At 71.8% G+C, this 57,258-nt stretch carries 46 protein-coding genes and 1 pseudogene (1 of these 47 only partly in view); 25 read left to right on the forward strand and 22 right to left on the reverse strand.

The window, feature by feature from the left end:
* A pseudogene (locus EV292_RS13710) lies at window positions 1-233 on the reverse strand (alpha-galactosidase); the annotation flags it as partial.
* 281 nt (window positions 234-514) lie between these two features.
* Here EV292_RS13710 and EV292_RS23350 point away from each other — a divergent pair.
* Both EV292_RS23350 and EV292_RS13715 read left to right on the forward strand, forming a co-directional pair.
* A complete protein-coding gene (locus EV292_RS23350; RefSeq protein WP_279432428.1) occupies window positions 515-640 on the forward strand; it encodes a hypothetical protein in 126 nt (41 codons plus the stop codon).
* A 33-nt stretch (window positions 641-673) separates the two neighbouring features.
* Window positions 674-3,409 (forward strand): TonB-dependent receptor, encoded by a 2,736-nt coding sequence (locus tag EV292_RS13715; protein WP_132909806.1) that lies wholly within the window; start codon window positions 674-676, stop codon window positions 3,407-3,409.
* A 78-nt stretch (window positions 3,410-3,487) separates the two neighbouring features.
* On the opposite strand, the gene EV292_RS13720 is transcribed toward EV292_RS13715, so the two are convergent.
* A complete protein-coding gene (locus EV292_RS13720) occupies window positions 3,488-6,187 on the reverse strand; it encodes a TonB-dependent receptor (protein ID WP_132909807.1) in 2,700 nt (899 codons plus the stop codon).
* Window positions 6,188-6,240: 53 nt separating this feature from the next.
* The gene (locus tag EV292_RS13725) at window positions 6,241-9,159 is read right to left on the reverse strand and encodes a TonB-dependent receptor (RefSeq protein WP_132909808.1); all 2,919 of its coding nucleotides are present in this window, start codon (window positions 9,157-9,159) and stop codon (window positions 6,241-6,243) included.
* A gap of 153 nt (window positions 9,160-9,312) precedes the next feature.
* Here EV292_RS13725 and agaR point away from each other — a divergent pair, with 153 nt between their 5' ends.
* Window positions 9,313-10,092, forward strand: coding sequence for a transcriptional repressor AgaR (gene agaR / locus EV292_RS13730; RefSeq protein WP_132909809.1), 780 nt, complete (start codon window positions 9,313-9,315; stop codon window positions 10,090-10,092).
* Between the two features lie 211 nt (window positions 10,093-10,303).
* Here the strand turns inward: agaR and EV292_RS13735 are convergent, their stop codons facing one another.
* Window positions 10,304-11,389: an amidohydrolase family protein gene (locus EV292_RS13735; protein ID WP_132909810.1), complete on the reverse strand. Its 1,086-nt coding sequence runs from the start codon at window positions 11,387-11,389 to the stop codon at window positions 10,304-10,306.
* Between the two features lie 129 nt (window positions 11,390-11,518).
* Here EV292_RS13735 and EV292_RS13740 point away from each other — a divergent pair, with 129 nt between their 5' ends.
* From EV292_RS13740 to EV292_RS13760, 5 genes are all read left to right on the forward strand, one after another.
* Entirely contained in the window at window positions 11,519-13,609 is a 2,091-nt protein-coding gene (locus EV292_RS13740; RefSeq protein WP_132909811.1) for a glycoside hydrolase family 36 protein, read from the forward strand.
* Entirely contained in the window at window positions 13,606-14,550 is a 945-nt protein-coding gene (locus tag EV292_RS13745) for a DMT family transporter (RefSeq protein ID WP_132909812.1), read from the forward strand. The genes EV292_RS13740 and EV292_RS13745 overlap by 4 nt, the downstream gene beginning before the upstream one ends.
* A 71-nt stretch (window positions 14,551-14,621) precedes the next feature.
* Window positions 14,622-15,905: a D-tagatose-bisphosphate aldolase, class II, non-catalytic subunit gene (locus EV292_RS13750; protein ID WP_132909813.1), complete on the forward strand. Its 1,284-nt coding sequence runs from the start codon at window positions 14,622-14,624 to the stop codon at window positions 15,903-15,905.
* On the forward strand, window positions 15,898-17,040 hold the full coding sequence (locus tag EV292_RS13755; protein WP_132909814.1) for an SIS domain-containing protein: 1,143 nt from the start codon (window positions 15,898-15,900) through the stop codon (window positions 17,038-17,040). The genes EV292_RS13750 and EV292_RS13755 overlap by 8 nt, the downstream gene beginning before the upstream one ends.
* Window positions 17,037-17,978 (forward strand): BadF/BadG/BcrA/BcrD ATPase family protein, encoded by a 942-nt coding sequence (locus tag EV292_RS13760; protein WP_132909815.1) that lies wholly within the window; start codon window positions 17,037-17,039, stop codon window positions 17,976-17,978. Before EV292_RS13755 ends, EV292_RS13760 begins: the two co-directional genes overlap by 4 nt.
* Window positions 17,979-18,153: 175 nt before the next feature.
* Here EV292_RS13760 and EV292_RS13765 read toward each other — a convergent pair whose 3' ends face one another.
* From EV292_RS13765 to EV292_RS13795, 7 genes are all read right to left on the reverse strand, one after another.
* On the reverse strand, window positions 18,154-18,444 hold the full coding sequence (locus EV292_RS13765) for a hypothetical protein (RefSeq protein ID WP_132909816.1): 291 nt from the start codon (window positions 18,442-18,444) through the stop codon (window positions 18,154-18,156).
* A complete protein-coding gene (locus EV292_RS13770) occupies window positions 18,434-19,150 on the reverse strand; it encodes a methyltransferase domain-containing protein (RefSeq protein WP_207913433.1) in 717 nt (238 codons plus the stop codon). The genes EV292_RS13765 and EV292_RS13770 overlap by 11 nt, the downstream gene beginning before the upstream one ends.
* Before the next feature lie 8 nt (window positions 19,151-19,158).
* The gene (locus tag EV292_RS13775) at window positions 19,159-19,947 is read right to left on the reverse strand and encodes a MipA/OmpV family protein (protein ID WP_132909817.1); all 789 of its coding nucleotides are present in this window, start codon (window positions 19,945-19,947) and stop codon (window positions 19,159-19,161) included.
* 850 nt (window positions 19,948-20,797) lie between these two features.
* Window positions 20,798-22,954, reverse strand: coding sequence for a molybdopterin cofactor-binding domain-containing protein (locus EV292_RS13780; protein ID WP_132909818.1), 2,157 nt, complete (start codon window positions 22,952-22,954; stop codon window positions 20,798-20,800).
* Window positions 22,951-23,649: an Isoquinoline 1-oxidoreductase subunit gene (locus tag EV292_RS13785; RefSeq protein WP_132909819.1), complete on the reverse strand. Its 699-nt coding sequence runs from the start codon at window positions 23,647-23,649 to the stop codon at window positions 22,951-22,953. Before EV292_RS13785 ends, EV292_RS13780 begins: the two co-directional genes overlap by 4 nt.
* Window positions 23,646-24,122, reverse strand: coding sequence for a (2Fe-2S)-binding protein (locus tag EV292_RS13790; RefSeq protein WP_132909820.1), 477 nt, complete (start codon window positions 24,120-24,122; stop codon window positions 23,646-23,648). Before EV292_RS13790 ends, EV292_RS13785 begins: the two co-directional genes overlap by 4 nt.
* 149 nt (window positions 24,123-24,271) lie before the next feature.
* Window positions 24,272-24,499 carry a hypothetical protein gene (locus tag EV292_RS13795; protein WP_132909821.1) on the reverse strand — a complete coding sequence of 76 codons (228 nt, stop codon included), beginning with the start codon at window positions 24,497-24,499 and terminating at the stop codon, window positions 24,272-24,274.
* A gap of 127 nt (window positions 24,500-24,626) precedes the next feature.
* On the opposite strand from EV292_RS13795, the gene EV292_RS13800 reads away from it, so the two are divergent.
* On the forward strand, window positions 24,627-25,088 hold the full coding sequence (locus tag EV292_RS13800) for an Lrp/AsnC family transcriptional regulator (RefSeq protein WP_132909822.1): 462 nt from the start codon (window positions 24,627-24,629) through the stop codon (window positions 25,086-25,088).
* Between the two features lie 63 nt (window positions 25,089-25,151).
* Here the strand turns inward: EV292_RS13800 and EV292_RS22675 are convergent, their stop codons facing one another.
* Window positions 25,152-25,295 carry a hypothetical protein gene (locus EV292_RS22675; RefSeq protein WP_165927112.1) on the reverse strand — a complete coding sequence of 48 codons (144 nt, stop codon included), beginning with the start codon at window positions 25,293-25,295 and terminating at the stop codon, window positions 25,152-25,154.
* 283 nt (window positions 25,296-25,578) lie between these two features.
* On the opposite strand from EV292_RS22675, the gene EV292_RS13805 reads away from it, so the two are divergent.
* Complete coding sequence (locus tag EV292_RS13805) at window positions 25,579-27,798, forward strand: prolyl oligopeptidase family serine peptidase (protein ID WP_132909823.1); 2,220 nt, start codon at window positions 25,579-25,581, stop codon at window positions 27,796-27,798.
* Here the strand turns inward: EV292_RS13805 and EV292_RS13810 are convergent.
* Complete coding sequence (locus EV292_RS13810; protein ID WP_132909824.1) at window positions 27,771-28,163, reverse strand: helix-turn-helix domain-containing protein; 393 nt, start codon at window positions 28,161-28,163, stop codon at window positions 27,771-27,773. The genes EV292_RS13805 and EV292_RS13810 overlap by 28 nt on opposite strands.
* Before the next feature lie 81 nt (window positions 28,164-28,244).
* Here EV292_RS13810 and EV292_RS13815 point away from each other — a divergent pair, with 81 nt between their 5' ends.
* Window positions 28,245-28,976 carry an SDR family oxidoreductase gene (locus EV292_RS13815; RefSeq protein ID WP_132909825.1) on the forward strand — a complete coding sequence of 244 codons (732 nt, stop codon included), beginning with the start codon at window positions 28,245-28,247 and terminating at the stop codon, window positions 28,974-28,976.
* 226 nt (window positions 28,977-29,202) lie between these two features.
* A complete protein-coding gene (locus tag EV292_RS13820) occupies window positions 29,203-30,681 on the forward strand; it encodes a heme peroxidase family protein (protein WP_132909826.1) in 1,479 nt (492 codons plus the stop codon).
* A 78-nt stretch (window positions 30,682-30,759) separates the two neighbouring features.
* Here EV292_RS13820 and EV292_RS13825 read toward each other — a convergent pair whose 3' ends face one another.
* Complete coding sequence (locus EV292_RS13825) at window positions 30,760-31,068, reverse strand: hypothetical protein (protein ID WP_132909827.1); 309 nt, start codon at window positions 31,066-31,068, stop codon at window positions 30,760-30,762.
* Between the two features lie 448 nt (window positions 31,069-31,516).
* Between EV292_RS13825 and EV292_RS13830 the strand changes: the two genes are divergently transcribed.
* The gene (locus EV292_RS13830) at window positions 31,517-32,581 is read left to right on the forward strand and encodes an acyltransferase (RefSeq protein WP_132909828.1); all 1,065 of its coding nucleotides are present in this window, start codon (window positions 31,517-31,519) and stop codon (window positions 32,579-32,581) included.
* 14 nt (window positions 32,582-32,595) lie between these two features.
* On the opposite strand, the gene EV292_RS13835 is transcribed toward EV292_RS13830, so the two are convergent.
* From EV292_RS13835 to EV292_RS13845, 3 genes are all read right to left on the reverse strand, one after another.
* A complete protein-coding gene (locus EV292_RS13835; RefSeq protein WP_132909829.1) occupies window positions 32,596-32,793 on the reverse strand; it encodes a hypothetical protein in 198 nt (65 codons plus the stop codon).
* Window positions 32,794-32,880: 87 nt separating this feature from the next.
* Window positions 32,881-33,270, reverse strand: coding sequence for a response regulator (locus EV292_RS13840; RefSeq protein WP_132909830.1), 390 nt, complete (start codon window positions 33,268-33,270; stop codon window positions 32,881-32,883).
* A 104-nt stretch (window positions 33,271-33,374) separates the two neighbouring features.
* Complete coding sequence (locus EV292_RS13845; protein WP_165927113.1) at window positions 33,375-35,603, reverse strand: TonB-dependent siderophore receptor; 2,229 nt, start codon at window positions 35,601-35,603, stop codon at window positions 33,375-33,377.
* A gap of 165 nt (window positions 35,604-35,768) precedes the next feature.
* Between EV292_RS13845 and EV292_RS13850 the strand changes: the two genes are divergently transcribed.
* The gene (locus tag EV292_RS13850; RefSeq protein WP_132909832.1) at window positions 35,769-37,130 is read left to right on the forward strand and encodes a family 43 glycosylhydrolase; all 1,362 of its coding nucleotides are present in this window, start codon (window positions 35,769-35,771) and stop codon (window positions 37,128-37,130) included.
* 301 nt (window positions 37,131-37,431) lie between these two features.
* On the opposite strand, the gene EV292_RS13855 is transcribed toward EV292_RS13850, so the two are convergent.
* Window positions 37,432-38,754, reverse strand: coding sequence for an ATP-binding protein (locus tag EV292_RS13855; RefSeq protein ID WP_132909833.1), 1,323 nt, complete (start codon window positions 38,752-38,754; stop codon window positions 37,432-37,434).
* On the reverse strand, window positions 38,744-40,126 hold the full coding sequence (locus tag EV292_RS13860) for a sigma-54 dependent transcriptional regulator (RefSeq protein ID WP_207913440.1): 1,383 nt from the start codon (window positions 40,124-40,126) through the stop codon (window positions 38,744-38,746). The genes EV292_RS13855 and EV292_RS13860 overlap by 11 nt, the downstream gene beginning before the upstream one ends.
* A 136-nt stretch (window positions 40,127-40,262) precedes the next feature.
* On the opposite strand from EV292_RS13860, the gene EV292_RS13865 reads away from it, so the two are divergent.
* The 6 genes from EV292_RS13865 (at window position 40,263) to EV292_RS13890 (ending at window position 47,434) form a co-directional block, all read left to right on the forward strand.
* Window positions 40,263-40,487 (forward strand): hypothetical protein, encoded by a 225-nt coding sequence (locus EV292_RS13865; RefSeq protein ID WP_132909834.1) that lies wholly within the window; start codon window positions 40,263-40,265, stop codon window positions 40,485-40,487.
* Window positions 40,484-41,815, forward strand: a complete 1,332-nt coding sequence (locus tag EV292_RS13870) for an HlyD family efflux transporter periplasmic adaptor subunit (RefSeq protein WP_243693775.1) — start codon at window positions 40,484-40,486, stop codon at window positions 41,813-41,815. Before EV292_RS13865 ends, EV292_RS13870 begins: the two co-directional genes overlap by 4 nt.
* Before the next feature lie 2 nt (window positions 41,816-41,817).
* Window positions 41,818-42,498: an ABC transporter ATP-binding protein gene (locus EV292_RS13875; protein WP_132909835.1), complete on the forward strand. Its 681-nt coding sequence runs from the start codon at window positions 41,818-41,820 to the stop codon at window positions 42,496-42,498.
* Window positions 42,499-42,554: 56 nt separating this feature from the next.
* Window positions 42,555-45,065, forward strand: coding sequence for an FtsX-like permease family protein (locus EV292_RS13880; RefSeq protein ID WP_132909836.1), 2,511 nt, complete (start codon window positions 42,555-42,557; stop codon window positions 45,063-45,065).
* Window positions 45,066-45,591: 526 nt separating this feature from the next.
* Window positions 45,592-46,248: a PEPxxWA-CTERM sorting domain-containing protein gene (locus EV292_RS23130; RefSeq protein WP_243693776.1), complete on the forward strand. Its 657-nt coding sequence runs from the start codon at window positions 45,592-45,594 to the stop codon at window positions 46,246-46,248.
* A 52-nt stretch (window positions 46,249-46,300) separates the two neighbouring features.
* Complete coding sequence (locus EV292_RS13890) at window positions 46,301-47,434, forward strand: PQQ-dependent sugar dehydrogenase (protein ID WP_243693777.1); 1,134 nt, start codon at window positions 46,301-46,303, stop codon at window positions 47,432-47,434.
* Window positions 47,435-47,501: 67 nt separating this feature from the next.
* Here the strand turns inward: EV292_RS13890 and EV292_RS13895 are convergent, their stop codons facing one another.
* Window positions 47,502-49,571: a phospholipase C, phosphocholine-specific gene (locus EV292_RS13895; protein WP_132909837.1), complete on the reverse strand. Its 2,070-nt coding sequence runs from the start codon at window positions 49,569-49,571 to the stop codon at window positions 47,502-47,504.
* Window positions 49,572-49,854: 283 nt separating this feature from the next.
* Here EV292_RS13895 and EV292_RS13900 point away from each other — a divergent pair, with 283 nt between their 5' ends.
* The gene (locus EV292_RS13900; protein WP_165927114.1) at window positions 49,855-51,738 is read left to right on the forward strand and encodes a methyl-accepting chemotaxis protein; all 1,884 of its coding nucleotides are present in this window, start codon (window positions 49,855-49,857) and stop codon (window positions 51,736-51,738) included.
* A 6-nt stretch (window positions 51,739-51,744) separates the two neighbouring features.
* Here EV292_RS13900 and EV292_RS13905 read toward each other — a convergent pair whose 3' ends face one another.
* A complete protein-coding gene (locus EV292_RS13905) occupies window positions 51,745-52,074 on the reverse strand; it encodes a GrlR family regulatory protein (RefSeq protein WP_132909839.1) in 330 nt (109 codons plus the stop codon).
* Between the two features lie 277 nt (window positions 52,075-52,351).
* Here EV292_RS13905 and EV292_RS13910 point away from each other — a divergent pair, with 277 nt between their 5' ends.
* Window positions 52,352-53,434: a hypothetical protein gene (locus tag EV292_RS13910; protein ID WP_165927115.1), complete on the forward strand. Its 1,083-nt coding sequence runs from the start codon at window positions 52,352-52,354 to the stop codon at window positions 53,432-53,434.
* Window positions 53,431-54,744 (forward strand): terminase family protein, encoded by a 1,314-nt coding sequence (locus EV292_RS13915; RefSeq protein WP_132909841.1) that lies wholly within the window; start codon window positions 53,431-53,433, stop codon window positions 54,742-54,744. The genes EV292_RS13910 and EV292_RS13915 overlap by 4 nt, the downstream gene beginning before the upstream one ends.
* Before the next feature lie 51 nt (window positions 54,745-54,795).
* On the opposite strand, the gene EV292_RS13920 is transcribed toward EV292_RS13915, so the two are convergent.
* Window positions 54,796-55,569 (reverse strand): NF038132 family protein, encoded by a 774-nt coding sequence (locus tag EV292_RS13920; RefSeq protein WP_132909842.1) that lies wholly within the window; start codon window positions 55,567-55,569, stop codon window positions 54,796-54,798.
* Between the two features lie 281 nt (window positions 55,570-55,850).
* On the opposite strand from EV292_RS13920, the gene EV292_RS13925 reads away from it, so the two are divergent.
* Window positions 55,851-56,936, forward strand: coding sequence for a phage portal protein (locus EV292_RS13925; protein WP_132909843.1), 1,086 nt, complete (start codon window positions 55,851-55,853; stop codon window positions 56,934-56,936).
* Window positions 56,933-57,258 carry the 5' portion of a DUF6127 family protein gene (locus tag EV292_RS13930; RefSeq protein ID WP_132909844.1) on the forward strand. It continues 13 nt past the right edge of the window, so only the first 326 of its 339 coding nucleotides appear in the window; its start codon is at window positions 56,933-56,935; its stop codon lies off the right edge, out of view. The genes EV292_RS13925 and EV292_RS13930 overlap by 4 nt, the downstream gene beginning before the upstream one ends.

A 57,258-nucleotide genomic window follows, 5' to 3' on the forward strand; every position in this document is an offset into this window, starting at 1 on the left:
CGCATGATCGCCGCGGTCTCGCGCGCCTGCGCCTCGGTGATCGTGGTGGCGAAGCTGTTCCAGCTGTTCCACCCCATCGGCGGCCGCGGCGCGAGCGCGGCCCCGGCCCCGGAACCCGTGGGCGCGTCGGCCGCTGCCGGCGCCTGCTGCGCATGCGCTGGCAGCGCGGTCGCCGCCGCACCGCCGAGCCCGGCCGCGAGCATCGCGCGCCGGCTGAGTCGCACCTCGTCCATCATCCTCTCCTCCCGCTCGCGCGACGGCTGGCCGGTGACCGGCTCCCTGCCCGCGATGGCGTCGCCGACCGTATCAATACTCAAACAATTGTCGAGGGTGTTCGCGCCGTCGATATCCGCCCCGTCCCGCGGCGAGGGCCGCGGCACCCCCGATAAGCGTCTCGATGATCGGCCATCGAAAAATCACCGGATCGGGTAACCCGGATCGCTTGACACGTCACTACTCATACAAGATGATCAATCCGGCGAGGGCAAGAGACCCCGCACATCGGGAGAGGATCATGAGAGCTCGTCTGCTCGCGGGCGTGGCGCTGTTCGCCTGCGCCGCGTCGCCTGTGATGGCGCAATCGTCCAACGCCAATTCGGTCGCCCCCACCGGCACGCCGCAGGCGGACACCCCCGCCTAGCCGCAAGGCCCGTCCGAGACGCCGCCGGGCGCGGTGCCGCAGGACGGGGTCGAGGACATCGTCGTCACCGGCATCCGCAGCAGCCTGCGCTCCTCGCTCGCCACCAAGCGCACTGCCGAGAACATCGTCGACTCGATCACCGCCGAGGACACCGGCAAGTTCCCCGACACCAACATCGCCGACTCGCTCCAGCGCATCACCGGCGTCGCGATCGACCGCTCGGGCGGCGAGGGCCAGTTCATCACCGTCCGCGGCCTCGGTCCCGAGTTCAACACCGTGCTGGTCAACGGCCGCATCATGGCGACCGACAATCCGGGGCGCGAATTCTCGTTCGACGTGCTGTCGTCCAACCTCATCCAGCGCGTCGACGTCTACAAGAGCTCGCTGCCGCAGCTCCAGGAAGGCGGTATCGGCGCGACCGTCAACGTCATCACCGCGCGACCGCTCGACGGGCGCGCGGGCTTCCACGCCACGCTGGCGGCGGGCGGCATCTATGACTCGCTCGCCGACAAGGTGAGCCCCGACTTCTCGGGCATCGTCTCCTGGACCAACCCGGACAAGACCTTCGGCGCCCTGCTCTCGGCCTCCTACACCAACCGCAAGAGCCAGCTCGACTCGGCGCGGATCGGCGGCTGGATCCTGGGGTCACAGGGACTGATCGACGGCACCGCCAGCTCGACCGGCCTCACCACCGCCGCGCTCGTCGACAGCCCCAACAACATCCACATCCCGCGCGAGTATAATTTCGACCGCGAGGAAGATACGCGCGAGCGGATCAACGTCGCCGGCTCGATCCAGGGGCAGCTGACCGACCGGCTGCTGCTGACGGTCGACGGCATCTACTCGCAGTTCAACGTCTCGCAATATACGCGGCGCTACGGTGACTTCTTCACCGAGCGCTTCGTCGGCGTCGAGACCGACGCGAACAACACGGTCATCGGCTTCAACCGTCCCGGCTCGGACTTCCTCGCCGCGAACCCGGGCCTGCTCGAGCCGGTGCCCGGCGTGTCCGACACGCGCGTGACGCGGCAGCAGAACGACAATATCGTCTGGACCAGCCAGCGCGAGACCGAGAGCTACCAGATCGGCGCCAATCTCGCCTGGGACGTGTCCGACCAGCTCAAGCTCAAGCTCGACGCCTCCACCACCAAGGCGACGCAGCGCAACCCGTACAAGTTCGTCGTCGTCGGCTCGCTGGCGCAGACGTCGGTGCGCTTCGACCTCAATCCCGAGAACGACCTGCCGGGCCTCACCAACCTCGGCCCGATCACCGACGCCAGCCTGCTGCGCGCGCATTTCGCGCAGAACGACCTCACGCGCGTGAGCGACAAGGGCAGCGAGTTCCACTTCGACGGCGAGTGGAGGGCGGACCGCGGCATCCTGCAATCGCTGATGTTCGGCGCCTCCTACAACCAGCGCCGCAAGGTGCGCACCCGCGCGGACAATTCGGACACGGTCTGCACCTATTGCGGCTATGACATCCCGATCCCGTCCGACCTCGTCCAGGCCTATTCGCTCGGCAATTTCCTGCCCGGCGCCTCGGGCAGCGACGCGCTGCCCAAGGACTTCTTCACCTTCAACCAGGAGGACATCTTCGCCTTCCTGTCCGATCCCGCCAACCTCGTGCGCCCGCGCCAGGGGCGCACCGCGGAGGAGCAGGCGGCCGAGGCGGCGCGCGTCCAGGCGCTGGCGGGCGGCCCCTATGGCCGGCGCGACCGGCCCAACGCGCGGCTCGACGTCGAGGAGAAGGTGGTCGCGGCCTATCTCAACGCCAATTTCAAGGGCGACGACTGGTCGGGCAATATCGGCGGGCGCTTCGTCAGCACGCGGCTGCGCTCGGCCGGGTTCGGCCAGCAGATCGTGCGCATCTTCGTCAACCCGGGCGACGACAATCTGAACTTCGTCTACACCGACCCGCAGGCGATCAGCGTCAGGAACAGCTACACCGACTTCCTGCCCTCGGCCAACATCAAATATGAGATCACGCCGCGCGTGTTCGCGCGCGCCGCGGTGTCGAAGACGGTGACGCGACCGACGCTGACCTCGCTCGGGGTCGACAACAGCTATGGCGGCCGGCTCACCAACGCGACGTCGAGCGGCGGCAATCCCGCGCTGCGCCCGTTCAAGTCGACCAACTATGACGCGTCGCTCGAATATTATATCACCGACGTGAGCTACGTCAGCATCTCGGGCTTCTACAAGGCGTTCACCGACTTCCTCGAGAGCCAGACGCTGCCGGTGACGATCGCCGGCTTCGACTTCCTCGACACGCGCACGCGCAACGGCCAGAGCGGCTCGATCGCGGGCGTCGAGGTCGGCGGCCAGTACACGTTCGACCGGCTGCTGCCCGGCGCGCTCGGCGGCTTCGGCGTCGCGGGCAATTACACCTATGTGTCGAGCAACGTCGAGCGCGCCGAGGGCAGCGGCACCAACGCCAACAATTGCGGCTATAACGGGCTGTCGCCGCACTCGGCCAACGGCAGCCTGTTCTACGAGAAATACGGGTTGCAGGCGCGCGCCTCGTACAATTGGCGCTCGTCGTTCCTGCGCCAGTGTTTCGGCGCGGCGTCGCGGCCAGAGAACCGCGCCGCTTACGGCCAGCTCGACGTCAGCGTCTCCTATGACATCACGCCGGTGTTCCAGGTCTACGCGCAGGGGGTCAATTTGACCAACCAGTACGTCAACGATTACTCGGTGTTCGAGGAGCGGCTGCTGATGCTGCAGAACACCGGGTCGCGTTACCTGTTCGGTGTGCGCGCGCGGTTCTAGCCTGTGATCCACCTGGTGTGAACCAGCACGGTGCTCCTGCGTCCGCAGGAGCACCGTGCAACCGGGGTGAACCAGATCCTAGAACACCGCGCGCGCGGTGAGGATGAACCGCCGCTCCAGCTCGATCACGTTGGCGGGCGGCGTCGCCCCCGTCGCGGGGACGCGGATGAACTCCTTTCGTTGGGTATCCAGCACGTTGGTCACGTCGAAGTTGAGCTGGAGCCAGCGCGTCACCGGCACGCTGCTCGAGAAATCGAGCTGGCCGAAGCTCCGGACATAGCGCTCCGCGCCGAATTGCGCGCCCACGGGGTCGGCGCGGCGGTAGGTGCTGCGCCAGGCATAGGCCATGCGCGCGTCGAACCCGCCGCGCTCGTAATAGAGAACCGCGTTGTACGCGTTGCGCGACAGACCCGGCAGGTTCTGGCGCAGCGTCGTGCCGTCGCCCGCATCGATCTTGGCGCGATTGGCGGCGCGGGTATAGTTCAGCACCGTGCCGAAGCCCGACAGCGCCCCCGGCAGGAAGTAGAAGGGCGTCTGCACCCCGACCTCCAGCCCGCTGACCCAGGCGGAATTGCCGTTGGCGGGCTCGGTGAAGGCGATCACCCCCGTGGTCGGCAGACCGGTGAGCTGATCGGGGAAGGTCGCCACCTCGTTCACCGTGCGCTGTGTGATGAGGTTTTTGATGTCCTTGTAGAAATAGCCGACGTTCAGCAGCGATCCGGGATGCCAGTACCATTCCACGCTGAGATCGGCCTGGTCGGCGCTATAGGGCCGCAGATTGGGGTTGCCGCGCGTGCCGGTGCGCGGCCCCGAATTGATATATTGCGTCGGGGTCAGTGAATCGAGATCGGGTCGGGTGAGCGACCGGCTCAGCGCGCCGTGCAGGACGACGTTGTCGACCGGTTCCCAGCGCGCGTTGGCGGCGGGAAGCCAGTTGGCCGAGGCGCCGCGATCGGTGCGCGCGAGCGGCGTGTCGCCGACGAGCTGGGTCCCGCGTGTCGCGGTGCGCGTGTCGACGTAGCGGACGCCCGCGTCGAACGCGACCGCGCCGAGCGTGACATTGGCCTGCGCATAGCCCGCGAACGTCTCCTCGCGCACCGCGAAGGAACGCAGATCGTTGCCGGTCAGATAGGGGAAGAACTCGGGCGCCACATAGGGGTCGCCGACATTGGGATAGAAGAGCTGCTTGGCGCGCACCGGGTCGACCGCGAGGATCCGCCCCGGCGTCTGCGACGGCGCTCCCTTGACGCGGAACGGCCGGGTGATCGCCACCCCCGCGAGCGAGGGGGAGTCGGCGGTGAGCAGCGGGGATCCCTGATACAGGCCCGCATTCTCGCCGCGCCGCTCGGTGGTGCGATCGGTGTAGCGACCGCCGGCACGAAGCGCGAAGCGGTCGTCGTCGTCGAGCGCATATTTGACGTCGATCTTCGCCATCACCTCGTCGGTGGTCTGGCGGAAACGGTCGAAGATGAAGACGTTGAAGCCGAAATCCTGGGGATTGGTGCTGAAGTCGGTCGCGGTGGAGGAGAAATTGGGCACCCGCCCGTCGATCGCATAGCTCGCGGTGGTATTGTTGATCGCGAAGGAGAATAGCTGGAGCTCGGTGCGCTCGTTGCGGCGCGCATAAGCGATCGCGGGCGACACGGTGAGCCGGTCGTCGGGGCGGAGGTCGGCGCGCAGCGTCGCCTGCCACACGCGCTGGAACTGCGGGCGATAGCTGGTCCCGACGCGGTTCTGCACCCCGCTGAACGTTCCCGACGTCACCACGCCGTCCTCGACCGTGTAGGCGGTGGGTGCGGCATTGTTGCCCTCGATCGGCACGTCGGGCCGGTCGTCATGGCGCGCGCCGTCGTTCTCGGCGTAGAGGAAGTCGGCGGTGACGTCGAAGCCCTCGCCCAGCTTGGCCTGCACCGCGGCGGTGCCGCCGATGTTCTTCCGCTTCTCGATATAGCTGTAATAGGCCGCGGTGCGCGGCGTCGCGGCGTCGAGCAGCGTCGCCGGCGCGGTGGCGAGCGCCTCGGGCGAGGCGATCAGCCGGAACGGGACCCAGGGTCCGTAGGCGATCTCGTTGGTGCGGAAGTCGACCTTGGAGTAAGCGACGCCCAGCGCCACGCCGAAGCGATCGTCCCAGTTCTTGCTGACGAGCCCGAACACGCGCGGGACCACCTTCGACTTCTGTCCGACCTGACCGCCCGCCACCGCGACCACGCGCAGGCCCGGACTGTCGAACGGCTTGACCGTCTCGATCTTCACCGTTCCCGCGAGGCCGCCCTCGACGCTGCTCGCCGACGAGGATTTCTCGACCGCGACGCGCGAGAAGATCTCCGGCGCCAGCACGCCGAGGTCGAGGCCGTTGATCGCGAAGCCGCCGTTGATCTCGGTGCGGGTGAAGCCGGTGCCCAGCCCGCGCAGGTTGATCTGGCGACCCTCGCCCAGCTCGGACCGGTCGATCGTGACGCTGGGGATCCGCTGCAGCGATTCCGCCAGATTGTTGTCGGGGAACTTGCCGATGTCCTCCGCCGAGATCACGTCGACGACGTTGACCGCGCGGCGCTTGACGTTGATCGAGCGCTCCAGCCCGGCGCGGATGCCGGTGACGACGATGTCCTCGCCCGCCGCGTCGGTGGCGCCGATCGTCTGCTCGGGCGCCGGCGAGGCGGAGGCGGTGTCCTGCGCCGCCGCGGCTCCCGGCGCGATCAGCAGGGCGGCGGTGCCCAGGCAGAGTGCGGCGCGGAGATGGGTCCGCCGCGACGTGGCGTTCGCTCGTTCGTCCGTCATTGTGTCCCCCTGTGTGATGTCGTGCGCCGGCGTCGCCGGCCGCTCCCCCCGGATCAGAGCCGGCCGCGCACCCCGAAGAAAAAGGCCCGGCCCGAATATTCGTAGAAGTTCGGCACGTTGCGCAGGTCGTTGAAGCGCTTCACCGCCTGGCCGAGCAGGTTCGAGCCCTGCGCATAGACGGTGAGGTGGCTGTTGAGGTCGTAGGACAAGGTCGCCGAGACCTCGTGGTACGGATCCTCCTTCACCGGCAGATAGGCGAGGTTGCCCGACTGCGCGTAGGTGAAGCGCGACTGGAAGCTGTACGACACCTGCGCGCCGATCCCATGGTTCTCGTAGAACAATTTGCCGTTGGCCGAGAAGGGGATCGCGCCGGGCAGGTCGGTGGTGACGTCACCCGACGTGGCGCGCGAGCGATTGTAGGTGAGGTTGGCCTGCACGCCGAAGCCATTGTCGAGGAAATACTGCCCGCCGACCTCGACGCCATAGACGTCGGCGCTGTCGCCGTTGCGCACCTGATATTCGACGAAGTCGAAATTCTGCTGCTGGTTGGCGGGCTGCGCGGTCGGCGTGACCACCACGTCGACCGGCACGGTCGAGACGAAATTGGTGATATGCTTGTAGAAGGCGGCCGCGGTCAGCGCGAGGCGGTTGGACGGATAATATTCGAGCGACAGGTCGAGCTGGTTGGCCTCGGTCGGCTTGAGGTTCGGATTGCCCGCGTCGTAGATGATGAAGGTGCCCGACTGCGCCGAGGTGGCGTCTTTCGCCGGAGACAGCTCGGCGAAGGTCGGGCGCGAGATCGCCTGCGACGCCGCGAGCCGCACGCGCAGCCCCTCGGCGAGATCATAGGCGAAGTTGGCGGCGGGCAGCAGCCGCAGATAGTCGCCGCCGCCCGTGATCGGCTCGACCTCGTTGAAGGCGACCGCATTGTCCTGCGTGCCCGCGCGCGGGATGATCGTCGCGATCGACGCGCCATAGCCGACCGACGACACCTTGGTGGCGACCAGCCGCCCGCCGATGTCGGCGCGCCAGCGCTCGCCGGCGAGGTTGAACTGGACATAGCCGGCCCAGGTGCGCTCGCGGATGCGGTAGGAGGCGGGCAGGTCGTCCTGGATGATCTGGGTCGAATAGCCCGCGGGATAGGGCGACAGCGCGCAGCCCTCGATCGTCGCGCCGCTCGCGTCGAGGCAGCTGTTGGGGTTGAGCACCGCCGGGTTGTTGTCGGCGCGCGGCAGCGCGGCGAGATAGGTGTCGATGTCGAAGATCGGGAAGTTGCGCGGGAAGTTGCCCGGCAGCTTGCTCAGGATATTGCCCTGGCCCGGCCGCACCACGTCGGCGCCGATCTCGCCGAAGGTGAAGGGGTAGCCGCAATAGTTGCATGACGTGGTGTATTGATTGTCGACGGTGGTGACGTTCTTGCGGCGGTCGGTCCAGGCGGCGCCGAAGCTGATCGCCTTGAACGCGCCGTTATCGACGCGATACTCGCCGTCGACCTTCGCGCTCTTGATCTCGTCCGCGACGTCCTGGCCCTGGATGCCGATATAGTGCGCGCGATAGTCGTCGTTGGTGGCCTGGTCGATCGTGCGCCCGCCCGGCAGCGTGATCGCGAGGTCGGGCAGGCCGTTGTCGCGCGTCGCGAAGGTCGCCGAGGCGCCGGTGACTCCCGCGACGACGAAGCGGTTGCGCCCGCCGGTGGTGTTGGTCGCCTTGCCGTAATAGCCGTCGACCGCGAGCTTGAGCTGGTCGACCGGACGCCAGTCGATGCGGCCGCCGATCTGATAGGTCTGGCTCTGCCGCGGCTCGTCGGTGGTCAGCACCTCGGAGACCAGGTCGTCGATGGCGAAGCCGGTGACCACGTTGTTGCGGTCGACCGAGATCGACGCCGGGTCCCAGCGCGGCGCGCCGTCGTCGCCGAGCGGGTTGAGATAGTTGGACGAGCGGTAATTGTTCTGGGTGACGTCGAAATGGCTGTAGACGCCGTCGATGGTCAGCTCGAAGCGGCTCGACGGCTTCCACTGGAACGCGCCCGCCGCGCCGATCCGCTCGCGCTCGCCGGTGACATAGCCCACGCTGTAGTAATCCGGCCAGATGTAGGCGGGGCCGGCGGTGTCCGGATCGATCCTGCCGTCGCGGTTGAAGTCGAGGCCATAGCCCGCCTCGGTCCCGTCGGTGATCGAATATTCGCCGAGATTGTCGGTGCGGAACTTGTACTTGTTGTAGCTGGCGCCGACCAGCAGCCCCATCGTGTCGTCGGCGAAGGTGGTGCTGACGACGCCGCTGGCCTTGTAGCCGCCCTTGTCGACCAGGTCGTTGTACTGGCCCTCGAGCGCGGCCGAGGCGTGGAAGCCGGGGCGGTCGAGCGGGCGTGCGGTGCGCAGGTCGACGTTGCCGCCGATGCTGCCCTCCAGCTCGGAGGCGCGCACCGCTTTCTTCACCTCGGCGCCCGAGATGATCTCGGACGGCAGCACGTCGAACTGGAACGAACGGTCGGTGCCGTCGGTCGGCAGAATGCGGCCGTTGAGCGTCGTGATCGCGAAGTTGGAGCCGAGCCCGCGCACGGTGATGTCGCGGCCTTCGCCGCGGCCGTCGCGCCCCACCGTCACGCCCGGGATGTTGGCGAGCGCCTCGGCGACGTTGCGGTTGGGAAACTTGCCGAGCTCCTCGGAGGAGATGGCGTCGACGATCGTGTCGGCGTTGCGCTTGGCCTGGATCGAGCGGAGCAGGCTGCCGCGGACGCCGCGCACGACGATGTCGCCGCCCGACGTCGCGGGGCCGTCGGGCTGGCCGGTCTCGCCGGGCTGCTGCGACGGGTCGGACAGCACCGCCTGCGGGTCCGGCGAGGCGGTGGAGGACTGCTGCGTGTCATCGACTGGCGCGCCGGCGTCCTGCGCCGCGGCCTGACCGGCGACGAGCAGCGCGGCGAGGCTCGCCCCCGCCAGGATCTTGCCGCGCCCGTGCTGCCGCTGCGTCATCGCCACTCTCCCTCTTCCGCCCCCGGTGCGAAACGTTGCGACTTGCTATCGCGGGTGTAGCAATAGTGTCAAATAGAAAAGAAACGAAAGATCGTCGGAGCATTGTAGGCGCGGGACGCGGCTGGTAAGCCGGTGCGTGAACGGGAGGATGCGATGTCCACGGTACGGGACACCAGCGGCAGACGGCAGCAGATCAGCGCGATGGTGCGCGAGCGCGGCAGCGTGCAGGTGGCGCCGCTGGCCGAACGGTTCGGCGTGTCGATGCAGACGATCCGCAAGGACCTGCATTTCCTCGCTAAACGTGGCGTGGCCGAGCGGTCCTATGGCGGTGCGATCGTGGCGGACGCGGTGAACGTGATCGCCGAGCCGGCGGTGGAAGCGAAACGCGCCGCGCACGTCGACGAGAAGGCGCGGATCGGCGCGCTGGCGGCGGCGATGGTGCGGCCGGGCGAGTCGGTGGTGCTCGATTCGGGCACGACGACGCTCCAGATCGCGCACCATCTGCCCGACGACGAGGAGATCACCGTCCTCACCAACGACCTCGACATCCTCTGCGCGCTGGCGCGCAAGGAGCGGATCCGCGTGGTGATGCTGGGCGGCGCGCTGCGCCGGCGCAACCGCGCCTTCTACGGCGCGCAGACCGAGGCCGCGCTCGACGACCTGCACGTCGACAAGCTGTTCCTCGGCGTCGACGGTTTCGATCTCGAGCGCGGCATCACCACGCACTACGAGCCCGAGGCGATGCTCAACCGCAAGATGGTGCGCGCGGCGCAACAGGTGATCGCGGTGACCGACCAGTCCAAGTTCGGTCGCGTGTGTCTGCACCGCATCCTCAACGTCGCCGAGATCGACGACCTCGTCACCGACACCAGCGCGCCCCAGGGCTTGCAGGCCGCGGCCGAGCGGCTGGGGTTCCGCCTGCACGTGGCGTGAAGGGGTAGGGCGTCTCCACAGGTGCGGAGACGGCGGTGGTGAGCGCCGTGTTCCTGCGCACGCGCTCCTCCTTCCGTCATCCCGGGCTTGACCCGGGATCCATCGTGCCGCGCACGCCTCGACCGTTGCTTCTGCGGCTACATGGATCCCGGCTCAAGGCCGGGATGACGTAGAGTTCTTGGCGAACGGGCGTGCCACCTTACCCACCACCTCACCCCGCCAGGTGGAAGAACCGCCGCGCGTTGCCCCAGTAGATCTTGTCGATCACCGCGCGCGGCAGGTTGAGCCCCTTGGCGTCGGCGCCGATGGCGTCGACGCGCTGCGGCAGCGGCGTCGCGAGGTAGCGCCAGTCGGCGCGCCAGACGCGGTCGGCCTCTTTGGGGAAGTCGCTGGTCGCAGGCGGGTTCTGCGCGCGCGCGGCGGGGTCGGGCGGGCTGTCGGTGAGGTCGGTGCCGTAGAGGATGCGGTCCTGGTACTTGATGAAGAAGGCGCGCACCTTCGCGAGATCGGCGTTCGACTGGACCTGCAGGTTGGACAGGCGCGCGGCAAGGTCGACCATTGTATTGGGATAACGGTCGAAGAAGCGCGCCAGCTCGTCGACGCTCCACTCGAGGCTGGCCATGTGCGCGCCGTCGAACGCCAGCTTCGGGTGGCGCGCGACGAAGCGGTCGCGCGCCGCCATCAGCGCCTCGTAGCTCGGCTCCTCGGGGTGGAGGTACATGTAATATTCGGGATGCGCCTTGAAATACTCGCGGTCGTTGTCGGTGGTCATCTGGTCGAGCGGGAGCCAGCAGTTCTTGGGCTCGGCCTGGTGCGCGATCAGCGGGATGCCGCGCTGCTCGAGATGCGCCATGACGCCGTCGAACCGCGGGTCGTCGAGGAAGACGCGCTTGCCGCTCGCGTCCTTGGCGACCATCCCGATGTTCTTCCACACCTTCACCGCGATCGCGCCGCGCGCGAAGGCCTGGTCGAGCTGCGCGATCGTGCGCTCGGTCCAGCCCGGCGTGCCGAAGCCCGCCATCGAGAAGGTGGTGGCGTAGCGGAAGTGCGCCGGGTCGGCGGCGCGCATCGTGCGCGCGATCGCGGCCTGGCGCGCCAGCGGCGGAAAGTCGGGATAGTCGACGTTGATCGATAGCATTTCGAACCGGTCGCGCTTCGCCAGAGCGAGGAAGCGCGGGTCCTCGACGTTGGCGTGGAAGTGCGAGTCGAACTTGGCGACGCGCGCGAAATCGGCCTCGGTATAATGCGCCGCGGGCGTCGCCGCGCTCGCCATCAGCAGGGCCGCGATCAGGCTCATCGTCTCTCTCCCACTCGCGCGTAACGAAAGAAAACGCGCGTTGATGTTGCGGTTTTCGTTTGCGCGCCCGTCCGCGTTGGTGCAAGCTCTTTCTCACCGGCCTGCGAGCCGCACAGGAGAGAGTCAGCGATGCCGTTCACCGCCACGCGCCGATCGATGCTCACCCGCCTGCTCGTCGGCGGGGCGGCGGTGGCGCTGCCCGAGCTCGGCGGCGCGGTGTGGGCGGCCGCGCCCGCGGGCGTGCGGCTGAGCGACGGCACGCTGACGATCGACTATGACCGCGCGATGCGCGCCACGGTGGCGCATCGCGGCCAGGTGATCACGCCGCGCGCGCAGCCCGAGGCGCTGTTCCTCGCGGGCGCGGCGCCGCTCGGCAGCTTCCTGCTGCTCGACCATCGCGAGGAGTCCGCCGCCGGGCCGCACGGCAGGGGGCGGCGCCACGTGCTGCGCGCCACCGCGGGCGGGCAGGTCGAGCAGACCGTGGCGGTGACCTTCCTCGACGCCTACCCCGGCCTCGCGCTCTACGAGGTGAGCTATCGCAACACCGGCGCGGCGCCGCTGGCGATCGCGGGCTGGCGCGTCGCCACGCACGATCTCACCGCGCACGCCGACGGCGCCTGGACCTTCGCGGGTGCCTCCTATCCCGACCGGCGCGACTGGGTGCAGAAGGTCGCGCCCGGGTTCGAGCAGCGCAACTTCATGGGGATGAACGCCTCCGATTATGGCGGCGGCACGCCGGTGGCGGTGGTGTGGCGGCGCGACGTCGGGCTCGCGGTGGGCCATCTCGAGGCCAGCCCGCGCCAGGTCGCGCTGCCGGTCGCGGCGCAGCCCGGCGCCACCCGGATCGGGCTGAGCGGCGACCAGCCCGCGCTGCTCGCGCCCGGCGCGACGCTGACGCTGCCGACCGCCTTCCTGATGGCGCACACCGGCGACCATTTCCGCCCGCTCGACGCTTATCGCCGGCTGATGGCCGAGCGCGGCGTCGCGGCGCCCGCGATCCCCGAGTCGAGCTACGGGCCGATATGGTGCGCCTGGGGCTATGAGCGCGACTTCACGCTCGACCAGGTCTACGGCACCTTGCCCAAGGCCAAGGCGCTCGGATTCGAATGGGCGGTGCTCGACGACGGCTGGCAGACCGCGGAAGGCGACTGGAAGCTCAACCCCGCCAAATTCCCGCGCGGCGACGCCGACATGCGCGCCTTCACCGATCGCATCAAGGCGGACGGCATGCGCCCGCGGCTGTGGCTGGCGCCGCTCGCGGTCGATCCCGGCACCGACCTGCTGCGCGACCATCCCGACATGCTGCTGCTCGACCGCGACGGCTCGGCGCAGAACGTCAGCTTCTGGAACGCCTTCACGCTCTGCCCGGCGTATCAGCCGACGGTCGACTATTTCCGCGCGCTGGTGCGTCGGATCGTCACCGACTGGGGCTATGACGGTCTCAAGCTCGACGGCCAGCACCTCAACGGTGTCGCGCCCTGCTACAATCCCGCGCACCGCCACGCGCACCCGGAGGAATCGAGCGAGAAGCTGCAGGATTTCTGGAAGGCGATCCACGACGAGGCGGTCGCCGCCAACCCGCAGGCCGTGGTCGAGCTGTGCCCGTGCGGCGACAGCTTCGCCTTCCACAACCTGCCCGCCACCAACAACACGCCCGCCTCGGACCCGCTGTCGTCCTGGCAGATCCGGCTGAAGGGCAAGACCTTCAAGGCGCTGATGGGTCCGTCCGCGCCCTATTCGGGCGACCATGTCGAGCTGAGCGACGGCGGTGACGACTTTGCCTCCGCTTACGGCATCGGCGCGATCCCCTCGACCAAGTTCACCTGGCCGCGCGACACGCCCAAGCCGATGGAGAAGCTGCCGCCGGGCGGGTTCGTCCTCACCCCTGCCAAGGAGGCGCTGTGGGGGAAGTGGGTCGCGCTGTACCGCGAGCACATGCTGCCCAAGGGGGAGTATCTCGGCGGGCTGTACGACATCGGCTTCGACAAGCCCGAGGCGCACGCGATCGCCAAGGATGGCGTGCTCCACTACGCCTTCTACGCCGATCGGTGGTCCGGGCCGATCGCCTTGCGCGGGCTGGGCGCGGGGAGCTACGCGCTGGTGGACGGCTTCACCGGCCGCCCGCTCGGCACCGCCTCGCGCGCGCGGCCGACGCTGACCGCGACGTTCGAGCGCGCTTTGCTGGTGCGTGCCACCCCGGTCGCGCGGGGCGCGGCATGAGCGGCGGTATCAGCACGGGGGCGCCGGCGGGGCGCGGCTGGCTCGTCAACGCGCTCGTCACGGTGGTGCTATGGGGCGTGTGGGGCGCCTTCTCGGGCCTGTCGCCGCAGCGCGGCTTCCCCGAGACATTGGTCTATGTCGTCTGGGCGCTGACGATGGTGCCGCCGGCGCTGGTGGTGCTGAGGCAGGCGGGCTGGCGGCTCGACCGCTCGCCGCGCGCGATCGGCTATGGGCTGGCGGTGGGGCTGCTCGGCGCGGGCGGGCAGATGCTGCTGTTCTACGCGGTGGCGCGCGGGCCGGCCTATCTGATCTTCCCGATCATCTCGCTGTCGCCGGTGGTGACGATCGCCATGTCCTTCCTGCTGATGGGCGAGCGCACCGGCAGACTGGGGGCGCTGGGCATCGTGCTCGCGCTGCTGGCGCTGCCCACCTTCGACTTCGCGCCCGGCGCGGGCGGGGCGGGGGCCTCGGCGGCGTGGCTGCTGCCCGCGGTGGCGGTGATGCTGTGCTGGGGCGTGCAGGCCTATTTCATGAAGGCGGCCAACCACGTCACCTCGGCGGAGAGCATCTTCGTCTACATGACCTTGTCGGGGCTCGCGCTCGCCCCGGTGGCCTGGGCGATGACCGATACCAGCCGCGCGATCAACTGGGGGCTCGACGGGCCCGGGCTGGCCGCGGCGATCCAGCTGCTCAACGCGATCGGCGCGCTCACCCTGGTGTTCGCCTTCCGCTACGGCAAGGCGATCATCGTCGCGCCGCTCGCCAACGCCGGCGCGCCGCTCGCCACCGCGCTGATCTCGCTCGCGGTGCTCCATGTCGTGCCGGGGCCGCTCAAGACGCTCGGGATCGTCCTCGCGCTCACCGCCTCGCTGCTGCTCGCGATCGAGCCCGACGCGACCGACCCCGAGAGCGAGGCCGAACCCGCGCCCGCCACTATTTAGTTTCGCTAAGTTTCGCTTTCTTGTGTTCTGCTGCGGTCGGCGCTATGCCGGCCGCGTGAAGGGAGACGCACGTGCATTTACTTCTCGACCTGGTGAACCGGCATAAGGCGGGGGAGCGCGTCGGCGTGACCTCGGTCTGCTCGGCGCACCCGCTGGTGATCGAGGCCGCGCTGCGCCACGCGCTGGCGCACGGCGCGCCGTTCGCGCTGGTGGAGGCGACCTCCAACCAGGTGAACCAGGACGGCGGCTATACCGGCATGGTGCCGGCCGACTTCCGCGCCTTCGTCGAGCGCATCGCGGCGCGCGTCGCCTATCCGCTCGAGCGGCTGGTGCTCGGCGGCGACCATCTCGGCCCCAACGCCTGGACCGCGCTGCCCGCGGCCGAGGCGATGGACAAGGCCGCGGTGATGGTCGCCGATTACGTCCGCGCCGGCTTCGCCAAGATCCACCTCGACTGTTCGATGAGCTGCGCCGACGATCCCGTGCCGCTGCCCGAGCGGACGATCGCCGAGCGCGCCGCGCGGCTGTGCCGCGCCGCCGAGGACGCCTTCGCGGGCGATCCCGCCGCCGCCCCGGTCTACGTGATCGGCACCGAGGTGCCCGTGCCCGGCGGCGCCGCCGAGGATCTCGACGAGCTGGCGGTGACGGATCCCGAAGCGGCGATCGCCACCGTCGACATGCACCGCGAGCTGTTCCGCGCCGCCGGCCTCGCCGACGCGTGGGAGCGCGTGATCGCCACCGTCGTCCAGCCCGGCGTCGAGTTCGACCATGACAAGGTGGTCGACTACCGCCCCGAGCGCGCGGTCGCGCTCAGCCGCGCGATCGAGCCGGTGCCGCATCTGGTCTATGAGGCGCACTCGACCGACTATCAGACGCCGCAGGCGCTCGCCGCGCTGGTGCGCGATCATTTCGCGATCCTCAAGGTCGGCCCCGGCGTCACCTTCGCGCTGCGCGAGGCGCTATGGGCGCTCGACGCGATCGAGCGCGAGACCGTCGCCGAGGGCGCGCGCGCGAACCTGCGCGCGGTCACGCTCGAGCGGCTGCGCGCCGAGCCGAAGAACTGGGCGAAATATTACCACGCCACCGGCGCGGCGCTCGACCTGCAGCTGCAATACAGCCTGTCGGACCGGATCCGCTATTACTGGCCCGACGCGACGATCGCGGCGGCGCAGGAGCGGCTGTTCGCCAATTTGCGCGAGACCCCGCCGCCGCTGCCGCTGCTGAGCCAGTATCTGCCCGCGGCCTATGCCGCGGTGCGCGCCGGCCGCGCCGGCCTCGATCCCGCCGAGCTCGTGATGGCGCAGGTCGGCGCCACGCTCGACGCCTATCACGGAGCCTGTTTTCCCCATGACTGACACGCTGATCGCCGCCGCCGCCGCGGAGCCCGGCGACTCCTCCTGGACGCGCCGCGAGATCGCGCAGCAGCCAGCGACGCTGCGCGCCACCCAGAAGCTGCTGAGCGACGCGCGCGGCGAGATCGAGGCGTTCCTCGCGCCTTTGCTCGCGCGCCCCGAGCTGCGGGTCGTGCTGACCGGCGCGGGCACCTCGGCCTTCATCGGCGAGTGTTTGGCGCCGTGGCTGTCGCGCGCGCTCGGCCGCCCGGTCGAGGCGATCGCCACCACCGACATCGTCGGTGCGCCCGACCTGCACCTGCGCGCCGACGCGCCGACGCTGCTGGTCTCGTTCGGCCGCTCGGGCAGCAGCCCCGAGAGCGTCGCCGCGGTCGAGCTGGTCGACCGCCGCGTCGCCGAGGCGCACCATCTGATCGTGACCTGCAACGCCGAGGGCGAACTGGCGCGCCGCGGCGGCGCACGCACCCACGTGATCGTGCTGCCCGAGGCGACGCACGACCGCAGCTTCGCGATGACGTCGAGCTTCACCGCGATGACGCTGGCGGCGCTGTCCGCACTCGGCGGCATCGCCGCGATGGACGCGCGCATCGAGGCGATCGCGGCGGGCGTGCAGGACATGCTGGCGCGCGCCGAGCCGGTCGCGGCGGCGCTGGCCGGGCGCGGGTTCGACCGTGTCGTCTATCTCGGCAGCGGCGTGTTCAGCGGGCTGGCGCGCGAGGCCGCGCTCAAGCTGATGGAGCTGAGCGACGGTGCGGTCGTCACCGCCTTCGACAGCGCGCTCGGCTTCCGGCATGGGCCGAAGACGATCATCACCGACCGCACGCTGGCGGTGGTGTTCGTCGCCAACGATCCGCTCACCCGCCGCTACGACCTCGACATCGTCGCCGAGCTGCGCGCCGATGCGCGCGCGGGCGAGGTGGCGGTGATCTCGGCGCGCGATGACGCGGGCGCCACGATCGCGCTCGCCGGGATGGCCGACTCGCCCGACGCCGACCTGCTGTTCCCGTACATCGTGCCGGCGCAATTGTTCGCGCTCCACGTCTCGCTCGCGCTCGGGCTCACGCCCGACCAGCCCAACGCGAGCGGCACCGTCAACCGCGTGGTGCAGGGCGTGCGGATTCACGCCGACGAGGCATGAGCGCGCGCTGCTATCTCGGCGTCGACGGCGGCGGGACCAAGACCGAGTTCGTCTGCATCGACGCCGCGGGCGCGGTGATCGCGCGGGCGGTGACGGGCACGACCTACCATCTCGAGGTCGGTGAGGCGGAAGCGGTGCGGCGCATCGCCGAGGGGGTGAGCGCGATCTGCACCCAGATCGGCGCCGCGCCCGCGCAGCTCGACCACGTCTTCCTCGGGCTGCCCGCTTACGGCGAGGACAGCGCGGTCGACCCGCGGCTCGACGCCGCGGTGCGCGATCTGCTCGGGCACGCGCGCTACCGCTGCGACAATGACATGGTGTGCGGCTGGGCGGGGTCGCTCGCCTGCGCCGACGGGATCAACGTCGTCGCGGGCACCGGCTCGATCGCTTATGGCGAGCGCGGCGGTCGCGGCGCGCGTGCTGGCGGCTGGGGCGAGCTGTTCGGCGACGAGGGCTCGGCCTATTGGATCGCGCGCGCCGGGCTCGCCGCTTTCTCGCGGATGAGCGACGGGCGCTTGCGCGTCGGCCCGCTGCACGCGCTGCTGCGCGAGGCGCTCGCGCTCGACCACGACCTGGCGCTGTGCGAGCGCATGATGGGCGCGCGCGGCATGGCGCGCGGTGAGATCGCGGCGCTGGCGACGATCGTGTCGCGCGCCGCCGACGCGGGCGACGCCGCCGCGCGCGCGATCCTGGCGGAGGCGGCGGCCGAGCTGGTGCTGCTCGCGACCGCGCTGCGCGACCGGCTCGGTTTCGGGCCGGGCGAGCGCGTGCCGGTGTCCTGGTCGGGCGGCGTGCTCGCCAACGTGCCCGCGGTGCGCGACGCGTTCGCGGCGGGGCTCGACGCGGCGGGCTGCGTGCCGGTCGAGCCGCTCCACCCGCCGGGCTATGGTGCGGCATTGTACGCGCGGCACATCGCCGGGGGACACGTCCAGCGCTAGCGGAGCGGCCCCACCGGCGAACGATCACAAGGCTCCCGGTCTCCCATCCCGCGGCAGGATGGTGTGAGCCAGCCGGGTGCTCCTGCGAACGCAGGAGCCCAGAGCCACGAGTGTCTCGTCTGCGGCACTGGGCTCCCGCGTCCGCAGGAGCACGGTTCGACCCGGGGATCAGGCCCTATCCGCAAACACCGGCACCGATCACGAACGGCGGCAGCGCGCCGAGCGTCACCAGCGCCAGGCGGACGCGCAGATAGGCCCGCACATCGGGGCGCGTGCGAAGCTGGCGCCACAGCGCGCCGTCCTCGGCCAGCATCAGCGCGAGCGCGGCGACGCCGACATAGACGGCGAACCCGACCGGTGCGCGCCACGTCCCGCCCAGCGTGAACGGCACCACCGTCACCGCGACGAGGTTGGCGGTCCACAGACCCCAGCGTTCGGCGCGTCGGTCGCGCGGGTCAGCGCGCATCGCCGCCGCTCCGCCCGCGCGCGCGGGTCAGGCGATAGACGCGCGCCGGCGGCAGGTTCCACCAGGCGGTGCCGATCACCTCGGCCTCGAGGCGCAGCGCGCGCAGGACGTCCGCGGGCACCGAGCAGCGCCGGCCGTAGGTGAAGAGATACAGCCGCGCATCGGGCGTCATGCGATCGAGCGCGGCGCGCAGGATCGCCGCGACCGTGGCGGGCGGCATGGCGAGCAGGCCGAGGCCGCAGACCGCCGCCCCGTAGCGCCGCGACGTGGCGGCGCCGAGCCGCGCCGCGTCGATCGCGAGCACCTGCGCGTGCGGATAGCGGCGCGCCAGCCGGCGCGCGAGCGCGGGGTCCTGCTCGACCAGGGTGAGGTCGCGTTCGGCGACGCCGCGCGCGAGCAGCGCGGGCACAAACGCGCCGGTGCCGCTGCCCAGCTCCAGCAGCGCGCCGGCCGCCGGATCGATCTCCCGCGTGATGAGCGCGGCCAGCGCGCGGCCCGACGGCGCGATCGCCGCCATGCCGCGCGGGTCGCGCCACCAGCGCGCGAGAAAGGTCAGCCGGTCGCCCCAGTCGCGGCGCAGCGCGCCCGGCCCATGCGTCGGCGCGTCACGGCGGGGCGCGTCACGGCGGGGCGCGGCGGACGGATCGGCGAGCAGGAGCGGCGAACAGGCGTGGAGCGGCACCGCCGCGGACAGGCATCGGGTCATCGCGCGCCTCAGAAACGGTAGGAGAGGGTGAGACCGGCGAGCGGCTGCCAGCGGCTGCCCTGCTCGGTCACCGGGCTGTCGGCGGCGTCGCCGACCAGATAGGTCGCGCCCAGCCGGCCGATGACGCCCCAGTGTCGGTCGAGATAATGGCCCGCGGTCAGCCCCGCGCCGATGTCGCGGAACCCGCCGCCGGGCCGATAGGCGGCGAGCCCGCTGCGCGCCGCGTCGGCGGGGCCGATGCCGAAATAGGTGCGGGTGTAATCGCGGTCGGCCCAGCTCGCCTGCACGTCGAGCGCGACGAAGGTATCGCGCGTGCGCACCGCGGCATAGCCGAGGCTGGCGGTGGCGCTCAGTCCGTCGTGGACGCCCGCCACGTCATGGACGACGGTCAGCTCGGTCGACAGCGCGCCCTGGCCGAGCGCGTCGCCGCCGAAGCGATAGCCGACATAGCCGCCCGCCTCGACCGCGGTGCCGATCGTCGGCAGCAGCCCGACAGGGCCGTCGACGTCGTCGCGATTGAGCCGCGCGCCCAGCACCGGCCCGATCGACAGCCGCGGGTCGGAGGCGAGATCGACCCGCGCGCGCAGCCCGCGCAGCTCCAGCGTGACGCCGCGATAGCGGACATCGCCGAGCAGGAAGGGGATGACGCGTCGCTCGTCGGAGCCGTCGTAGCGCGGCGCGACCCCGGCGCCGACGGCGACCTGGCCGTGCGGCGTGTCGTCGGGCGGCACCTGCGCCCATGCCGTACAGGGAAGGAAGAGCGCGAGCGCGATCGTCGCGCGCAGCGGGCTGCGCATCGGGTAGGTCCTTTCGATCGTGGAGGGAGGGGCGTCAGCGGCGCGAGACGGGGCTGTGACGCCGCCGCGGCGTCGCGGCTGTGCCGACCCGGTCGGCCGGGAAGATCGCGCGCGTCACGCTTGGACGCGGCGTGATGGTGTCAATGCTACGCCGACAGCGCCAGCATCATCTCGCGCCCCATCGAGGCGTCGAGCAACGGGAACAGAATAGCCAGCCGCGGGAAAAGATGTGTCACCCGCCTGATGGCGACCCTGTGTTTGAACGGATGGAACGATGCTTGGGCAGGACTGGTGACGACAAGGGTCGATGACGTGTGCGACGGTGGCATGGTCCAGCTTCCTCGCTTGATCCGGTACGCTCAAGCTAGAAGGATCGACCGGTGGCCAGAATGGCGGATACCGCAGAAATCTTGCCTGATCCTGCGAAGCCCGCGCCGCCGCACGGCGGCCGATGCGGTGCGGGGGTCGACGCGCTCCACCACGCGACCGCGTCGCCGTGCTCCAGCGTAGGCGGGAGTCCAGTGTGGCAGGCGGCGATCTCGGTAACCATGGGTCCGGACCCAGAAGGTTCATTGTCGCGGAAGCGGCTCGCCCGCGTCATCCCGGGCTCGACCCGGGATCCATGGTGCCGCGAGAGCCGCCATGGTTGCTTCCGCGGAAAAATGGATCCCGGCGCGAGGCCGGGATGACGGTGGGGGAAGAGAAAGAGGTCTCCCTCACCACAGCGTTCACCCGCGACGAGCAGCGGCCGATCAGGCGACCGAAGATGCAAGCCACCTTCTGGGTCCGGACCAATGGGCTCCGTCGCTCGCCCGAACACGCCGGCGCGTCGGATGAGGCGGGTCAGTCCCTACCCGATCGGCAGCCGCCGCGTCGGGGTGCCGGTGAGCGCGAGCAAGGCGTTGGCGACCGCGGGCGCGATCGGCGGGACACCGGGCTCGCCCATGCCGGTGGGCCGCTGGGCGGAGGGCATGATATGCGTCTCGACCGCGGGCATGTCGCTCATCCGCACCACCGGATAGGTATCGAAATTGGTCTCCTGCACGACGCCGTCGACGAGCGTCATCGCCCCGAACAGCGCGGCGGACAGGCCGAAGCCGATCCCGCCCTCCATCTGCGCGCGGATCTGGTCGGGCGAGACCGCGATGCCGCAGTCGGCCACCGCGACGACGCGCCGCACCTGGGGCCTGCCCTGCTCGAGGCGCACTTCCGCCACCTGGCCGACCAGCGTGCCATAGGTCTCGTGAATGGCCAGGCCCCGCGCCCAGCCGGCGTCGAGCGCGTCGCCCCAACCGGCGCGGCGGCACAAGGTGTCGAGCAGCGCGAGGCGCCGCCGGTCGCCGGCCTTCTCGTAGAACACCCGGCGGTAGGCGGCGGGATCGCGCCCCGCGCGCCGGGCGAGCTGGTCGATGACATGCTCCATGACGAAGGCGCTGTGCGAGTGGCCGACCGAGCGCCAGAAGGAAGGCGGTATCGTGAGCGAGGGACTGAAGACCTTGCCGTCGACCGTCGCGGCGGTGGCGAAATAGGGCGAGCCCTCGATCCCCTCGACCGCCTGACCGTTCGGCCCGACCGGGACGAGCTTCTGGCAGACGCTGTGGACGCGCCAGCGCTGCGGGAAGCCGTCGCGGCCGATCTGCACCCACAGGCGGTGGTGCGACATCGGACGGAAATGGCCTGCCATCATCTCGTCCTCGCGGGTCCAGATCAGCTTCACCGGTCGCCCGTCGGTACGCTTGGCGATGCGGACGCATTCGACGACATAGTCCGCGCTCATCACCCCGCGCCGCCCGAACGAGCCGCCCGCCGGGACGACCTCGAGATCGACCCGCCCCGGGATGGTGCGCGCCGCCAGCGCGGCCTGCACCTGATCGATGCTCGGCAGGTGCGCCCCCGAGGTGAGCGAGACGTCCCAGCCCCGCACCGCGGCGACGCAGTCCAGCGTCTCCATCGGCGCATGCGCGAGATAGGGGAAGTCGAACGTGAACGCGACGACGTCGCCGCGCAGCGGCGCCTCGGGCGTGTCGCCCTTCATGGCGAAGTCGCTCGGGCGCACGTCGCCGCGCCCGGCGGCGAGCTCGTGGTAAAGGCGGACCAGCTCGGGGGTCGACCGGCGCTCGGCCGCGCTGTCGTCCCACTCGACCCGCAGCGCGTCGCGGCCGCGGCGCGCCGCCATGGTGGTTTCCGCGACCACCGCGACCCCGGTCTCGATCGCGAAGACGTCGACCACGCCCTTCACCGCGCGGGCGTCCGACGGATCGAAGCGCGCGAGCCGCCCACCGAAGCGCGGGCTGTGCGCCACCATCGCGACCAGCAGGCCGGGTCGCTGGACATCCTGCGTATAGACCTGCGCGCCGGTGCTCTTGGCCACGCTGTCCTTGCGACGGACGCGATCGGTGCCGATCAGCCTGTAATCGCTCGCCGGCTTGAGCGTCGGCCGCTGCGGGGGAGTCTGGCGCGCGGCGTCGGCGAGCAGCGCCGCGAAGGTCGCGGAGCGGCCCGAACCGGGGTGGGAGACCACGCCGTCGCGCACCGTGATGAGCCGGCGCGGCACCTGCCAGCGCAGCGCCGCGGCGTCGACGAACATCGCGCGCGCGGCGGCACCGGCGGTGCGCATCAGGTCCCAGTTGGACGCGATCGAGCGCGACCCGACCGACGCCTGCGGCCCATAGGCGCGGAAGTTGCTGCGTGCGCTCACCACGCTCACGCGCGCCCAGTCGGCATCCAGCTCCTCGGCGATCATCGCCGCCATGCCGGCATGGATCCCCTGGCCGAGCTCCTGCTGGCGATTGACGACGGTGACGCTGCCGTCGGGGGCGATGCGGATATAGGCGCCGAAGGCGCTCGGCGCCGGATCGGTGCCGCCCCCGCTCAGCAGGGCGCCGCCCACCGCCATCGGGTGGGTCGCGGCATAGCCGACCACCAGCGCGCCGCCGGCGAGCGACCCGCCCAGGATCAGGCGCCGCCGCGTCAGCCGCGGTCCGCGCGTCAGAGGAGGAACGTTCATGCCGGACACCTCGCCCCCGTTTCGAGCCACGCCGCGATCAGCGCGCCAAATTCTTCCTGCGTCCCCGGCGCGGGCTCGCGCGTGCCGCCGGGGTGCCATGCCCAGCCGACCAGCGCGTCCTGCGCCAGGTGACGGCGCAGCGCGGCGCGGTCCATGTGCGCGCGTGCGGGATCGAGCATCTGGCGGCAGATCGCGCCGAGCGAGCGGCCCTGCCACGCCATCTCCGCCGGGGCGAGCCGCCACGCCGCATGGCCCGGCACACCCGCGGGCGCGAAATTCGCCGCATGGTGGCAGGTGGTGCAGCGCAGCGTCACCTCGCCGCCGCCGTCGACACCCCGCCGGACGCTGGGCAGATGCGGCCGCATCCGGCCCGTCTGCGTCGGGCTGTCACCGCGCGGGTGGCAGTTCAGGCAGCGCGGATGCTGGATCACGCGCCCGGCCTCGGCGAACAGGGCGACCGACCGCGCCGACGGATCGCGTATCGCGGCGAACGACACCACGGGCCGCAGATGCGTCACCGTCGCCTGCCGCGGCGCGGACGCGAGCGGACCGGGCCGCGGCAGAGCGGCGGGGCGGAGCGCGAGGCCGGCGACCAGCAGGATGCCGGCGAGCAGGACCAGCGCCAGCGGCAGGCAGCCCGGCCGCCGCCGGCGACGACCGGTCTCCCCCGCGCGAGCGCGGCGCCATCGGCTCACGCGACCTGCCCCGCGGCGGCGCGCGCGCGCGCGGCATCGTGGATCGCCGCGCGGATGCGGTTGTAGGTCGCGCAGCGGCAGATGTTGCCGCTCATCGCCGCGTCGATGTCGCGGTCGGTCGGCGCGGCGCGCACGCGCAGCAACGCGATGGCGCTCATGATCTGGCCCGACTGGCAGAAGCCGCATTGCGGCACGTCGCGCGCGATCCAGGCGGCGCGCACCGCCTCGGCCTCGGCGCCGGCGACCGCCTCGATCGTGACGACCTGCGCCCCGGCCGCAGCCTCCAGCGGCAGCGAACAGGATCGCATCGGCTGGCCGTCGACATGGACGGTGCAGGCGCCGCACTGGCCCACGCCGCAGCCATATTTGGTGCCGGTGAGATGGAGCGTGTCGCGCAGGATCCAGAGGAGCGGCGTCTCACCGTCCTCCTCGATCATGTGCGGGCGGCCATTGACCACGACCTCGTACAGCATGTGACAGGCTCGACGCAGCTTAAGGGGAGCCGCAGGTCTAACCCCGCGCCATCCGGCCCCGAACGCCGATTCCTTCAGAAAACATGCCTGATACCCCAGCCATGGCGCACGCGCCGCGCCGTCGGGTGCGGTGTGATCCGACCAGCGGCTCAGCCGAGCGACGCGCTCTCCACCAGCACCAGCGCGCCCATCTTCGCCAGCAGCAGTTCGGCGACACCCTCCTCCAGGCCGCTCACCGCGACACCGATGCGATAGGTATCGCCGTCGCGCTCCACCCGCGCCTCGTCGACCGCGATCGAGCGGACCGCGAGCAGGTTCAGCACGCGAAGCGGCAGGTCGGGGGATGCCACGCCGGCGACGTGGAAACGGACGGTCATCGGATCAGCCTTTGTCGACGCTGGAACCTCATCATGGCGGCGGCGCGGCGGAAAAGCTGTCCTCATCCACCCCGTTTCGGCTAGGATCGCGCACGATCATCCCCGTGAGCGGCGATTGGCGGTGAAAATGACCGATCTCGACGATTATGACCGCCGTCTCTTGCGCGAGCTGCAACGCGACGGCCAGCAGACCGTCGCCCAGCTCGCCGCCAAGGTGGGCCTCTCCGCCTCCCCGTGCTGGCGGCGGATCGACCGGCTCGAGCGCGAGGGGGTGATCCGCGGGCGGGTCGCGGTGGTGGATCGGCGCAAGGTCGGGCTGAGCGCGCATATCTTCGCGCAGGTAAGGCTCAACGCGCACGGTCGCGCCAACCTGGACGAGTTCGCCGCGGCGATCCGCGGCTTCCCGGAGGTGCTCGACGCTTATGTGCTGATGGGCACCACCGACTTCATGCTGCGCATCGTGGCGCGCGACATCGACGCCTATGAACGCTTCTTCTTCGACAAGCTGAGCCGGCTCGCCGGCGTGCAGGAGATCACCTCCACCGTCGCCTTGTCGGAGATCAAGTCGACCGCGGAGCTGCCGATCTGATCCCGGCGTGCCGGCCGCGCGCGCCGGCCGGCGCGCGGCGGGGCGATGGAGGGCGGGGGGCGATCAGGACGATTTCGCCTTGCCGCCCTTCTTCCCCAGCTCGGCCTGCGCCGCGGACGAGGTGCGCGGGTTCTTCTTGCCCTCCTTGGCGGCCTTGGCATTGGCCTTCTGCGCGGTCGCGCTGCCGTGACCTTTCTTCTCCGTCATCCTCGCCCTCCGTCACGATCCGGCTCGAACGACGGCGCGCGCGGGTTGGTTGCCGTCGGGCCGCGCGCCCAGGCCGTCACCCGAGAAAGGCGCAGGGCCTCACGACGCACGGTCGGAGTCCGTCCGTCGCCCGTCCGCACCGCAACAAGCTTTTCTCTTCTTTGTGAAGGGGAAAGAGATCCCGTCGACTCCGTTCCCGGCCTGTGGCAGTATCGCGGGCCTTGGGGAGAGATGCCGGCGACGGAACATCTTCGCGCGGTATCGGCATGCTGGGGGGCTGCACATGGATCGCCGCGACTTCGTCTTCTCGTTGACCGCCACCACCTTCCTGTCCTTTTCGTACAAAGCGCGCGCGCAGGCGGCCAGGCCGCCGGTCGCCAAGACGGTCGACGCGGTCGACACGCGGCTCGGCTACACGCTGCGCGATCCCTATCGCTGGATGGAGGACGCCAAGGACCCCGACTGGGCACCCTGGATGCGCGCGCAGGGGGCCTATGCGCGCGCCGCGCTCGACGCGCTGCCCGATCATGACGCGCTGCTGCGGCGGATCGGCGAGCTGACCGGCGACCTGCCGATCGCGTCGCGGGTGCAGCGCACCGGCGACGCCACCTTCGTCGAGTTCCGCCCCGCGGGGGCGAGCGTGCCCAAGCTCTACGTCATCGCGCGCCCCGGCGCGCCCCGGACGCTGCTGGTCGATCCCGAGGCGGTGAAGGACGCCGACGGCGCGCACATGAGCCTCGACTGGTGGCGCGCCTCCGACGACGGCGCGCTGGTCGCTTATGGCCTGTCGCCCGCGGGATCGGAGGAATCGGTCGCGCGCGTGCTGCGCGTCGCCGACCGCACGCATTTTCCCGAGACGATCGACCGCGCGCGCTTCGCCAGCCCGCAATGGCTGCCCGACGGCTCGGGCTTCTTCTACACGCGCGGGCGCGAGGGCGCGGTGCGCGGCGCGCCGGACTATCTGCTCAACACCGTGGCCTGGCTCCACCGGCTCGGCACCGACCCGCGCCAGGACGTGCGGATCGCGGGCGGCGGCGACACGCTCGACGGCTATACGCTGCTGCCGATCGACTTCCCCTTCGTGGTGGTCGCGCCGGGGTCGGACATGGCGCTGCTGCTGCCCTATGGCGGGGTGCGGCGCGAGAATGCGCTGCTCGCCGCGCCGCTGGCCGAGGCGATGAGCGGGCGCGCGCGCTGGCGCGCGGTGGCGCGGCTGGAGGATCAGGTCACCGCCTTCGCGCTGCGCGGGCGCGACGTCTATGTCGTGTCGGAGAAAGGCGCGCCGCTCGGGCGCGTGCTGCGCACCTCCGCCACCGCGCCCGATCTCGCGCGCGCCGCGGTGGTGGTGCCGGAGGGGACGACCCCGATCGAGACCGCCGACGCCGGGTTGGTGGCGACGCGCGACGGCGTCTATTTCGCGCGCCAGAACGGCGGGCCGATGACGCTCCACCGCCTCGCCCCCGACGGCGCGCTGACCGACATCGCCATGCCCTATGACGCGGGCATCTACGCGCTGTTCGGCACGACCGACCGCGACGGCGTCGACGTGCGCATGGCGGGCTGGGTCGAGCCGTTCGCGATCTATCGCTACCAGCCCGGCGGAAAGCTCGCCGATACCGGGCTGAGCCCGCGCCCGCGCTTCTCCACCGCCGCCTATGAATCGACCCGGCTGATCGCCACCGCGCGCGACGGCACCAAGGTGCCGGTGTCGATCATCGCCAAGCGCGGGCTGGCGCGCGACGGCACCGCGCCCGCGCTGGGGCAATGCTATTCGAGCTACGGCATCTCCGCCTCGCCGATCTTCTCGCCGCGCTCGATCGCCTTCCTGGAGCGCGGCGGGGTGATGTTCGAGGTCCATGCGCGCGGCGGCGGCGAATATGGCTCGCCGTGGTGGCGCGCCGGGCAGAAGGCGAACAAGGCCAACACCTGGCACGATTTCATCGACGGCTGCGCGGCGGTGGTGAAGGCGGGCTGGACCGCCCCTGCGCGGCTGACGATCATGGGCACGTCCGCGGGCGGGATCGCGGTGGGCAATGCGCTGGTCGAGCGGCCCGATCTGTTCGCCGGCGCGATCGACAATGTCGGCTGGACCAACACCGCGCGCGCCGGGGTCGAGCAGAACAGTGCGCCCAATTTCCCCGAGTTCGGCGACCCGTCGAACGACGCGGAATATCGCGGGCTGGTGGCGATGGACGCCTATCAGAAGGTGCGCGACGGCGTGCGCTATCCCGCGGTACTGGCGATGACGGGGATGACGGACCCGCGCGTCGCGCCCTGGCACCCCGCCAAGATGGCGGCGCGGCTCCAGCGCGCCTCGACCGGCGGGCCGGTGCTGCTGCGGGTCGATTTCGACGCGGGCCACGGGCTGGGCTCGACGCGCCAGCAGACCGACGCGCAATGGGCCGACGTCTTCGCCTTCGTGCTGGCCACGGCGGGAACCGCCCGCCCCGGGGTGAGCGCGGGGCGAGCGCGGCCTCAGCCGTCCGCGCCGCCGTCGTCGTAGCGGCGCGTGGCGGCGTCGATCGCGGCGTCATGCGCCAGTGCCCAGGCGCACAGCGCCTCGAACGGCTGGCGCAGCGAATGGCCCAGCGGCGTGATCGCATATTCCACCCCGATCGGCGTGGTCGGCAGCACCGTGCGCGTCACCAGCCCGTTGCGCTCGAGCCGCTTGAGCGCGTCGGCCAGCGACTTGTGCGTCACGCCGTCGAGCCGGCGCTTGATCGCGTTGAAGCGCGCGGGGCGCGGGCACAGCACGGTCAGGATCAGGATCGTCCATTTGTCCGCGATCTTGTCGAGCACGGGGCGGACGCGCGCCATGTCGGTGCGCGCCTGCGCGCTGAGCGCGTCGAGGTCGGTATCATCGGCCATATCTGCTCTACTCTAGGTGCGTTCTTGCGACCAGATATAGGGGATATATCTGGTTTGCCATCAACGACGAAGGACGTTCGAATGGCAATGATGACGGACAAGACCGCGCTGGTGATCGGCGGCGCCAAGGGGATCGGCCTGGCGATCGCGCGCCGGCTGGCGGAGGAGGGCGCACACGTCTTCCTCACCGGGCGCAGCGCGGACGAGGTGGACGCCGCGGCGGCGGCGATCGGCGGCGCGGCGACGGGGATCGTCGCCGACGCGAGCGTCGCGGCGGATCTGGCGCGCGCGGTGCGCGCGGTGACCGACCGGCACGAGCGGATCGACGCGCTCGTGCTCAACGCCGGTATCTCCGAGGCGGCGACGGTGGAGGAGGAGGATGCCACCTTCTTCGACCGCCATTTCGCGATCAACGTCCGCGGCGCGCTGTTCGGCCTGCAGGCCGCGCTGGGCGCGATGCGCGCGGGATCGGCGGTGGTGCTGGTCGGCTCGATCGCGGATCAGATCGGCACGCCCGGGCGCGGCGCCTATAGCGCGACCAAGGCGGCCTTGCGCTCCTACGCGCGGACCTGGACCAGCGAGCTGGCGCCGCGCGGCATCCGCGTCAACGTCGTCAGCCCCGGCCCGACCGACACCGCGATGATGGCGGCGGCGTCGCAGGAGCTGCGCGACGCGATCATGGCGCGCATCCCGCTCGGCCGCATGGCGCGCCCCGAGGAGGTGGCGGCGGCGACCGCTTTCCTGCTCTCCGACGCGGCGAGCTATATCGCGGGGGCGGAGCTGTGCGTCGACGGCGGGCTCGCGCAGGTGTGACGCCGCGGCGGGGCGCGCGCGAACGGTCGGCGGGCGCCCCGCCAATCCGGCATAATGGAGCCGGCGGGAAATGGAAGAAATCGCCGGTTGACGCTCCGCAAGTCGCTCATCATTGTCCGCGCCGGACAGAAGAAGCCACCGACTCGCCGCGATAGACGCGGCGCTCGCTTAATGGTCGCATCACGCGAAGCAGGCCATAACCAGATAAGCGAGCAGGAGAAGGGTGATGCCAAGGCATGGAATCTATCCGCGCGACATCATACCGCCGGTGTCGGACTATTACGACTCGGGGCGGTTCGGTCGCATGTTCGGCAAGCTGCCGGCGTTCGCGGCGGACACGCCGCGCATCCGCAAGGCATTGCTGGAGATCGGCGCGGTCGACGGCCCGATGGACGCGCGCGAGGCGCTCGACGCCGACCCCAAGGAGCTGATCACCGACCTCAATCTGTCGGCGCACAACACCAACAACCCGCGACTGTCGGCGGGGATGACCTTCCTGGGCCAGTTTCTCGACCATGACATGACGTTCGACCCCACCTCCAGCCTCGAGCGGCAGGTCGATCCCGAGCAGATCGCCAACTTCCGCACGCCGACGCTGGCGCTCGACAACGTCTATGGCAGCGGGCCGGGCGGCAGCCCGCACCTCTACGACCGCGCCGACGGTGACAAGTTCCTGCTCGAGCCGACCGGCACGCCGGGCAAGGACGACGTGCCGCGCAACAGCCAGGGCATCGCGCTGATCGGCGACCCGCGCGACGACGAGAATCTGATCATCTCGCAGTTGCAGGTCGCGTTCCTGCGCTTCCACAATGCGGTGGTCGATCATGTCCGCACCGAGCTGGGGCTGACCGGCGGCGCGGTCTTCCCCGAGGCGCAGCGGATCGTGCGCTGGCATTACCAGTGGATCGTGATCCACGAATTCCTGCGCAAGACGTGCGGCGACGCGGTGGTCGACGACGTGCTCGCGCACGGCCGGAGATTCTTCAAATGGCGCAACGAGCCCTATATCCCGGTGGAGTTCGCGGTCGGCGCCTACCGGTTCGGGCACAGCCAGGTGCGACCGTCCTATCGCGCGAATTTCACGGGCAGTCCGGGTGGCGCGCCGTTCTTCGCGATGATCTTCCGGGAACAGTCGCTCCCCGCCGACGACCCCGACGACCTGTCGGGCAGCGTGCGCGCGCCGCGGCGCTTCGTCGACTGGCCGACCTTCTTCGATTTCGGCGACGGCGAGGTGAAGCCCAACAAGAAGATCGACACGACGCTGTCGACCGCCCTGTTCCGGCTGCCGGGCACGGTGGTGGCGCATCCCGACGCGGCCGCCAACCCCGCCTCGCTGGCGCAGCGCAACCTGCTGCGCCACCTGACCTTCTCGCTCCCGTCGGGGCAGCGCGTCGCCAAGGCGATGAAGATCGCGCCGCTCGACAAGGCGCATCTGTCCAAGCTGGCGCCCTGGGGGTTGGACGATCATACGCCGCTGTGGTTCTACGTGCTGCAGGAGGCGGAGAGCCTCGCGGCGGGCGAGCGGCTCGGCCCGGTCGGCGGGCGCATCGTCGCCGAGGTGATGATCGGGCTGATCGAGGGCGACCGCACCTCCTATCTGTCGCAGGAGCCCGAGTGGCAGCCGTTCCTGCCGACGATCCGGCCGCAGGACCAGCACGAGCGGTTCGCGATGGTCGACCTGCTGCGCTTCGCGGGCGTCGCCTGAGCGCGGCGCGCCCTGCCGCCCCGGGGGACCGGGGCGGCGAGCGACGCGGGTGAGGGGGACGGGACCGGCTCGGCGGGGTCAGCCGTCGGGCGTGTCGCCGAACGACAGCGCCTCGGCCGAGCCGACCTTGGTCTCGCCGGCGAAGAGCTGGTCGAGCCGGTCCCGCACCTCGCGGCGGAGGTCCTGCGCGCCGCGGCGGCGCGGGCCGGCGACCGAGACCTCGTCGGCGATCGCGTCCTTGATGCGGGTGAGCGCGGCGTCGGGCAGCACGCCCGCGTCGCGCAGCTCGACGCAGAGCTGCACCAGCCCGACCGCGGTCGCCTGCGCGCGCAGGCCGACGTTGACGACGTCGAAGTGCAACCTTTTCTGCTTGTCGATCGAATGCATCGCGCCTCTCCTTGTCCGAGGGGGAACGCGCGACCCCGCCGCTGCGATGCGCGAGGCGGCGCGCGCCCCTCGTTTCCGGCCGCGGTGCGATCGCGCCCGATCCGGCGATGGTCGCCAATATGGTGGCAATTCTGTCGCGGAGTCTGCGGCGAACTCATTGACGCTACGGCAAACTTAACCGACGAGCCCGGTGGGGAGCGCGTCCTGGGGGCGCAACGAAGCCGGGGGGCTGATCAATGACCGCGAGGAGGCATTACCTCGAACTCGACGGGCTGCGCGGTGTCGCCGCGCTGTCGGTCGCGCTGTCTTGCCGGCCGCCGTTCTTCGGTGCGCGACGGGGGCCGTCCATGCGCGCGCGCCTCCGCCGCCTGCGGCCGACCAGCGTCGGCGGCGCTGCCGCGCCACTCGCCCCGAACACGATCGGCCGTCACCAGGTGGGAGACCCCTCATGTCGTCAACCGTAGCAACATCCCCGCTCCCGCTCGACGCGGCGGCGACCGAGGCCGAGACGCCGCCCGCCCGCCGCGAGCGGCTCCATTACATTCAGGCCGCGCGCGTGGTCGCGATCTTCCTCGTCGTGCTGTCGCACACCCGCTTCCTCTTCCCGCCCGCGGACGCGGTCTGGTCGCCGACGATGTTGCTGCTGTTGCGCAGCATCAACCTCATCTTCATCTTCATCTCGGGCTTTCTCTTCCAGTATCTGTCGGCGACCTTCCATTATCGCAGCTATCTGAAGAGCAAGGGGCGCAACGTCGTGCTCCCCTATCTGTTCTGCTCGATCCCGGCGCTGTTCATGTTCCTCTCCGGGATCAAGCACGTCAGCGAGACCGGCGCGCCCGCCTTCGTCGACACCGCGGTGGAGGTGCTGCTGTTCCTGCTGCTGACCGGCAGCCACCTCACGCCGCTGTGGTTCATCCCGGTGATGGTGATCTTCTACCTGCTGTCGCCCGTGTTCCTGGCGATCGACCGTCGCCCGCGGCTCTATCTGTCGCTGGTGCCGCTGCTCGCGCTGTCCTTCTATCTGTCGCGCTCGCCCGGCGACGTGTCGCCGCTGCACAACGCCGCTTTCTACCTGCCGGTCTATCTCGGCGGCATGTGCCTGAGCCATTATCGCGAGCGGATGATGCCGCCGCTGGCGCGCTGGTATCCGCTGCTCGCGCTGGCGATCTTCCTGCCGCTGCTGTTCGACATGCGCGGCGCCGGGCACGAGGGCGTGTACCTGGTGTCGAAGATGCTGTTCTGCCTCGCCGTGCTCGGTTTCCTTCACCGCTTCGTCAACGGCCTGCCGCCGCTGGTGAGCCGGCTCGGCGACATGAGCTTCGGCGTGTTCTTCGTTCACCAATATGTGATCTCGGCGCTGGAGAAGGCGCAGCACAAGCTGCCGATCCCGCCGCTCAGCGGGGTGGTGGCCTTTGTCGTCGCCGCGCTGGCGGTCACCGTCGTGTCGCTGGCGATCGTGCGCGTCGTCCAGCTCGTCGCCGGGCGCCGCAGCCGACAGCTCGTCGGCGCCTGACCGGCGGCCGCGGCTCAGCCGCGGTGGTGCTCGGTCGCCGCGGCCGCGTCGGCGTCGGCGCGCGCCAGCGCCGCGACGATCGCGTCCCATTCCGCGCGCACGGCGCCCTCGGCGGCGTCGCGTTGCGCCGCGGCCACCCCGATCGCGCGCGTGCCCAGCGCCGCGCGCAGGCGCTGCGCATATACCGCGATCAACCTGGCGCGCTCGGTCATGCCACCTCCATCGGCGCCGCGGGCGCACTCGATCCCGGCCGGTAGGGGCGGGATCGGGCCGCGCGCAAGCGCCGTTGCGACGAGGCGTTACGTCGCGCCGAGCAGTGCGCGCACCTGGCTGGCGAGCAGGGTCGGCTCGAACGGCTTGGCGATCACGGCGATCGCCCCCACCGCGTCGTAGCGCTCGCGATCCGAGGGGCGGACCGCGGCGGTGAGAAAGGCGATCGGTGGCCGCGCGCGCGCGTTCGCTGCCAGCGCGGTGGCGAAGGCGACCCCGTCCATGTCGGGCAGATGATTGTCGATCAGGATCAGATCGGGCCGCGGCGCGCGCGACAGCCGGTCGAGCGCCGCGCGGCCGCTCGGCATGGCGATCACCTCCAGCTGCGGGTCGAGCTGGAGGCTGAGACTGACGATCGCGGCGATGTCCGGATCGTCCTCGACGAGCATGACGACCTTGAAGGCCGCGGGTTGGCGCATGAACTCCCTCTACCCTGTGGTACCGGGCACCACCTCGCGAGCCGGAGGGGGCTGCGTCAACCCAAAGCCGTGTCACCTAGGTTATGCGCACGGCAGCATCGGCGTCACAGCGTGACGCGGATGCTGCCCATCACGCGGCGCGGCTCGCCATAATAGCCGCCCGCGCCGCCGAACGAGAATTGCACGTTGCGGTAATAGCCGTGGTCGAACAGGTTGGTGACGTTGACGCTGGCGGTGGCGCGCTCGGTCAGCCGGTAGCGCGCGAGCAGGTCGACCAGCGCATAGCCGCGCTGCGACACCTCGCCGGGCACCAGGATCGGCGCGCCGTTCGCGCCGAAGCGGCCCGAGGGCGCGTTGCCGACGCTGTAGATCCGCGACTGCGCCGAGACGCCGCCGCCGATCGTCAGCCGCTCGCCCGGCAGCCGATAGGTGGTGTAGACCCGGCCGATATGGAGCGGGAATTGCGGGTTGATCCGCACCCCGAAGCGATCGCGCGAGCGCGCATAGGTGTAGCTGCCGTTGAGCGACCAGCCCGGCAGCGGCTCGCCCGCCAGTTCGAGCTCGCCGCCCCAGGTCTTGACCCCCGAGATCGAGAGCGACGGGGTCAGGTTGCCGGGCAGCGAGTTGGGCACCGCGTCGGGATCGACGATCGTCAGATTGTCCTGCCGGATGTGGAAGCCCGCGGCGGAGACGGTGAAGGCCTGGCCGAACGGCGTCAGCTTCACCCCCGCCTCGTAATTGGCACCGACGGTGGGGGGCAGGATGTCGTTGGCGCGGTTGCGCGCGGACACCGGATTGAACACGCTGGCATAGCTGGCGTAGAGCGAGATCGCGCCGGTGAGGTCCGCGACCACGCCGCCATAGGGTGCCCAGCGGCGCTCGCGCTGGATGTTGCTGGGCGCGTCGGGCAGCAGCGTGCCGGCGGTGTCATAGTCGTTCCGGTCGGCGCGATAGTCGGTGTAGCGCGCGCCCGCGATGATCTTGAGCCAGTCGGCGGGGTTGAGCCGCACGACGCCATAGCCGCCGGTCTGGCGCACGTCCTGCGAGAACAGCAGCGCGTCGGTGCGCACGATCGGCGGCGGCGCGAAGCTGGGGATCCACGGGTCGATGTCATAGCCGGGCACGGCGGCGGGATAGTTGGACGGTGGCGTGCCGAAGGCGCTGCGGCCGGCCGAGAGGTCGCGCTCGAAATGGTTGGCGCCCAGCACCAGCTCGTGCTCGCGGCCGAACAAAGTCACCTTGCCCGCGACATAGCCGTCGAGCGCGTCCTCATTCTGGTCGACCTCGCCGTAGAAGCTGAACGGCGCGACGCGCAGGATGCCGTCGCGGGTCGGGAAGCCGCCGGGGATGTTGAACAATGTGCTGTCATTGTCGGCGCGGCGGCCGTTGTAGCTCAGCCGCGCGACCCAGCGCGTGCCGATGTCCTGCTCGATCGCGCCGAACACCGTGGTGGTCTCGCGCAGCCACTGGTTCCACGGCGCCGCGCCGGTGAAGGAGCGCGGGAAGTCGGTGCGCGTGCCGTCGTCGTAGAACAGCGGCACCGAGCCCCAGCCGGCGCCCTGCGAGTCGGTGCGCAGGTAATCGGCGCCGACGCGCAGCCGCGTGTGCGGGGTCACGTCCCACTCGATCGTGCCGTACAGGACGGGGACGCGATCGTGCTGGAGGTCGATGTACGATTCGCGGTCGCTATAGGCCGCGACCACGCGCGCGCGCACCGAGCCGTCGGCGGTGACCGGCCCGCCGATGTCGCCTTCCATGCGATAGCTCGAGAAGCTGCCCGCCTGGAGGTTGAAATAGCCGTGGAACTCGCGCGGGGCGCGCTTGCGCACCAGGTTGATCGTCGCCGAGGGGTCGCCCACCCCGGTCACCAGCCCGGCGGCGCCGCGGATCACCTCGACGCGATCGTAGATGGCGATGTCGCTGATCGGCGAGTTCTCGTAGCCGCTCACCTGATAGATCGTCGGCACGCCATCGTTCTGGAAGTTGCGCACCGCGAAGCCGCGGATGTTGAAGTTGGTGCGGTTGCTGTCGATCGACGAGACCGTCACGCCCGGGGTCTGCGCGAGCACCTCGGTGATCGTCGTCAGGTTGAAGTCCTCGATGCGCTGGCGATCGACCACGGTGACCGACTGCGGCGTCTCCTTCAGCGTCAGCGGCAGCTTGGTGGAGGTGGTGGGGCGGATGTCCTTCTCGCCGGTGACGACGATGTCCTGATCCTGCGGGTCCTCGGCGGCGGGCGCGGCGGCATCGGCCGGCGCCGCCGCGGCGGGAGCGGCGGCGACCCAGGTCGACAAGACGAGCGCGATCGTTCGCAGGCCAGGACCAGCCAGCATGTGCATTCCCCGATTTCAGTTGCTATTCGCTCGCGTTAGCGGCTGCCTCCGGGTCGGTAAAGCGTTTTTGCGATAGGTTCGCAGCAGAAGGTCGCGACGCCGGCCTTGCGCCGGGCGGCGCGCTCCTGTTCTCTGGCGACGACGAGGACAACGGGGAGCGAGCGGATGGCGACGGGGCGGGGGGCGGCGCGACGCGCGGGCAAGGCGATCGCGGCACTGGCGCTGGCGGCGGGGTGCTGGGCCGCCGCCCCGCGCGCGGACGAGGCAGGCAACCCGCTGATCCCCGGCTATTTCGCCGATCCCTCGATCGTCCGGCACGCGGGCGAATGGTTCGTCTTCGCGACGATCGATCCCTGGGGCGGCGACACGCTGGGGCTGTGGCGCTCGCGCGACCTGCGCCACTGGACCTTCTCCACCCCGAACTGGCCGACCAAGGCGGCGGCGACCAGCCCGACCTCGGGCAAGAGCAAGGTCTGGGCGCCCTCGGTGGTGCGCGGTCGCGACGGGCGCTATTGGATGTACGTCTCGGTCGGCAACGAGATCTGGGTCGGCACCGCGCCGCATCCCGCCGGGCCGTGGCGCGACGCCAACGGCGGCAAACCGCTGGTCCCCGCGGACTACCGCCCCGGCCTCCACATGATCGACGCCGAGGCGTTCGTGGACGACGACGGGCAGGCGTATCTCTACTGGGGATCGGGGCTCAACTGGGTCAACGGCCATTGTTTCGTGGTGCGGCTCCGGCCCGACATGGTGACCTTCGACGGCGAGCCGCGCGACGTCACCCCGGCGCATTATTTCGAGGCGCCGTTCATGCTCAAGCGCAACGGCCGGTACTTCCTGACCTACAGCTGGGGGAACACCACCACCGACACCTATCAGGTGCGCTACGCGGTGGGTGACTCGCCGCTGGGGCCGTTCACCGAGCCCGAGGACGCGCCGATCCTGTCGACCGATCGCGCGCGCGGGGTGATCAGCCCGGGGCATCACGCGGTGTTCCGCGCGGGCGAACAGGACCTGATCCTCTACCATCGCCAGGCCCTGCCCTTCGTCGCGGGCGGGCCGGTGCGCCGCCAGATCGCGGTCGACCGGCTGGAGGTGGACGGCGACCGGCTGGCGCGCGTGGTGCCGACCCGCGCCGGCCCGCCGATCGCGGGCGCCGCGCCGCGCCGCGCGCCGGGGCGCCGCGCATCGCTGCGCGCCTCGGCGGCGGAGCCGGGGCATGACGCCGCCGCGGCGGGCGACGACGATTACGCCACCACCTGGCGCGCGCCCGCGGGTGCGTGGCTCCAGGCCGATCTCGGCGCGGTCGCGGCGGTGGGGGAGAGCCTGATCCTCCCCGCCACCCCGGCGACGCCGCTGCGCTTCACGATGTCGACCTCGCAGGACGGGCGGCGCTGGCGGCAGGTGGCGGCGCCGCACGCGGCGACGGGGTCGCCGATCCGGCTGCGCGCGCCGGGCGCGGCGCGCTACGTCCGCCTCGACTTCCCCGAGGGGGCGGACGTGGTCGAGTGGCGCTTCGCGCGCTGACGGGAGATCCCTCTGGTGTGAACCGGCGGGTGCTCCTGCGAGCACGAGACCTTTGCACCATTCCCCCGTCATCCCGGCCTGGCGCCGGGATCCATCTCTCCGCGAGAGCAACGCCGACGGCTCTCGCGGCACCATGGATCCCGGGTCGAGCCCGGGATGACGGGGGCAAGCCGCTTCCGCGACAATGAACCTTTTGCGTCCGGCATCCACCGTGCCGCAGACCAACCGCACGTCGTTCTCGCGAAGGCCGGAGCACGTCCGGGACGACGGGAGAGGAAGAGCACCGCGCCGCCCCGGCGGATCAGCCGAGCGGCCCCGCGATGCGGATCGTCGTGCCCACGTCGACGGTGGAGACGACGTCGACCTGCGCGTCATGCGCCACCACCACCTGGCGGACGAGATGGAGGCCCACCCCGGTGCCGCTCTCCTTGGTGGTGAAGAAGGGCAGGAACATGTCGCGCGCCACCGCCGCGGGCATGCCGCAGCCATTGTCCTCCACCTCGATCATCGCGCCGTCGCGCGTCGCCGCGATGCGCAGCACGACGCGGCGGCGGTCGGGGCGGTCGCTCGCCTGCGCGGCGTTGCGCAGCAGGTTGATCACCGCCTGGCCGAGCAGATCGGGATCGGCGTCGAGCAGGAGCCCCGCCTCGACCTCGCACGCCAGTCGATGGTCGAGCCAGTCGGCCGCGAACAGCCGCGCCAGCTCCTGCGCGAAGGCGGCGGCGGCGAAGCGGCGCCGCCGCGGCTGCATCGGCCGCGCCACCTCGCGATAGCTGTCGACGAACCGCCGCGTCGCCTCGGCGCGGCGCGCGAGCGTCAGCACCGCCAGCCGCGCCTCGTCGAGCTCGACCGGATCCTCCCCCAGCAGCACCGTCGCGGTGCCGGCGAGCGAAACGATCGGGGTCAGCGAGTTGAGGATCTCATGCGTCAGCACGCGCACGATCGCGGCCTGCGCCGCCACCTCCACCGCGTCGAGCGTCTGCTGGATCGGCTCCACCGTCACCGCGCCGACCGTCACCCCCAGCCGCGCGAGGCTGGCGCGGCGCACCAGAGCGCGCTGCGTCGCGCCGTGCAGCGTCAGCCGCACGATCTGCTGCCGCTGCGCGCCGCCCGCGGTGTCGGCGAGGATCGCGCCGAGCTCGGCACCGAAGGGCGCGAAGCGCGCCGCGTCGCCCTCGGTCGCGCCCCCGAACAGCGCGCGCGCGGCCTTGTTGCCCAGCCGCACCTGCCCGCCCTCGATCAGCAGCAGCGCGATCGGCACGTCGTCGAGCAGCGCCTCGAGGAAGCGCAGCTCGGCCATGTCGTGCGCGCGCCCCTGCTGGAGCGTGCGCATCACCGTGTCGAGCGCGGCGCCGAGCCGCGCGGTGCTGCCGCCGCGCGCGCGCGGCATCCGCGCGGTGGCGTCGCCGAGCCGGATCTCCTCGACGAAGCGCGCCAGCGCGATCTGGGTGCGGTGGACGTGGCGCAGCAGCCCGGCGAGGCCCAGCGCGACGCCGCCCGCCGCGACCAGCAGCGTCGCCGCGCCGCCGCCATGCGCCAGCCCCCACGCCCCCGCCGCGATCGCGGCCGCCAGCAGCGCGGTCCAGCCCAGCGCGATCGCGGTGAAGCGCGCGTCAGAGCCCATGTTTTTCCATGCGGCGATACAGCGCCGCGCGCGACAGGCCGAGCTCGCCCGCCGCGCCCGAGATGTTATAGCCGTGCTTGCGCAGCGCCGCCTCGACCAGCCGGCGCTCGACGCGCTCGAGGTTGAGGTCGTCGCCGCCGCCGTCGGCCAGCGCGGCGCCGGCGAACGGGGCCGCGCCGCTGGGCTCGACGCCGAAGTCCTGCGGCGCGAGCGGGGCGTCGCCGCCCATGATGACCGCGCGCTCGACCGCGTGGCGCAGCGCGCGGACGTTGCCCGGCCAGTCCGCCGCGGCGAGCGCCGCCAGCGTGTCGCGCGCCAGCACGGGGACGGGCCGGTCGTAGCGCTCGGCGTAGCGCGCGGCATAATGCGCGACGAGCTCGGGCACGTCCTCGCGGCGCTCGCGCAGCGCGGGCAGCTCGATCTCCACCGTGTTGAGCCGGAACAGCAGATCCTGGCGGAAATGCCGCGGGTCGCGCAGCGCGGCGGGCAGCATGTTGGTCGCCGCGATCACGCGGATGTCGACCGGCACCGGCCGGTTGGCGCCGACCGGGGTGACCTGGCGCTGCTCCAGCGCGGTGAGCAGCTTGGGCTGGAGGTGGAGCGGCAGGTTGCCGATCTCGTCGAGGAACAGCGTCCCGCCGTCGGCGGCCTGGATGCGCCCGACGCGATCGGCGCGCGCGTCGGTGAAGGCGCCTTTGACATGGCCGAACAGCTCGGAATCGATCAGCTCGGGCGCGATCGCGCCGAGATCCAGCGTCACCATCAGTTTGTCCGCGCGGCGCGACTGGGCGTGGAGCGCGCGCGCGACCAGTTCCTTGCCCGTGCCATTCTCGCCCAGCACGAGGATGTTGGCGTCGGTGGGCGCGGCGCGCGCGACCAGCGACTGGATCCGCGCCATCGCGGGCGAGCCGCCGATCAGCGGCCAGGCGGCGGAGGGCACCACCGGCACCTGCGCGGCGCGCGGCAGCGCGCGCCGCGACGCGCCCAGCGCGGCGGCGCTGCGCACGCTGGTGAGCAGCCGGTCGTTCGACCAGGGCTTGGCGACGAAATCGGCCGCGCCGCGCTTCATCGCCTCCACCGCGACCTGCACCCCCGCGTGCGCGGTGATCATCACGACGATCTGTCCGGGATCGTCGCGCAGCAGCGCGTCGAGCAGCGCCAGCCCCTCGACCGAGTCGGTCGCGCCGCGCGCGAAATTGGCGTCCAGCAGCACCACGTCGGGGCGCCGCTCGGCGACGAGCGCGCGCGCCGTCTCGGGCGAGAGGCACGTCGCCACTTCCGCGAACACCGCGCGCAGCGCCAGCCGCGCCGCGGTCAATATGTCGGGGTCGTCGTCGATGACGACGCACAGGGGGTAGCGCTCCTGCTGCATAAGGCCGTTCTCGTACAATGGCTGTCCGGGATCGGACAAACAAAAGCCGTGCCAGTCGCCGCGCGGCGCGGGCGCGCGCGCTGGCACGGAAGCTGCAACGCGGCCGGCGATGACACGGACAGCGGATCGGCGGGACATGGTTCAAGGGCGGAGAAGGGGAGCGGCACTGGTCGCGGCGGTGCTGCTGGCGCTGCTGCTGTTCGACGGCCTGCGCTGGCGCGCGGCGACGGGCGGGTGGCAGGTGCGGCTCGAGACGAGCACGTTCCGCCTCTCGATCAGCACGGGGGCGCCGACTGTCCGCGATCGGTCACTCCTGTCCGATATCGGACAGTCGCTGGTGCGGCGGGCGGCGGCGCGGTGACGGTGCGGCTGCAACGCCCCGTCGCGGTCGGCCCCGCGCTGCCCGAGCGCCCCGTCACCGGCGGCGCGATGGACCGCGTGGTCGCGCGGCGCGGGCCGCCGCGCTGGACCTATGCCGCCGCGGCGGCGCTGGTGGCGGTGCTGCTGGCGGCGGCGTTCTGGCGCTATGCGCCGCGCGGCGACACCCAGTCGATCGCGCGCGACCGGCTGACGATCGCGCGCGTCGGCAACGGCACGTTCGACGATTTCATCCCGCTGCGCGCGCGCGTCACCCCGCTGCTGACGGTGTTCCTCGACGCCATCGAGGGCGGGCGGGTCGAGAAGATCCTGGTCGAGGACGGCGTGACGCTCGCCGCGGGCCAGCCGATCGTCGAGCTCTCCAACGCCGAGCTGCAGCTCTCCACGCTCGCGCGCCAGACCGAGGTGGAGCAGCAGATCAACAACATGCGCAGCCAGGAGCTGGCGCTGTCGCAGACGCGGCTCACCAACGAGCGCGCGCTGCTGGAGGCGCGGCTGGGATTGCAGCGCGCGCGCCGCCAATATGAGCGCGAGGCGCCGCTCGCCGCCAAGGGCTTCGTCGCGGGGCGCGTCTTCGCCGACACCGGCGACCAGTTCGATTACGAGAAGCAGCGTTACGCCGCGGTGAGCCGCAGCCAGTCGACCGACGAGCGGTTGCAGACCAGCCAGCTCGCGCAGCAGCGCGCCTCGATCGCGTCGATGCAGGCGGGGCTCGACATCGCGCGCGCCAATCTCGCCGCGCTGAAGCTGCGCGCGCCGGTGGCGGGCAAATTGTCGGGCTTCGACCTCCAGGTCGGCCAGAGCCTCGCGCGCGGCGAGCGGCTCGGCCAGATCGACAGCCCGGGGCGCAACAAGCTGATCGCGGGCGTCGACGAATTCTATCTCGGCCGCGTCGCGCTGGACCAGCGCGCGCGCGTCGAGGTGACGGGGCGCAGCTATGCCGCGCGCGTCTCCAAGATCTACCCGCAGGTGAAGGACGGCCAGTTCCAGGTCGACCTCCAGTTCGTCGGCGACGAACCCGCGGGGATCCAGCGCGGCCAGACGCTCCAGGCCAAGGTGACGCTGGGCGATCCCACGCCCGCACGGCTGATCCCCAACGGCGCCTTCTACGCCGAGAGCGGCGGGCGCTTCGTCTTCGTCGTCGACCCCGACGGGCGCGGCGCGACCAAGCGCGCGGTGCGGCTCGGCCGCCGCAACGCCGCCGTGGTCGAGGTGCTCGAGGGGCTCGATCCCGGCGAGCGCGTCATCACCTCCCCCTACACCGGGTTCGCCGACAAGGATCGGCTCGACCTCTCCGCGCGAAAGGAATGACCATGTTGCAGATGCGCCAGCTCTCCCGCGTCTACCAGGCCGACATGATCGAGACGACCGCGCTCGACGCGATCGACCTCGACGTCGCGGCGGGCGAGTTCGTCGCGATCATGGGCCCGTCCGGCTGCGGCAAGTCCACCCTGCTCAACCTGATCGGGATGCTCGACCGGCCCAGCGGCGGCTCCTATCTGTTCGACGGGCAGGAGGTGGCGGGGCTCGGCGAGGCCGCGCTGGCGGCGGTGCGCAAGGCCAATCTCGGCTTCATCTTCCAGAGCTTCAACCTGATCGACGAGCTCACCGTGCGCGAGAATGTCGAGCTGGCGCTGCTGTACCACGACGTTCCCGCGAGCGAGCGGCGCCGCCGCGCCGAGCAGGTGATGGACCGCGTCGGCATCGCGCATCGCGCGCGGCACCGCCCGAGCCAGCTCTCGGGCGGGCAGCAGCAGCGCGTCGCGGTGGCGCGCGCGCTGGTGGCCGAGCCCAAGCTGATCCTCGCCGACGAGCCGACCGGCAATCTCGACACCAGCCACGGCGAGGAGGTGATGCGGATGCTCCAGTCGCTCAACGCGCAGGGGGCGACGATCGTGATGGTCACCCACTCGCCCGCGCACGCCGATTATGCCGGCCGCGTCGTCAACATGCTCGACGGCCGCATCCTCCAGCAGCGCCGCCGCGCCGCCTGATCCCCACCATCTGATCCCGACCATCTGACCCCGACCATCTGACCGGAGCCCGTCGCATGTGGCGCAACTACATCCTCGTCGGCCTGCGCGCGCTGGCCAAGAGCCGCGCCTATGCGGTCATCAACATCGCCGGCCTCGCGCTGGGGCTGGCGGCCTGTCTGATGATCCTGCTCTACGTCCGCTACGAGACGAGCTACGACGCCTGGATGGAGGAGGGTGACCGCGCCTTCCAGTTCCAGACCTATTATCAGGCGACCGACGACGGCAGCGAGGAGATGAAGCTCCAGGTCAGCTCGATCGTCGCCGGGCGCGCGCTCGCCAAGGATTACCCCGACCAGATCGAGCGGCTGGTGTGGGTGCGCAGCTTCTCGCCGATCGTGATCCAGGACGGCGAGGCCGCCGAGCTGGAGGATCTGCGCATGGCGGACGGCAATCTGTTCGAGATCATGAAGGTGCCGTTCGTGCGCGGCAGCGCCGCCACCGCGCTGCCCGACGGCCATTCGATCGCGCTGAGCGAGAGCGAGGCGCGCCGCCGCTTCGGCGCGGCCGACCCGATCGGGCGCACGCTGACGATCGTCGACAACACCGGGCCGGTGGATTACCGTGTCACCGCGGTGTTCCGCGACTGGCCGCGCCATTCCAGCTTCACCGCCAGGGCGGTCGCGCGCTTCGACCTGGAGGCGCAGTTCGCCGACCGGCGCGAGCAGCTGGCGCTGTGGGACAATCAGCAGGGCTGGAACTTCGTGCGGCTGCGCTCGCCCGCCGATGCCGCGCTGATCCAGGCGCGGATGCCCGCCTGGGAGAAGCGCAACATCCCCGACAACCGTAGCGACGGCGAGCGCAGCAACCCGGGCGATTACACCGACTTCCGCCTGACCCCGCTGCGTGACGTCCATCTCGGCGAGGCGCAGCGCGCCTCGGCCACGCCCGGCAACGACCGCGTGACGGTCGCGACCTTCGGCGTGATCGCGCTGCTGATCCTGGGGATGGCCTGCGTCAACTTCACCAACATGGCCACCGCGCGCGCCTCGCAGCGCGCGCGCGAGGTGGCGCTGCGCAAGGTGCTGGGCGCCAGCCGCGCGCAGCTGATCGTCCAGTTCCTCGGCGAGGCGGTGATGGTGACCGCGATCGCGATGCTGCTCGCGCTCGCGCTGGTGGAGCTGCTGCTGCCGACCTTCAACGCCTTCCTCCACGCCGACATGGTGCTGCCCTATGTCGGTCCGGGCGGGGTGCTGCCGATGGTGGTCGCGCTGACGCTCGGGGTGGGGGTGCTCGCGGGGGTGTATCCGGCCTTCTACCTCGCGCGGTTCGAGCCCGCCCGCATCCTCAAGGCCAACACTTCCGCCGCCGACGCGCACGGGTCGGGGCGGCTGCGCGGCGCGCTGGTGATCGGCCAGTTCGCAGTGTCGATCGGGCTGATCGTCTGCACCGCGGTGATCTACGGCCAGACCGTCTACGCGCGCACCGTCGACGCGGGCTATCAGCGCGACGGGCTGCTCCAGGTCGGCAATCTCGGCTTTCGCGGCGTCGACGGGCGCGACCAGCAGGTCACCGAGCAGGTGCGGCGCCTGCCCGGCGTGATCGCGGCGGCGCGCACCCAGATCGCGGTGGCGCCGCAGAACAACACGTCGGTGTCGGTCTATCGCGCCGGGCGCAGCGACGGCGGCGTCACGCTGGGCCGCTACGCGGTGGAGGTCGGCTTCTTCCGCGCGATGGGGATGAAGCTGGCGGCGGGGCGCGACTTCTCCGAGGCGATCGGGCGCGACGACGCCACCACGCCGCCGCGGCTCGACCAGGCCGCGGAGCGCGCCTTCGTCGCGCGCGGCGCCAACGTCGTCGTCACGCGCGAGGCGGCGCGGCGGCTCGGCTTCGCCACCCCCGCCGCCGCGATCGGCCAGCAGCTCCGCGCCGGCCTGTCGCTGCCCGGCTACGGGCTGGTGCCGGTGACGATCGTGGGCGTGGTGGAGGACGCGCGCTTCCGCTCGCTCCGCGACCCGCTCCAGCCGATCGTCTATGTGATGCAGCGCAATGACTTCAGCCAATTGATCGTGCGCTTCACCGGCGACCCCGCGGCGGCGCGCGAGGCGGTGGAGCAGGTATGGCAGCGCAACGTGCCGCAGGTGCCGTTCGCTGGCCGCTTCGGCGACGACATCGTCCGCGAGCTCTACGCGCGCGAGGAGGCGCGCGGCCGGTTGTTCGCGGGCTTCGCGCTGCTGGCGGTGGTGATCGGCTGCCTCGGGCTGTTCGGGCTCGCCGCCTTCACCGCGGACCGGCGCACCAAGGAGATCGGGATCCGCAAGGTGCTGGGCGCGCGCACGATCGATATCGTGCGGCTGCTGGTGTGGCAGTTCAGCCGGCCGGTGCTGATCGCCAATTTGATCGCCTGGCCGATCGCCTGGTGGATGATGCGCGACTGGCTCAACGGCTTCGACCAGCGCATCGCGCTCACCCCGCTGCCCTTCCTGCTCGGCGGCGGGCTGGCGCTGGTGATCGCGGTGCTGACCGTCGGCGGCCATGCGCTGCGCGTCGCGCGGACCAGCCCGGTGCGCGCGCTGCGCTACGAATGAGCGCGGCGCCGCGGGCTCAGGCGGGCGACGATGGCGTATGTGGCAGATCGCGCCGGCGGCTATAGTCTGATCCACCTCGATTGAACCGTGCTCCGGCGAACGCCGGAGCCCAGGACCGCGGGCGTGACCCTCGTGGCGCTGGGCTCCTGCGTCCGCAGGAGCACTTCGCTGGTTCGAATCATCTGGACCACGCGCCAGCATGACCCACCGCGCCGGCCACGCCCCGTAACGGCGGCGCTGCGCGGACAAATCGGGCGCGAACCCGCGCGCGCGCCGATCGTTGGTGCCGCGCCTTCGGGAGCATCCGTGGTGATGATGGCCTCCAGACGTTCGACCGCCCCGGCGGGTCGCGCCCCGCGCGCGCCCGGCCGCTCGGCGTGCGCGCGTCCACGGCCGCCCCGCCCGCGGGCGATGATGACAATGGTAACGCGATAGGGAGGGATCGGGGCGTCCGGCGGCGCGAAACCGCTGCCCGCCGCCGCCCCGCCCCAGTTAGGGTTGCACCCAGATAAAAGGAGGGACGTCCATGAAGAGGCTTGCTCTGCTCGTTCTCGCCACGCTCGCCGCGACGCCGGCGGCGGCGGCGAACATCGTCACCAATGCCGGGTTCGAGAACGGCGCCACCGGATGGTATGTCGATCCCACGCCGGGGTCGGGCGCGCTCATCACCGCCTTCGCCGGCGCGGGCCGCGCGAGCGACGGCTATGCGGTGTCGGGCTGCGTCGGCGCGGCCTGTACCGCGAGCTATGGCGGCGGCTTCTACATCGGACAGGCGCTGACCACGGTGGCGGGCTCCAGCTATGATCTCAGCCTCTGGGTCGCCGAGACCGCGGCGGGGACGAGCGGCTTCTCGGTCTACTGGAACGGCGCGCTCGTCGACCTGATCGCCGACCCCAACCACGACAGCGCGCGCTACGACCTCGACACCGACCGCTACGTCACCAGCTATCGCCAGTTCACCTTCAAGAACCTGCTGGCGACCGGCGGCGCCACCGACCTGCGCATCCACGGGCGGCAGGACCAGGGCGGCATCCTGTTCGACGACGTGTCGGTCACCGCCGCGGGCGCGCCCGGCGCGGTGCCCGAGCCGGCGACCTGGGCGATGATGCTGATCGGCTTCGCGGGCATCGGCCAGGCGCTGCGGCGGCGTCGCACCGCGGTGGCGGCGCCGCGGCACGCCTGACGATCGGACCGACCGGCGCGCCAGGCGCGTCCTCTATGCGGGAGAGTGGATCATGTGGAACGAGATGAGCGGCGGTCGCCGCACAAGTGGCGTCGCGCTGGCGCTGGGCGCGGCGCTCGCGGGCGCGTCGGTGAGCGCGAGCGCGGCGGCGCAGACCCCCTTCGAGGTCACGGTGGTGGCCGATTTCAGCGCGCCCTGGGCGATGGCGTTCCTGCCCGACGGGCGGATGCTGGTGACCGAGAAGGCGGGCCGGCTGCTGCTCGTCTCCGCCGACGGCAAGCAGCAGCAGACCATCGCCAATATCCCGGTGAGCTCGGCCGGGCAGGGCGGGTTGATGGACGTGGTCGTCGCGCCCGATTTCGCCACCACGCGCCGCGTCTATCTGAGCTATTCGGCCGAGGGCGAGGGCGGCAAGGGCGTGGTGCTGGCGCGCGGCACGCTGTCGAGCAGCGGCAGCGTGCCGCAACTGGCGGGGTTGCAGACCTTGTACCGCGCCGCCCCGTTGCTCGCGGGTGACGGGCATTTCTCGGGCCGGATCGCCTTCTCGCCCGACGGCCGCTACCTGTTCTTCACCGCGGGCGAGCGGCAGCAGTTCACCCCGTCGCAGGACAAGCGCCAGTCGCTCGGCAAGGTGCTGCGGCTCACCCCCGACGGGCGGCCGGCACCGGGCAACCCGCTCGCCGCGCAGGGCTTCCTGCCCGAGATCTGGAGCTACGGGCACCGCAACCTGCTCGGCATCGCGTTCGATCCGCAGGGCAATCTGTGGCAGAACGAGATGGGGCCGAAGGGCGGCGACGAGCTCAACCTCGTCCGCCCCGCGCGCAACTATGGCTGGCCCAACGCCTCCAACGGCTCGCATTACGACGGCCGCGACATCCCCGACCATCGCGCGGGCGACGGCTATGAGGCGCCCAAGGTGTGGTGGAACCCCTCGGTCTCGCCCGCGGGGCTGATGATCTATACCGGCCGGCTGTTCCCGCAGTGGCGCGGCGACGCGTTCATGGGCGGGCTGTCGTCGCGCGCGCTGATCCGCGTCGACCTCAACGGCACCGCGGCGAGCAAGGGCGACCAATGGGCCATGAACGCGCGCATCCGCGACGTGGAGCAAGGCCCCGACGGCGCGATCTACCTGCTGGAGGACGGCAACACGCAGGGCCGGCTGCTCCGGCTGACCCCGCGCTCCTGAGCCGCCCCGCGCCCCGCGCGCTCCGGCGGTGACGCCGGCACGCGCGGGGTCGCTGCGGCCGGGGCGCTCAGGCGGTGACGTCGGCGCGGGCGGGGTCGCTGCGGCCGGGGCGACCGTCCTCGCCGCGGCCGGCGAAGCGCATCAGCGGCGCGGCGCCGTCGTCGAGCCGCAGCACGATGTCATACCACAGGCCGCTCGGCCGCACGTCCCATGCCTGTTCGACCGTGGCGCCGGGCGCGATCCGGTGCGTGTGCGCGTCGCGCGCATAGGTCTGCGCCGCGACGTGCAGCGTGCGTGCGGCGCTGCCCGTGTTGGTGGCGGCGACGAGGAACCGCCCGCTCGCCGGATCGAAGCCGCCCGACAGCTCCAGCGCCGCCGCGGCGAGATCGCTCACCCACAGCTCGTGGAGATAGCCGTTGGGGCCGTGGAGCCGCAGCCGCCGCGGCACGTCGCGGCGCAGCGGCAGCGCCTCGTCCAGCGCCGCGCCCGCGCCGACGGTGTAGAAGCGCCGCGGCTCGTCCTCCGCGCTCGACTGGAGCGAGAAGGTCGCGCCCGCGCTGCCGTGGTTCTCGATCCGCAGCAGCAGCCGGTCGCCCGCCGCGTCGACGCGCAGCGCGGTGCGCACGCGATAGGGCAGAGCGCGCGCGGGGCGCTGGCCGGGCTCCTGCCGCGCCGTGCCCGCCTGCGCCGGCGGCGCCGGGCGCCGCGCCGCCCGGCCCGCGCGCGCCGCGGCGGGATAGTCGCGCGTCTCGGGCCAGGCCGGGAGCTGCCGGTCGGGCTGCGCGAAGTCGAACGCGCCGGTGAGGTCGCCCATCGCGGCGCGGCGCCACGGCGTGATATTGGGCTCCATCACCCCGAAGCGCCGCTCCATGAAGCGGATGATCGACGTGTGGTCGAACTGTTCGGAGGTGACCCAGCCGCCCTTGCTCCACGGCGACACCACCAGCATCGGCACGCGCGGGCCGACGCCGAGCGGATCGCCGCCGAACGTCTCGCCGCGCAGGTCGATCGTGGCGCGCCCCAGCGACGGGGTGACCGGCGGGATCGCCGGCGGGACGTGATCGAAGAAGCCGTCATTCTCGTCATAGGTGACGAACAGAGCGGTGCGCGCCCAGACCGCGGGATCGGCGGTCAGCGCCTCGAGCAGGCGCGCGGTGAAATACTGGCCATATTCCATCCCCTGCGCCTCGGGATGCTCGCAGACCTCATAGGGCGCGACGATCCACGACACCTGTGGCAGCGTGCCCTGTTCGACGTCGCGCCGCACCGCCGCGACGAGATGCTCGCCCTCCGACGCGGCGGCATTGTCCGCGGTCGACCCCGGCACGATCGCGCGCGCGCGGCGGTACAGCGGATCGGTCGGGTCGAGCCCGCGGAACGCCTTGAAATAGGCGAGCGCGTTGTCGCCGTAATTGTCGTGCTCCTGGTACACGCGCCAGCTCACCCCGGCGCGCTCCAGCCGCTCGGCATAGCTGGTCCAGGGATAGCCCGCGAAGGCGCGGTCGTCGCGCCCGGCATCGCCGGTCCAATTGCCGTCGTCGACGTTGGACCCGACGTGGCGCCCTTCCTGCCCGACCGACAGCCCGCTGGTGCCGGTGAACAGGAACATGCGATTGGGGTTGGTCGAGCCGAACACCGAGCAATGATAGGCGTCGCAGATCGTGAAGGCGTCGGCGAGCGCGTAATAGAAGGGCAGGTCGCGGCGATCGTGATAGCCCATCGTCAGCGCGGTCTTGCGCTCGATCCAGGCGTCATAGTCGCGCCACAGCGCGTGCGGCCCGCGCCAGCCGTGGTCGAGGCTGGTCATCGCATTGTTGTGGTGCCCGTCGGCGTTGAGCCGGAACGGCGACACCGTGGTCGCCGCGCCGCGCGTGAGCGGCTGGTGCCACACCGCGCGCCCGCCGGGGAGCAGCAGCGGGCGCGGGTCGTCGAACCCGCGCACGCCGCGCAGCGCGCCGAAATAATGGTCGAACGAGCGGTTCTCCTGCATCAGCACGACGACATGATCGACGTCCGCGATCGTGCCGCTGCGGCGCCGCGCGGGCAGCGCGAGCGCGCGAGCGATCGGCGTGCCCGCCGCTCCCGCCGCCGCGGCGGCGAGCGTGGCGCGCAGCACGGCGCGTCGATCGGTGACCATGTCCGCCGCTCCTCCGCAACGCCGGCGCGCGGTAACGCGCCGGTCTGGCGCGTCCCTGTCATCCCCGGCGGCGCGCGATGCAAGCCGTGCCGCTATCGCGCCAGGATGACGCTGGTGCGTCGGCACGATGAAAGACGCGTGACTCGCGCGACCTGCCTGCCACCTGACGAGACGCGCGGGCGCGACGATGACGGCCATCATGTGGCCGGACCGGCTCTTAATCGCTTCGTTAATCAATCTGCCCTTAGGTTCCGCGCGGGCCACGCTGACGGGAGGCGGACCGGTGAGACGAGGATGGCTGCTGCGCCGACGCCGATTGTCCTTCGCGGGGCAGATCGCGCTGAGCTACGTCGCGGCGGCGATGATCCTCATCACCGCGCTGTGCGGCTTCGGCATCGTCCAGGCGCGCGAGCAGGATCGCGCGCAGACCGCCGCCACCAAGCGCGCGATCGAACAGGCGCTCGACGGCAAGGCCATGTCGTTCCGCAGCTGGCTCAAGGGCTATGCTTTGTGGGACGATCTGTACCGCCACGCGGTGCTGGGGCACGACCCGGTCTGGCTCGACGCCAATATCGGGCCGGGGGTGTGGAAGGTCTTCACCATCCCGATGAGCGGGGTGTTCGTCGTCGATCGCACCGGCGCGCAGCATTATGGCTATTGGGCGCGCGGGGCGAGCCCGCGGCTGAGCGACTTCGCCGGGCTGGACCTGCGCCGCCAGCTCGGGCTGTCCGACCATAACGAGCGCCCGCTGGTGTCGCGCGTGTCGCTCGCGGGGCGGCCCTATTTCTTCGGCGTCGCGCCGATCCGCCCGACCTCGCACGGGCTCGCCAGCGCGACCGCGGCGCCGCGCTATCTCATCATGCTGCAACCGATCGCGGGCGAGCTGACCAGCGAGATCGGCGCGGCGATGGCGATCACGGGGCTGCGCTGGCTGCCCGACATCGCGGGCAGCGACCTGCCCCAGGTCGACGTGCTGCGTCGCGCGGAGGCGACCGGGCGGCTGACGTGGCAGCAGGCGCTGCCCGGCACCGCGATGCTGCGCGCGGCGGTGCTGCCCGCGCTGCTGCTGGTGGCGCTGACGCTGGCGATCGGGGTGATGCAATATGGCCGCGCGCGCGGGCTGGCGCGGCTGTTGTCCGCGCAGCAGCGCCAGGCCGAGGAGGAGGCGGACAAGAGCCGCGTCGCCGCCGCCACCGCGAGCGACGCGCGGGCCGCGGCGGAGCGGCTGGTCGAACAGCTGCGCCAGAAGGAGAGCACGGTGGCGCTGCTGTCGCGCGAGCGCGACCGCGAACAGGCGCTGCGCAAACAGGAGGTGGAGCAGCAGTCCGCGCGCACGCTGACCTTGTTCGAGAGCGAGTTCAGCACGGTGCTGCGCCCGATCGCGGCGATCGCGGAGACGCTCGACCGCCAGGCCGCCGCCTTGGAGCGCGAGGCGGTGGCGGGCGACCGCGCCGCGGCGGTGGCGTCGGAGCGGACCAAGGCGACCGCCGAGGTGGTCGGCCGCGTGGTGAAGGACAGCGCGCAGCTCGAGGTCGCGACCCAGGGGCTGGAGGCGGATATCGCGCGCGCCGCGGAAGTGACGCTGGAGGCGCAGCGGATCAGCGTCGAGCTGGTGGCGCGGCTCCAGCAGCTCGGCACGCGCGCGCGCGGGGTGGAGGACGTGATCGACTCGGTCGGCGAGATCGCGGCGCGGATCAACCTGCTCGCGCTCAACGCGCGGATCGAGGCGAGCCGCGCGGGCGCGGCGGGGCTGGGCTTCGCGGTGCTGGCGGACGAGGTGAAGCAGCTCGCCGAATCCACCGCGCGCCAGGTCGCGCAGATCGCCGGGGTGCTGCGCGAGATCAAGGGGCAGGGCGAATCCGCCGCGGCGGGGGCGGAAACGATCGGCGAGATGATGGACGCCTCCGCCGCGGCGACGCATTCGTCGCGCCGCGCGCTCGACGTGCAGGCGGCGATCGTGCGCGCGCTGGGGCTGATCGCGTCGGACGCGGCGGTGCATGTCACCGACTCGGATCGCGCCTTCGACGATCTGGCGCGGCTGGTGGGATCGTCGGAGACGATGGCGCGCTCGGTCAACGTCGCGGCGCACGAGCTGAGCCAGCGCTCGGACTCGCTGCGCGAGAGCGCGCTGCGCTTCACCGGACGGCTGCGCCAGCCCGCGGGCTGAGCCGGATCACGCCGGACGCAGCAGGCGCAGGCTGAGGTCCAGCGGGGCGGCGGTGGCGGCGCTCGACCGGGCCTCCGCGCGCCACTGCGTCCCCGCGCGCGCGCCGGCCAGCGCGAGCGTGACCAGATCGAACGCGAAGAAGCCGAATATCGACGGACCGGGCGCGTGCTTGTGGATGGTGAGCTCGCCCGAGAAGGTCTCGCCCGCGCTCGTCACCGCCCCCTCCCACCAGTGCAGGCTGTCCCCGCCGAGCAGCGTACCGTCGCGCAGCAGCGCCACCCCCTGCGCCGCACTCGCGGCGCGCGTGACACGGAGCAGGTACAGCCCGTTCTCCATCCTCGATCCTTCGCCGGCGATCACCGCCCTTTGTCGCTAACCTACCCATTTAATTGATCTTTCCAACGCTTTTGGCGCGCCAGCCGATCGCGGAGAGGCGCGGGAACCGGCGGCTTGACAGCGTGACGCTCTTTGTGTACAAAAGAAGAACATCGAGATGATGTGAGTCGGGCCGGGCGGCGCGGGGCGATCCCCGCCGTGCCGGCCCGACGTGCGTCGAGCGGCACCGCCGCGACGCATGCTCGACATCCATGGATCGGACGACGGGAGGCGCGCGATGGGGCAGGACGCGGCACGCGACACGGACTCGCGCGCGCAGGCGGCGGCGCGGGACGGCGCGGCGGTGACGACACGGCTCGACGCGCGCGCGCGCAGCCGCTTCCTCGATCGGCTGGCGATGACCGGCTGCGACCGTGACGCGGCGGCGGCGGCGGGGATCGATCCCGCCGCCGCTTACGCGCTGCGACGGCGCAGCGCGCGCTTCGCCGCGGATTGGCGCGAGGCGCTCGCGCTCGGTTACGAGCGGCTCGAGACCGCGATGCTGCGGCGGCTGCTCGACCCCGCGCGCGCGTTCGACCTCGCGGGCGCGCTGACCGTGCTCGACCGCCGCCGCGCCGCCACCGCCGCCGCGCCCGGCGACCCCGCGCGCGCCGCGTCGCCGCGTCGCCGCGCCGGCGCCAAGGGGCTGAGCCCCGAAGGCAACGAGCTGTTGCGGCGCTTGCAGCACCACGCCGACGCGCTCGCGGCGTCCGACGCGCCCGGCCACGGGGCGGAGGCGGCGTGCGACGCTGCGCCTGCGGGTGGTGCGGCAGGGGCGCGCGGGATCGGCGCCGAGACGCCGCGGCGCCCCTCGCGCGCGCGCCTTGTCGACGGAAGCGCGACCCCTGCGGCCGAGGCGCCGCGGGGCGACACGCCGCCCTTCGACGCGGCGGGGCCTGAGGTGGGTGAGCCGGAGGTGGCGGGGCGCGAGGTGGCGGAGGTTGAGGTGGCGGGAGATGAGGTAGCGGGCGACGTTCCGGCTGCGACCGACGAGGCGGCGCTGACGCGACGCGACGGCGCGCGCGCGGCGTCCTCCGACGGCATTGCTTCGCCGGCGCGACCGCTCGCGCCCGGCGCGATCGCGGCGGCGGGTGGGGGCGACACTTTTCCTGCCGGCGTGGGCGGCGACGACGACGGCGCCCCCGTGCAAGGCGGCGACGCGGCGGCGTGGCGCGCGCGCCCGCTCGCCGCGCTCCCGCCGGATCGCCGCGCGACGGCGCGGCCCGATGGCAGCGCCGGCCCTCCCGATTCCGCCCGCGCGGACGACGCCGCGCCCGCGTCCCTCGCCGCCGCGCGCGCGCTGCCGCGGGTCTGGGCATGACCGCGCCGCTGCGTCACACGCTCGCCGCGCTGCACCAGGTCGCCGCGGCAGAGCGCGCGCGGATCATCGGCGCGCTCGATCCCGTCGCGCTGCGCCGGCTGCTCGACGAATGGGCCGCCTGGGCGCATCCGGGGCAGCTCGCCCCCGCGGGCGACTGGCGGGTGTGGCTGCTCCAGGCGGGGCGCGGCTTCGGCAAGACGCGCGCGGGGGCGGAATGGGTCAGCGCGATGGCGCGCGCGGTGCCCGCGGCGCGGATCGCGCTGGTCGGCGCCACGCTCGACGACGCGCGCCAGGTGATGGTGGAAGGCCCCAGCGGCGTGCTCGCGGTGGCGCGGCACGGCGAGCCGGTGGCGTGGCGCCCCGCCGCGGGCGAGCTGCGCTTCGCCAGCGGTGCCAGCGCGCGCGTCTATTCCGCCGCCGCGCCCGAGTCGCTGCGCGGGCCGGAGCATCATTTCGCCTGGGCCGACGAGCTCGGCAAATGGGCCGCCCCCGCCGCCTGGGACAATCTGCTGCTCGGGCTGCGCGCCGGCGCCGCGCCGCGCGCGCTGGTGACGACCACCCCGCGCGCCACCCTGCTGCTGCGGCGGCTGGTCGCGGCGACGGACACCGCGGTGACGCGCGGGCGCACGCGCGACAATCCGCATCTGCCCGCCGCCTTCGTCCGCGCGGTGGAGGCGAGCTATGGCGGCACCCGGCTGGGGCGGCAGGAGCTCGACGGCGAGCTGATCGCGGATGCCGCGGGGGCGCTGTGGCCGCGCGCGCTGATCGAGCGCCAGCGCGCCGCGCATTTGCCCGCGCTGGTGCGCGTGGTGGTGGGGGTGGATCCCCCGGCGGGGAGCGAGGGCGACGCCTGCGGCATCGTCGCCGCCGCGCTGGGGCGCGACGGCAATGGCTATGTGCTGGAGGACGCGAGCCTGGTGGGCGCCAGCCCGGAGCGCTGGGCGCGCGCGGTCGCGGCCTGCGCCGCGCGCAATGCCGCCGAGCGCGTCGTCGCCGAGGCCAATCAGGGCGGCGACATGGTGGCGCAGGTGCTGCGCGCGGCGGACGCGGCGCTGCCGCTGCGGCTGGTCCATGCCACGCGCGGCAAGGTGGCGCGCGCCGAGCCGGTGGCGGCGCTCTACGAGGCGGGGCGGGTGTGGCACGCGCGCGCCTTCCCCGCGCTGGAGGACGAGCTGGCGGGGCTGGTCGCCGGGGGCGGCTATGCCGGGCCGGGGCGCTCGCCCGATCGCGCCGACGCCTGCGTCTGGGCGCTCACCGCGCTGTTGCTGGGCGAGGGCGGGGGCTGGGTCGTGCGGGTGCGCGTGCTGTGATCGCGGGGACGACGACGCGCCGGCGCGGTGCCGACGCGTCGTCGCACCGGATCAGGCGAGGCGCGCGCTGCGCTGCGCGTCGCGGCGGCGCGACCGCAGCGCCTGGCCGACCGCACCGAAGCCCAGGATCATCAGCGCCCAGGTGCCGGGCTCGGGCACGCTGCCGATCGGGGCGTTGTTGATCGTGATCCCCGCGAAGGCGAGGCCCGACTGATAGGCGTCGTCGTTGACGTTGGTGACGCCGAGGCGGAGCTGGTACGATCCCGCCGTGGCGATCGAATAGTTCGAGCCGATCCAGCCGGTATAGCCGCAGCCCGACGAGAAGCAGCGGCCGGTCGAGTCACCCAGCGCGGACCAGGCCGGCGCGCCGGCGACGATCGCGGAGCTGCTCGGCGTCAGCACCGAATCGTTGGCGGGGAGGCCGAAGCCGGGGCTGGTGTTGCCGTTGGGCGTGGTGCGCGCGGTGAACAGCCAGGCGGCGTGCGCGCCGTCCTTGAGCAGCTCGGCGAAGGAATAATCGGTGTATTGGCCGCTGCCGTCGCTGGTGACGTAGTTGAAGTAGAAATTGAGCGCGTCGCCCGCCGCGGCGGTGAACGCGCTGGTGACGAGCTGCGACCCGTTCGTGCCCAGCGTGCCGATCCGGCCGGCGCCGTCGACGCCGTTGACGGTGGAGACATATTGGTACGACGGGCCATAGGCCGGCGGCGCGGTGACCACGCCGTTGGGCGCGGCGGTGCCGCAGGTGCCCGTGCAGGTGTCGGCCGCGGCGGGCATGGCGTAGGACGCGACGGCGAGTGCCGCCGCGCAGGCGAATGACTTCAGCATATGATTCCCTCCCACTCTTCGCTTGCGTGACGCGGCCCGTCCGGCGCGTTCCGGCGCGGGCACCGGCGTCGCGCCGCCCCGCTGCGGTCGCGCCACCTCTCGTCGCGTCGATTTGTACCATCGCGCGGGGGTGGGTTGGTAACGGCAACATTTACAATGTTGCGCAACTGTAAGGAATGGAACGGGTGTCGGCGCGGCCGCGCCACCGCGCGCGGCCGGGCGACCTCGGGGCGGGGATGCCGCTCCACCGCCACCCTTCGATCGAGCGAAAGGATGCTCCCATGGCCTGGTTCAGGAAAGACCCGCCCGCCGTCGCGGCGGCGCGGCCGGCGCTGGCGCGCGCGGGCGTCGCGGTGGGGCTGCCGCCCGCCGCCTGGCCGCAGGGCTATGAGGCGCAGGTGCGCGCCGCCTATCTCGGCAACGCCATCGCGCAGCGCGCGGTGCGGCTCGTCGCCGAGAGCGTCGCCAGCGCGCCGCTCGACTGCCCCGATCCCGCGCTGCGCGCGCTCGTCGCCGCGCCCGGGCTGCTTGAGACGGTGGCGGCGCAGCTGCTGCTCCACGGCAACGCCTTCGTCCAGCCGCTGCGCGACGGCGAGGGAACGCCCGCCGCGCTCTACCCGCTGCGCCCCGAGCGGGTCAGCGTCGAGCCCGATGCGGACGGCTGGCCCGCCGCTTATGTCTATCGCGTCGCCGCGCGGGCCGCCCGGCTCGCGCCCGAGGCGGTGATCCACCTGCGCCGCTACCACCCGCTCGACGATCATTACGGGCTGGGCTGCCTCGCCGCGGCCGCCCCCGCGGTGGCGATCCACAATGCCGCGGCGAGCTGGAGCAAGGCGCTGCTCGACAATGCGGCGCGGCCCTCGGGCGCGCTGGTCTATGACGCGCGTGACGGCGCCACGCTGTCGCCCGACCAGTTCCGCCGGCTGCGCGACGAGATGGACGCGGGCTTCGCGGGCGCGAGCAACGCGGGCCGGCCGCTGCTGCTGGAGGGCGGGCTGACGTGGCAGCCGCTCAGCCTCACCCCCGCCGACATGGACTTCGCGGGCACCAAGGCCGCGGCGGCGCGCGAGATCGCGCTCGCCTTCGGGGTGCCGCCGATGCTGCTCGGGCTGCCGGGGGATTCGACCCACGCCAATTACGCCGAGGCCAATCGCGCGCTGTGGCGGCTCACCGTGCTGCCACTCGCCGAGGCGATCCTGGGCGGGCTGCGCGCGGGGCTGGCGCGCTGGTGCGGCGACGCGGTGCTGCGCGTCGACCTCGATCGCGTCCCCGCGCTGGCGGAGGATCGCGAGCGGTTGTGGCGGATGGTCGCCGCCGCCGACTTCATCACCGCGGAGGAGAAGCGCGTCATGGTGGACTGGCAATGACCGCGCCGCGCGACGCGGGCGAGAGCAGCGCCGCGGTGCTGGCGCAGCTGCTCGCGCAGCTCGCCGCGGAGGGCGCGGACCCCGCGACGCTGCGCGCGGTGGCGGAGCAGGCGGGCGAGCTGGGCGCGACGCGCGCGCTGACCCGGCTGGGGCTGGCGGACGCCGGCGCGGCGGGCGACGTCGCCGCGCTGCGCGAGCTGCTGCAGAGCTGGCGCGCGGCCAAGCGCTCGATGTGGCGCGCGCTGCTGGGCTGGGTGACGCGGACGCTGGGGGCGCTGCTGCTGCTCGGGTTGGCGATGCGGCTGGGGGTGGACCTCGGCGG

Source organism: Sphingomonas sp. BK235 (assembly GCF_004345855.1).
Lineage (GTDB): Bacteria > Pseudomonadota > Alphaproteobacteria > Sphingomonadales > Sphingomonadaceae > Sphingomonas.

Bases quoted from the DNA above. Each gene is read 5' to 3' on its own strand.
- EV292_RS13915 (WP_132909841.1), top strand. From the start codon at position 53,431: ATGACCGCGCCGCTGCGTCACACGCTCGCCGCGCTGCACCAGGTCGCC.
- EV292_RS13890 (WP_243693777.1), top strand. From the start codon at position 46,301: ATGTGGAACGAGATGAGCGGCGGTCGCCGCACAAGTGGCGTCGCGCTG.
- agaR (WP_132909809.1), top strand. From the start codon at position 9,313: ATGTCCACGGTACGGGACACCAGCGGCAGACGGCAGCAGATCAGCGCG.
- EV292_RS13925 (WP_132909843.1), top strand. From the start codon at position 55,851: ATGGCCTGGTTCAGGAAAGACCCGCCCGCCGTCGCGGCGGCGCGGCCG.
- EV292_RS13810 (WP_132909824.1), bottom strand. From the start codon at position 28,163: ATGGCCGATGATACCGACCTCGACGCGCTCAGCGCGCAGGCGCGCACC.
- EV292_RS13855 (WP_132909833.1), bottom strand. From the start codon at position 38,754: ATGGGCTCTGACGCGCGCTTCACCGCGATCGCGCTGGGCTGGACCGCG.
- EV292_RS13780 (WP_132909818.1), bottom strand. From the start codon at position 22,954: ATGAACGTTCCTCCTCTGACGCGCGGACCGCGGCTGACGCGGCGGCGC.
- EV292_RS13860 (WP_207913440.1), bottom strand. From the start codon at position 40,126: ATGCAGCAGGAGCGCTACCCCCTGTGCGTCGTCATCGACGACGACCCC.
- EV292_RS13720 (WP_132909807.1), bottom strand. From the start codon at position 6,187: ATGACGGACGAACGAGCGAACGCCACGTCGCGGCGGACCCATCTCCGC.
- EV292_RS23350 (WP_279432428.1), top strand. From the start codon at position 515: ATGAGAGCTCGTCTGCTCGCGGGCGTGGCGCTGTTCGCCTGCGCCGCG.
- EV292_RS13745 (WP_132909812.1), top strand. From the start codon at position 13,606: ATGAGCGGCGGTATCAGCACGGGGGCGCCGGCGGGGCGCGGCTGGCTC.
- EV292_RS13820 (WP_132909826.1), top strand. From the start codon at position 29,203: ATGCCAAGGCATGGAATCTATCCGCGCGACATCATACCGCCGGTGTCG.
- EV292_RS13850 (WP_132909832.1), top strand. From the start codon at position 35,769: ATGGCGACGGGGCGGGGGGCGGCGCGACGCGCGGGCAAGGCGATCGCG.
- EV292_RS13740 (WP_132909811.1), top strand. From the start codon at position 11,519: ATGCCGTTCACCGCCACGCGCCGATCGATGCTCACCCGCCTGCTCGTC.
- EV292_RS13825 (WP_132909827.1), bottom strand. From the start codon at position 31,068: ATGCATTCGATCGACAAGCAGAAAAGGTTGCACTTCGACGTCGTCAAC.
- EV292_RS13835 (WP_132909829.1), bottom strand. From the start codon at position 32,793: ATGACCGAGCGCGCCAGGTTGATCGCGGTATATGCGCAGCGCCTGCGC.
- EV292_RS13905 (WP_132909839.1), bottom strand. From the start codon at position 52,074: ATGGAGAACGGGCTGTACCTGCTCCGTGTCACGCGCGCCGCGAGTGCG.
- EV292_RS13770 (WP_207913433.1), bottom strand. From the start codon at position 19,150: ATGACCCGATGCCTGTCCGCGGCGGTGCCGCTCCACGCCTGTTCGCCG.
- EV292_RS13735 (WP_132909810.1), bottom strand. From the start codon at position 11,389: ATGAGCCTGATCGCGGCCCTGCTGATGGCGAGCGCGGCGACGCCCGCG.
- EV292_RS13865 (WP_132909834.1), top strand. From the start codon at position 40,263: ATGGTTCAAGGGCGGAGAAGGGGAGCGGCACTGGTCGCGGCGGTGCTG.
- EV292_RS13765 (WP_132909816.1), bottom strand. From the start codon at position 18,444: ATGCGCGCTGACCCGCGCGACCGACGCGCCGAACGCTGGGGTCTGTGG.
- EV292_RS13775 (WP_132909817.1), bottom strand. From the start codon at position 19,947: ATGCGCAGCCCGCTGCGCGCGACGATCGCGCTCGCGCTCTTCCTTCCC.
- EV292_RS13830 (WP_132909828.1), top strand. From the start codon at position 31,517: ATGTCGTCAACCGTAGCAACATCCCCGCTCCCGCTCGACGCGGCGGCG.
- EV292_RS13805 (WP_132909823.1), top strand. From the start codon at position 25,579: ATGGATCGCCGCGACTTCGTCTTCTCGTTGACCGCCACCACCTTCCTG.
- EV292_RS13910 (WP_165927115.1), top strand. From the start codon at position 52,352: ATGGGGCAGGACGCGGCACGCGACACGGACTCGCGCGCGCAGGCGGCG.
- EV292_RS13790 (WP_132909820.1), bottom strand. From the start codon at position 24,122: ATGCTGTACGAGGTCGTGGTCAATGGCCGCCCGCACATGATCGAGGAG.
- EV292_RS13795 (WP_132909821.1), bottom strand. From the start codon at position 24,499: ATGACCGTCCGTTTCCACGTCGCCGGCGTGGCATCCCCCGACCTGCCG.
- EV292_RS13880 (WP_132909836.1), top strand. From the start codon at position 42,555: ATGTGGCGCAACTACATCCTCGTCGGCCTGCGCGCGCTGGCCAAGAGC.
- EV292_RS13895 (WP_132909837.1), bottom strand. From the start codon at position 49,571: ATGGTCACCGATCGACGCGCCGTGCTGCGCGCCACGCTCGCCGCCGCG.
- EV292_RS13845 (WP_165927113.1), bottom strand. From the start codon at position 35,603: ATGCTGGCTGGTCCTGGCCTGCGAACGATCGCGCTCGTCTTGTCGACC.
- EV292_RS13760 (WP_132909815.1), top strand. From the start codon at position 17,037: ATGAGCGCGCGCTGCTATCTCGGCGTCGACGGCGGCGGGACCAAGACC.
- EV292_RS13755 (WP_132909814.1), top strand. From the start codon at position 15,898: ATGACTGACACGCTGATCGCCGCCGCCGCCGCGGAGCCCGGCGACTCC.
- EV292_RS13815 (WP_132909825.1), top strand. From the start codon at position 28,245: ATGGCAATGATGACGGACAAGACCGCGCTGGTGATCGGCGGCGCCAAG.
- EV292_RS13840 (WP_132909830.1), bottom strand. From the start codon at position 33,270: ATGCGCCAACCCGCGGCCTTCAAGGTCGTCATGCTCGTCGAGGACGAT.
- EV292_RS13920 (WP_132909842.1), bottom strand. From the start codon at position 55,569: ATGCTGAAGTCATTCGCCTGCGCGGCGGCACTCGCCGTCGCGTCCTAC.
- EV292_RS22675 (WP_165927112.1), bottom strand. From the start codon at position 25,295: ATGACGGAGAAGAAAGGTCACGGCAGCGCGACCGCGCAGAAGGCCAAT.
- EV292_RS13800 (WP_132909822.1), top strand. From the start codon at position 24,627: ATGACCGATCTCGACGATTATGACCGCCGTCTCTTGCGCGAGCTGCAA.
- EV292_RS13725 (WP_132909808.1), bottom strand. From the start codon at position 9,159: ATGACGCAGCGGCAGCACGGGCGCGGCAAGATCCTGGCGGGGGCGAGC.
- EV292_RS23130 (WP_243693776.1), top strand. From the start codon at position 45,592: ATGAAGAGGCTTGCTCTGCTCGTTCTCGCCACGCTCGCCGCGACGCCG.
- EV292_RS13875 (WP_132909835.1), top strand. From the start codon at position 41,818: ATGTTGCAGATGCGCCAGCTCTCCCGCGTCTACCAGGCCGACATGATC.